This window comes from Bacillus stercoris (assembly GCF_029772985.1).
GTDB classification, from domain to species: Bacteria; Bacillota; Bacilli; order Bacillales; family Bacillaceae; genus Bacillus; species Bacillus stercoris.
The window spans coordinates 3,099,158-3,156,828 of record NZ_CP121861.1 but is presented as its reverse complement, the minus strand read 5'-3'; the positions used below and the strand labels follow the sequence as shown (position 1 = coordinate 3,156,828).

Here is a 57,671-nt window from a genome sequence, read left to right as displayed (position 1 = left end):
CGTTCCGCATCTGTCGAATTGGCATACGCAGAAGATACAGCATTTTTGGCTCTCAGAATCGCTTGCTCCTGATCGCCCTCCTCAAAGCCGTTTGTCACCATGACCGCCTGTTGAACAAATGATTTTGCCTGCTGAAACAGTTCGTTTCTCATTTAATATTCAACCTGTCTTTCTGCCGAGTCTCGTGCCGCGGCATGCTGGTGAGCTTCTTCTAAAGTAGACCGATATGGAAATCTTGCGGCGTGTAGCCCGATGGAGTCTTTACCCTGCTGAATAAACCTTCTGGATTTGCTTCGTTTACCCATTTTGAGACTGCCCCCCTCCATACTTTGACGAGATGAGTCGTCTTCAATAGTATGGTGGGGTAAAGTAAGGTTTATGAGTGGGAAAAATTAATACGGACCGTCTTTAAAGTGAGAAATATTCTTTCAAAAACCTTGCCACGCCGTCCTCTTCATTTGCAGCCGTTGTTCGGTTGGCAATCTGCTTGACCGCGTCAATTCCATTTCCCATTGCGACGCCGCAGCCGGCAAATTCAAGCATTTCCAAATCGTTATCCTCATCTCCGAAAGCGATGATCCGCTCTCTCGGCACGCCGTAAAAATCGCTGATTTTCTGCAGGCCGACCGCTTTATTCATGCCGCTTTTGATAATTTCAATGACATGCCACGGAGCGGCCCATCTTCTATGGTCGATCACCTCGGCATGAATATCCGATAAATAAGAGCGTATTGCCGGCACATCTTCTTCTTTTGCATGGATGAGTACGGACGTCACATCTTCACCGAGATTTTCCCGCAAGTCTCCGACCGTTACATTTGTTGTGTTCATGTTAAAGACATCAATCAGGTGCTCATCATGGTAATGGAAGTATACGTCATCAATGACTTCAGCAAGCACGTTATGTACGTTGTAGCTCTCGCTGATATCCACGAGCTGTTTGACAACATCAAGCGGGAGTGACGTATGATACCGTCCCCAGCTGTCGTCCAGCGGATGATGGACAAATGCTCCATTAAAATTGACAATCGGCGTTGTCAATTCCATCTGCTGGTAGTACATAGAACTTGAACGGTACGGACGACCTGTTGAGATGCAGACATAATGCCCGCTATCTTTTAGGCGCTGTATCGTCCGAAGAGTGTTTTCTGATATGGTTTTATCATCCTTTAATAACGTTCCATCTAAATCTAATGCGATTAAATAGGGTTTTGTCTCCATGAAAAGCTCCTTTAACCTTAGATTTTGCTTGTTTTCCCTTACTTACAGTGTAGCTTTTTACCATCTTTATTGTCTACATGTTACACTTATGATTATGGTTATCCTAAGGAGGGCACATTGTGATACAAATTGAGAATCAAACCGTTTCCGGTATTCCTTTTTTACATATTGTAAAGGAAGAGAACAGGCACCGCGCTGTTCCTCTCGTATTCTTTATCCATGGTTTTACAAGTGCGAAGGAACACAACCTTCATATTGCTTACCTGCTTGCGGAGAAGGGCTTCAGAGCCGTTCTGCCGGAGGCTCTGCACCATGGTGAACGGGGAGAAGAAATGGCTGTTGAGGAGCTGGCGGGCCATTTTTGGGACATCGTCCTCAACGAGATTGAAGAGATCGGCGTGCTTAAAAACCATTTTGAAAAAGAGGGCCTGGTAGACGGCGGCCGCATCGGTCTCGCAGGCACGTCAATGGGCGGCATCACAACGCTTGGCGCTTTGACTGCATATGATTGGATAAAAGCCGGCGTCAGCCTGATGGGAAGCCCGAATTACGTGGAGCTGTTTCAGCGGCAGATTGATCATATTCAATCTCAGGGAATTGATATCGACGTGCCGGAAGAGAAGGTACAGGAGCTGATGAAACGTCTCGAATTGCGGGATCTCAGCCTTCAGCCGGAGAAACTGCGCCAGCGGCCGCTTTTATTTTGGCACGGTGAAAAAGATAAAGTCGTGCCTTACGCGCCGACCCGGACATTTTATGAAACGATTAAATCCCATTACAGCGAGCAGCCGGAACGCCTGCAATTTATCGGAGATGAAAACGCCGACCATAAAGTCCCGCGGACAGCAGTGTTAAAAACGATTGAATGGTTTGAAACGTATTTATAAAGCACTGCGTTATGAACAAGGGCTTAATTTACGTTATACTGTAGAAAAAAGGAGTGAGGGAACGTGGAAGAAGCATTAAAAGAAAACATCATGGGCGCCCTGGAACAGGTTGTCGATCCTGAGCTTGGCGTTGATATCGTGAATCTTGGCTTGGTATATGACGTTGATATGGATGAAGACGGCTTAACGCACGTGACGATGACACTGACATCGATGGGCTGCCCTTTAGCGCCGATTATCGTGGATGAAGTGAAAAAAGCATTAGCGGACCTTCCTGAAGTGAAAGAGACAGAGGTTCACATTGTATGGAATCCGCCTTGGACAAGAGATAAAATGTCCAGATACGCAAAAATTGCGCTTGGCATTCAATAAAACAAAAAAGGACAGCCTGACATGTGAGGCTGTCCTTTTTTACAGCTGAAAGGAGTGAAAGGAAATGATGTACCTGCTTGCTGTTTTGTGCCCGCCGCTTGCTGTTTTGTTTTCGGGAAAACCGTTTCAGGCCTTGCTGAATCTCATATTGACCTGTATCTTTTGGCTGCCGGGCGCGATTCACGCCTGCTTTATCGTCGCCGACCGCCGTGCCGAAAAACGGGCAAGAAGATAATATGGAAAAATGAGGGCGCAGACATGGTATAATGGTTGTAAAAAAACAGCAGGGAGAGCACTATGAAAAAGAAATTGCTTGCATTCGCGCTTTGTACTGGCGCGTATGCGGCCCTGTTTGCGTACTCTGTGCAATCAGAGCAAAAAACAGACACAAGCGAGATGACGGATGTCAGCCGCCTGATGCCTGTGAAAATAAAGCAGACAGTGAAAGGGCAGGAAGAGGAAACGCTCCTTGACACAGTCAAAGAGGCAAATCGAAAAAACATAAAAATTTCAATCGCCGGTGCTCAGCACTCCATGGGCGGCCATACATATTATGAGGACGGCATCGTTCTCGACATGACAGGCTACAACAAAATCCTGTCACTCGATAAAGAGAAGAAGACCATCAGAGTGCAAAGCGGTGCAACGTGGAATGACATCCAGAAATACGTGAATCCATACGGACTCGCGGTAAAAGTCATGCAGTCACAAAACATCTTTACAATTGGCGGCTCTCTCAGCGCTAATGCCCATGGACGTGATATCCGCTACGGCTCGCTGATTGATACAGTCAAATCATTTCGGCTTTTAAAAGCTGATGGGACAATTATCACCGTCACTCCAAAAGACGAGTTGTTCACGGCAGTCATCGGAGGGTACGGTCTTTTTGGTGTGATTCTTGATGTAACGCTTGAACTGACGGATGATGAACTGTATGTCATGCAGACTGAAAAAATGAATTACAGCGCATACGCAGATTATTTTACAAAGCGCGTAAAAGGAAATCCAGAAGTCCGAATGCATCTGGCGCGAATATCAACAGCGAAAAAAGGATTTCTGAAAGACATGTATGTCACGAATTACGTATTGGCTGATCAACAGGATCAGCTGACTTCATACAGCGATCTCAAAGAAGATGAATATACGGGAGCAACAAAGTTTGCACTCGGTTTGTCAAGGCGGTATGAATGGGGCAGGAATTGGCTGTGGGGCACGCAGCAATCCTATTTCCTAAGCCAAAATGGCACAGAGATCTCACGCAATAATGTCATGCGGTCCGAATCAAAATTTCTTGAGTATGAAAACAATGACAACACAGATGTTCTGCAAGAATACTTTGTGCCTGTGAAGGAGTATACGGCTTATATAGACGATCTGAGACAAACACTGTCGGGCGAAGATCTCAACCTGCTGAACATTACGATCCGCTACGTGCAGAAAAATGAAAAGGCCGACCTTTCCTATGCGAAGGATGATATGTTTTCGCTCGTGTTATTAATAAATGAGGGCTTTTCAAAAGAAGAGCAGGCAGATACTGCCCGAATCATCAGGCGCATGACAGACGTTGCTATCAAGCATGGCGGCAGCTATTATCTGCCTTATATGACCTACCAGACAAAGGCGCAAATGAGACAGGCATATCCGAAAAGCGAAGCGTTTTTTCAGAAAAAACGAACCTATGACCCGGATGAACGCTTTATGAATTACTTTTATCAGAGGTATAAATAATGGGGAAAAACAAATTAAAATGGCTGACATTATCACAAAGCAGCGTGTTTTTCGCAAGCAGCTTAATCTTTCCGTTTTATATACTGTTTGTGAAAAATATCGGCTCAAGCTACACGCAGTTCGGTTTTTCCTACGGATTGTTCGGGCTGAGCGGCGCACTCATTTATCCGCTCCTCGGACGGCTGTCTGAAAGGTTTGACAGCCGTTATTTTCTGCTTGCGAACTCTTGGGGGATGGCTGTTCTGCTTTTATATGTCCCGCATATCGGAAGCGTCGTTCACGTGTATATCGTCCAAGTGCTGTTAGGGCTCTTTGGAGCGATGCAAAAGCATGGAGAAAAAGTGCTGATCGCTAATTTTACAGACAGTGGAGAACGTGGAAAGAAGATCGGGAATTACCATTTTTGGACAGCTGTCTTTTCAGCAGCAGCCATTATGCTCGGGGGTTTTCTCGCTGACTTTTTCACAGTGCAAATGATTTTTTATGCAAGCTCTATTCTATATTTTTTGAGTGGATTGATGATGATGAAAACAGGCTGACCGCGTCAGCCTGTTTTTTTATGCGGCTGAAAAGGGGCGTCATATCAACGTTTCTCGGTGTGGATGTGTTGATTTTTTTGAGCAGAATTTCCATTGAACAGAAAATTTATAAATGAATAAAAATATTAAATATACGATTGAATTAATTTTTATTCATGTTATAATGTTAAATAATTTCACAAAGACTAAGAGGGTGAACTTGTTTTGAAAATAGGAATTGTAGGTGCTACAGGGTATGGAGGCACCGAACTTGTCAGGATTCTTTCGCATCATCCTCATGCAGAGGAATGCATACTTTATTCATCCAGCGGAGAAGGAAATGTCTATAGCGAGGTTTATCCTCATCTTATCGGCTTAGCGGATCAGAGGCTAAAGCAGATTGATATGAATACGATCAAACACGAAATAGATATCATGTTTCTTGCTGCACCGCCTGGAGTATCAAGTGAATTGACTCCGAAGCTGGCAGATGCGGGAATCCCGGTTATTGACCTGTCAGGTGATCTGAGGATACAAGAGCCCGCTGAATATGAAAAATGGTATAAACGGGCAGCGGCACCGAAGGCGGTGATTCAAGAGGCGGTATACGGTCTGGCAGAACTGAATCAAAAGCAAATTCAACAGGCGAAACTCATTGCCAATCCGGGCTGTTTTCCAACAGCTGTTTTGCTTGGCCTCGCGCCTTTGGCTCAAAAGAAACTGCTCGATGAATCTTTCGTTATCGTTGACGCGAAGACCGGGGTTTCCGGAGCGGGAAGAAAAGCATTCATGGGCACTCATTTTTCTGAGCTGAACGACAATTTTAAAATTTATAAAGTCAATGAACATCAGCACACGCCGGAAATTGAACAGGCGCTGAATGAATGGCAGCCAGGTCTCGGGCCCATTACATTTTCGGCTCACTTGGTTCCGATGACAAGGGGCATCATGGCGACGATGTATACGCAGTTAACCTGTGATTTATCGGCAGATGACCTGCATAACCTATATTCGGAATTTTACCAAGATTCATATTTTGTGAGAGTAAGGCCAAAAGGCTATTATCCGCAAACGAAGGAAGTGTATGGCAGCAATTTCTGTGATATCGCCGTGACCCACGACGAGAGAACGAACAGAGTCACGATCGTCTCGGTCATCGATAATTTAATGAAGGGTGCCGCCGGTCAGGCAGTGCAGAACTTTAATGTAATGAATGGCTGGAATGAAGAGACCGGTCTCGCCATCACGCCAATTTATCCATAGAACGGGAGAGAATCGAACCATGATTCAGTTAAGTGAAGATCAAATTGTAAAAGTAACAGGTGATGTGTCCTCGCCAAAAGGGTTTCAGGCGAAGGGTGTGCATTGCGGGCTGCGCTACTCGAAAAAAGACCTCGGCGTCATTATCAGCGAGACTCCGGCCGTAAGTGCAGCGGTTTATACCCAAAGCCACTTCCAGGCTGCGCCGATCAAAGTGACACAAGACAGCTTAAAGCACGGGCCGGCCTTGAAAGCCGTCATCGTCAACAGTGCCATTGCCAACGCCTGCACGGGAGAACAGGGACTAAAGGACGCATACACAATGCGAGAGATCTTTGCTTCACAGCTTGGCATTGAGCCGGAGCTTGTCGCTGTTTCTTCAACGGGCGTCATCGGCGAACATCTAGACATGGAAAAAATTCAGGCGGGGATCGGGCTGCTGAAAGAAACACCTGCGGGATCAGGAGATTTTGAAGAAGCGATTTTAACAACCGATACGGTGATTAAGCAGACGTGCTATGAGCTGGCAATCGGCGGCAAAACAGTCACGATCGGCGGAGCGGCTAAAGGCTCAGGGATGATACACCCGAACATGGCCACGATGCTGGGATTTGTGACAACTGATGCGGCAATCGAAGAAAAAGCGCTGCAAAAGGCGCTTCGGGAAATCACTGACGTTTCATTTAACCAAATCACAGTTGACGGAGAAACATCCACGAACGACATGGTATTGGTTATGGCGAATGGCTGCGCCGAAAACGAGTACCTGACAGAAGATCATCCAGACTGGCCGGTCTTTAAAAAAGCGCTCTTGCTCACTTGTGAGGATCTGGCTAAAGAGATTGCCAGAGACGGAGAAGGCGCGACAAAACTAATTGAAGCACAGGTACAGGGAGCGAAAAACAATCTTGATGCAAACGTCATTGCTAAAAAGATTGTCGGCTCAAATCTCGTGAAAACAGCAGTATACGGAACAGATGCCAACTGGGGGCGGATCATCGGAGCCATTGGACACTCCGCAGCTCAAGTGACGGCTGAAGAAGTAGAGGTTTATCTTGGGGGCCAATGCCTGTTTAAGAATAACGAGCCTCAGCCATTCTCTGAATCTCTCGCCAAGGAATACCTTGAAGGAGATGAAATCACCATTGTCATCAAGATGGATGAAGGAGACGGGAACGGAAGAGCGTGGGGCTGTGACCTGACCTATGACTATATCAAAATTAACGCGAGCTATCGCACGTAATAAAGGGGAGCATTATGAAGAAAACAATTGTCTTTAAATGCGGGGGAAGTGTCATCCGTGAGCTGTCGGAGGAATTTTTTCAAAATCTGAAAGAGCTGACGGCGTCAGGCTGGAAACTGGCGATCGTACATGGCGGCGGCCCGGAAATTACAAATATGCTGAAGCGGTTAAATATCAAAACAGAGTTTTCGGGCGGACAGCGGAAAACAACGAAGCCGGTGCTGGAAGTGGCGGAAATGGTTTTATCCGGTTCTGTCAATAAATTTTTCGTTGCAGAGCTTGCCAAACACGGACTGCGAGCCGCAGGCATTTCTGGTAAGGACGGCGGTCTTTTGGAGGCTGATTATCTCGATTCGGAAGCATACGGAGAAGTCGGAGAAATCAAAAAAGTCGATGCATCCATGGTGAACGCGCTGATGGAAAAGGACATCATCCCCGTTATTGCGCCGCTGTCTATGACAAGCGACTGCAAAACGCTGAATGTAAATGCCGATCTGGCTGCCTCAGCAGTTGCCGGAGCACTTGAAGCCGATAAACTGATGTTCGTCACAGATGTTGATGGAATCATGAAGGAAAAGCAGCGTCTGGACGTCCTGACCCCTGAAGAGATTCAGACGCTAATCGAGCAGGAAGTGATCACAGGAGGGATGATCCCGAAGGTCAATTCAGCCTTGTCAGCTTTATCAGATCAGGTGTCTGAAGTCATGATCGTAAACGGAAAAGGATCATTCTTCGCAGAACAAACCTTTCAAGGGACAAAAATCGTCAAAGCAAAGGAGGCTGTTTCATGAGCAGCTTGTTTCAAACCTACGGCCGCTGGGATATTGACATTAAAAAAGCAAAGGGAACGCACGTTGAGGATCAGAACGGCAAAACGTACCTCGATTTCATTCAGGGGATTGCGGTATCAAATCTAGGCCACTGCCATGAAGCGGTGACAGAGGCAGTCAAAAAACAGCTCGACAGCGTATGGCACGTATCCAACCTATTTCAGAACAGTCTCCAAGAGCAAGCGGCACAGAAGCTGGCGGAACACAGTGCGGGTGATCTCGTCTTTTTCTGCAACAGCGGCGCGGAGGCGAATGAAGGTGCGATCAAGCTCGCCCGAAAAGCAACTGGAAAAACAAAAATCATCACATTTCTTCAGTCCTTCCATGGCCGCACGTATGCAGGGATGGCGGCGACCGGACAGGATAAAATCAAAACAGGATTCGGCCCAATGCTGGAAGGGTTTCACTACCTGCCATACAACGATCCTTCTGTTTTTGAAGCTCTTGGGGAGGAAGACGATATTGCCGCGGTGATGCTTGAAACAGTGCAGGGAGAAGGCGGAGTCAATCCGGCGAGCGCTGAATTTTTAACAGCCGTTCAGTCATTTTGCAAGGAAAAAGAGGCTCTTCTGATTGTTGATGAGATTCAAACCGGCATCGGACGGACGGGAAAGGGCTTCGCATATGAGCACTTTGGACTCTCACCGGATATCATCACAGCCGCCAAAGGATTGGGAAATGGCTTTCCAGTCGGCGCTGTCATCGGAAAGAAACAGCTTGGAGAAGCGTTTACCCCTGGTTCTCACGGAACGACTTTCGGAGGAAATATGCTGGCGATGGCTGCTGTGAATGCCACATTGCAAATTGTATTCGAGCCTGACTTTCTGCAAGAGGCTGCTGACAAAGGAGCGTTTTTAAAAGAACAGCTTGAGGCGGAGCTAAAAAGCCCTTTTGTTAAACAAGTCCGCGGTAAAGGATTAATGCTTGGAATTGAGTGTGATGGCCCGGTTGCTGGCATTATTGCAGAATTGCAAACATTAGGCTTGCTTGTATTGCCGGCCGGCCCGAACGTGATTCGTCTGCTGCCGCCGCTCACCGTCACTAAGAATGAAATAGCAGAAGCTGTCAGCAAGCTGAAACAGGCAATCGCTCAGCATACCGCTGTAAACCAGTGATTTTTTTTCGATATAAAGGTATAAAAATTCATTTTTATAATTAATTATTCATCAAGAGGTGGGCTGTTAGATGGAAGGTTATTTAGTGTTAGAAGATGGGACATCGTTTAGCGGCGAGCTGGACGGTCATGAAAACTGCACGGGAGAAGCTGTTTTTTTCACAGGAATGACAGGCTACCAGGAAGTGCTGACAGATCCATCATATAAAGGGCAGATTATCGTATTTACCTATCCGCTGATAGGCAACTACGGCATTAATGAAAAGGATTTTGAAAGCAAGAAACCGCAAGTAAAAGCCGCGGTTGTCTATGAGGCGTGTGATCATTTTTCTCATCATGAAGCGGTATACAGCCTCAAGGAGTATCTACAGAAATGGAACATTCCACTGTTGACCCATGTTGATACAAGGGCTGTCGTGAAAAAAATCCGGGCAAATGGAACGATGGGTGCGACAGTCACAGCCTCTAAAGAAGGCGCTGAGATTGCCCTCCAACCAGAGAATGTGGCAGAACAGGCTTCCGCACAGGAAATCAGCACATTTGGCAACGGGAATAAACATATCGCTCTCATTGATTTTGGCTATAAAAAGTCAATCGCATCATCACTTGTCAAACGAGGCTGCAAGGTCACCGTGGTGCCATACAAGCAAATGGAAGCTGTATACGATATAAAGCCGGACGGCATTGTGCTGTCGAACGGCCCTGGAGATCCGAAAGCCATTCATCCATATCTAGGGAAAATCAAAAGCATCATCAGCCGCTTTCCGACTCTTGGCATTTGTCTCGGACATCAGCTGATCGCGCTCGCATTCGGAGGGAATACATTCAAGCTGCCATTCGGACACAGGGGAGCAAATCATCCGGTCATCGACCGTGAAACGAAACGGGTCTTTATGACAAGCCAAAACCACAGCTATGTGGTTGACGAACAGTCGATTAATGAAAAAGAGCTCACGATCAGATTTCATCATGTCAATGATACGTCAGTTGAAGGGCTTGCCCATAAAAAACTGCCAGTCATGAGTGTGCAATTCCACCCGGAAGCCCATCCCGGACCGGCGGAAAGCGAATGGATTTTTGATGATTATCTAAAGAATGTGATACCAGCAAGGAGAGAAATCGCCCATGCCTAAAGACACCAGTATTTCAAGCATATTAGTAATCGGATCAGGCCCGATCATCATCGGGCAGGCGGCAGAATTTGATTATTCAGGCACTCAAGGGTGCATCGCGCTGAAGGAGGAGGGCTACCGGGTGATTCTCGTCAACAGCAATCCGGCGACAATTATGACCGATGAAGCCTTCGCTGATGAGATTTATTTTGAGCCTCTGACAGCAGAAAGCCTGACAGCCATCATTAAGAAAGAACAGCCTGATGGGCTTCTTGCCAATTTAGGCGGTCAGACCGCATTGAATTTAGCGGTGGAGCTTGAAGAAACGGGTGTTTTAAAGGAGCACGGCGTCAAGCTTCTCGGCACATCCGTTGAAACGATACAAAAAGGAGAAGACCGGGAAAAATTCCGTTCGTTAATGAATGAATTGAAACAGCCCGTGCCAGAGAGTGAAATTGTTGATAATGAAACCGACGCCATCCGGTTTGCGGAATCCATCGGTTTTCCCGTTATTATCAGACCTGCTTACACATTAGGCGGAAAGGGCGGAGGAATCGCCCCTGATAAAGAAGCCTTTACAGCTATGATTAAACAGGCGCTATTAGCAAGCCCGATCAATCAATGCCTTGTCGAAAAAAGCATTGCGGGCTTTAAAGAAATTGAATATGAAGTCATGCGTGACGGCAATAACACATGCATTACCGTCTGCAACATGGAAAATATCGATCCGGTCGGCGTGCATACAGGTGACTCTATCGTTGTGGCGCCTTCACAAACATTGACAGATGAAGACTATCAAATGCTGCGGACGGCTAGTCTGACCATCATTTCAGCACTTGATGTCGTAGGCGGCTGCAATATTCAATTCGCGCTTGATCCTTTCAGCAAGCAATATTACGTCATCGAAGTGAATCCGCGTGTCAGCCGGTCATCGGCTCTCGCATCTAAAGCGACCGGTTATCCGATTGCAAAGATGGCTGCTAAACTGGCAGTCGGATACACACTTGACGAGCTGAAAAATCCGCTCACAGGTTCAACTTACGCAAGCTTTGAACCGGCACTGGACTATGTGATCGTCAAATTTCCGCGCTGGCCGTTTGATAAATTCAAAAACGCAGACCGCAAGCTTGGCACAAAAATGAAAGCCACCGGTGAAGTGATGGCGATTGAACGGAATTTAGAAGCGGCAATACAGAAGGCAGCCGTGTCCCTTGAATTAAAAAATATCGGCACGCACCTTCCAGAGCTCAGCGGCTTGTCAATTGATGCGCTATGGGAGTTGGCAGTCATTCCGGATGACCGCAGATTTTTCGTTGTCATGGAGCTGTTGAGCCGCAGCGTGACGATTGATGACATTCATGCGAAAACAAAAATTGATCCGTTTTTCCTGCATACCTTTAACAACATCATCAAATTGGAAAACCGCCTGATGGAAGAGGGCGGCGATCTCTCTTTTGACTTATTGAAAAAAGCGAAGGAAAAGGGATTCTCAGACGCAACGATTGCCTCGCTGATCGGCAAAACAGAAAAAGAGGTGCGCGCGCTTCGCAAGGAGATGGGCATTACACCTTCCTTCAAAATTGTCGATACATGCGCGGCTGAGTTTGATGCGAAAACAAACTATTTTTACTCCACATATTTCGGAGAGACCGATGGAGATATCAGCCGCAAAAAGAAAAAACGCGCGCTGATTATCGGATCAGGCCCGATTCGGATCGGCCAAGGCGTTGAATTTGATTACAGTGCGGTTCACGGCGTGCTGACACTGCAAGAGCTTGGGTTCGAAACCATCATGATTAACAATAACCCGGAAACGGTCAGCACAGATTATGAAATTGCGGATCGCCTGTATTTTGAACCGATGACAACGGAGCATATTGTAAACGTGGCGGAGCAGGAAAATATTGATTTTGCAATCGTGCAATTCGGCGGCCAAACTGCAATCAATGCTGCTGAAGCACTTGAAAAAGCCGGCATTACCCTTCTCGGCACTTCGTTTGAAACACTCGATGTGTTAGAGGATCGTGATCAGTTCTATCAGCTTCTTGATGAACTAGGATTGAAGCACGCAAAAGGAGAAATTGCCTATACAAAAGAAGAAGCCGCTTCAAAAGCCAGTGAGATTGGCTATCCGGTGTTAATTCGTCCATCTTACGTTATCGGCGGAATGGGCATGATCATTGTTGACTCGCAAGACCAGCTTTCTCAGCTGCTGAATGATGAGGACAGCATGCCATATCCGATTTTAATTGATCAGTATGTGTCTGGAAAAGAAGTCGAAATTGATTTGATTTCCGACGGCGAGGATGTCTTTATCCCGACATATACCGAGCATATTGAACGGGCGGGTGTCCATTCGGGAGACAGCTTTGCCATCCTTCCGGGACCATCAATCACAAGCAGGCTGCAGCAGAGCATGAAAGAGGCCGCACAAAAAATTGCCCGAAAACTTTCATTTAAAGGCATCATGAACATCCAATTTGTGATCGACAATGGAGACATACTCGTGCTTGAAGTGAATCCGAGAGCGAGCCGCACGGTTCCGGTTGTCAGCAAAGTAATGGGCGTGCCGATGATTCCGCTTGCCACACGTCTGCTGGCGGGTGCGTCCTTAAAAGATCTAAACCCGGCAAGCCAAAATCATCATGGAGTTGCCGTGAAGTTCCCTGTTTTTTCTTCTCATGCGATCCAGGATGTGGATGTGAAGCTTGGGCCGGAAATGAAATCAACGGGAGAAGGCATGTGTGTCGCATATGATGCCGACAGCGCCTTGAAAAAAATCTATACACGTGTCTGGAATCAAAAAGGAAGCATATACTTGCAAAACGGTCCGGAAGATGTGAAGGAATTAGCGGAAAACGCCGGTTTCACCGTTCATGAAGGGACATTTGCCTCTTGGATGGAACAGAAAGGAAAATCGCTCCACATCAATCTGAGCGGTTCTGAAGAAGCGCGCAAAGAACGTCTGGAAGTCATGACGCACGGCATCACCGTCTTTACAGAAGAAGAAACCGTGCGGGCGTTTTTACAAAGCGGTTCAGGCCATCCGCAGCCTGTATCTCTCAAAGATCTCTATAAAAAGGAAGTGGCATCATGCACACAGTGACGCAAACCAGTTTATACGGAAAAGATTTATTAACGTTAAAAGATCTTAGTGAACAGGATATAAACGCCTTGCTTGCAGAAGCCGGTGAGCTGAAGCAAAACAAAATCCAGCCTATTTTCCATGGCAAAACCTTGGCGATGATTTTTGAAAAATCATCAACGCGGACCCGTGTTTCATTTGAAGCGGGCATGGCGCAGCTGGGCGGGAACGCCCTCTTCCTAAGCCAGAAAGATCTGCAGCTGGGGCGCGGTGAGACTGTCGCTGATACGGCAAAAGTGCTGTCAGGCTATGTGGATGCCATCATGATCCGGACCTTTGAACATGAAAAGGTGGAGGAGCTTGCCAAAGAAGCTGATATTCCGGTAATCAATGGACTGACGGATAAATACCACCCATGCCAGGCGCTCGCGGATCTCTTGACGATTAAGGAGATAAAAGGAAAGCTTAAAGGCGTAAAAGTCGCATACATCGGTGACGGAAATAACGTGGCGCACTCCTTGATGATCGGCTGCGCGAAAATGGGCTGTGATATCTCAATCGCTTCCCCAAAGGGATATGAAGTGTTAGATGAAGCAGCTGAAGCGGCAAAAACATATGCGCTTCAATCCGGCTCTTCCATCACGCTGACAGAAGATCCGATTGAAGCGGTAAAAGACGCGGACGTGATTTATTCTGATGTGTTTACAAGCATGGGACAGGAAGCGGAAGAGCAAGAACGTCTTGCTGTCTTTGCGCCTTATCAGGTGAATGCGGCGCTGGTCAGCCATGCCAAGCCTGACTATACATTTTTACATTGTCTCCCTGCGCATCGCGAGGAAGAAGTGACTGCGGAGATTATTGACGGGCCGAATTCTGCAGTGTTCCAGCAGGCGGAAAATCGTCTTCATGTGCAAAAAGCACTGTTGAAGGCCATTTTATACAATGGGGAATCATCAAAAAACTGCTGAGTCAAACTCAGCAGTTTTTTTGATGGCAACATATTCACAGCCGCTTAGGCGCATACTACAGCAAAAAGGAAAAGGAGGAAAAACTGTGGGACAGCAGCATCAATTCCGGCCCGGACAGAAAGCGCCTAATAACGGTGTCTACGTAGAGATCGGCGAGACAGGGAGCATGGTGAAAAACCCTCAAAAGGTCCATCTGTCAGCAGGGGAAATGTTCCCCGAAACATCAAATCACAACCGGCTGTGGACATACAAAAGAAAGCCGTGACCACTAAAAAACCCAAAACAATCAATGTTTTGGGTTTTTGGCTTCTTAATGCTGGCTTGCATTTTTGTTCATAGGCATGATTTCTGCTAAAACCATGATTAAGACATACAGTACAACAGCAATGACAGATGATGTTTTGAAATTATACGTAACGCTGTTCATGCTTGCAACCAAGTAGCATGCCATATGTGATAAAAGGAACGTCCAAATAAAGGCAATAATATATCGCACGTTTCCACCTCGTCCTTCTCATTCTATTCTAAAAGTTATCATACCATACAAAAAGCGAAGGGGGAATCCAATTTTAGCAGAAAGTGAGGTGACAAAAGAGTCTGATTCGTCACACTTTAATGGTAAAATATAAAAAACGTCAATCAGTGTAATAGCCAAAAATGTAAAAGGCTAGGACTTTACCTTATTCGTTTCTTTTCTATTTACATAAGATAGCGTGAGATGAAGTGTGAAAGGAGGCGGGCAAGCGATGGGAATAACGGAAAGATACTTTCAACTGGGAACGGAGCATAATGTCATTCATCTGCCCTATCGCCCGAACGGCTTCGGCATCTTTATCTTGGGGGACAGAACCCACTTTGTCGGGGAAGATTCAAGCTTTTGGCTGCAGCATTACGGCAGAAATCAGCTTCTGAATATGTTGAGGAATGAAGGATATACTCTTTTTAACAGCAATCTGTTCGGAAGGCATTGGGGGGCGGAAAAAGCAGTCACCTATGCTAAACAGCTGATCCATTCCGTGATGAAGCAGGAAATCCTCAATCCGAAGATTCATATTTTAGCAGAAGGCATGGGTGCTCTCGTGGCCGATGAACTGCTTCGTTTTTCCCCGGATCATATCCGCTCAGCCGCAATGTTGAATCCTTGTCTCGATCTTCAGGCACATTATGAATCAGAAAAAGAAAATAAATTTTTCTATAAGCAATTTTTGAAAGAAGTATCGAAAAGCTACGGAATTTCTGAAAAAGAAGCGGAAGCGCTTCGTTACAAAACCATTCAAAGCTATCTGAGCGGCGTTCCGGTTCATATATGGCAGCGTATGACCGGAGCTCCATATCCCTACAGCGTACATGCGGAAGCTTTCAAGGAAAAACAGCAAAAGCAAGACTCACCGGTCGACATGACATTTCATTTATTTGAGCATCCGAGCAGAATTTATGCATCAATCTGCAAATTCTTTCATAGTCATGAAAAAGAATTATAGGGAATATAATGACAACAGCCTTCTCTTTTGCGGAGGCTGTTTTGTTTTGGAAAATGAAAAACCGGAAGGGCGGCAGATGCAATGGAATCAACGCTGATTGTAGGTGCGGACGAATTTTTCGGCCTTTCATTGTGCGAGCGAATGATGGATGAAGGCATACATGTTGACGTTATTTTGGCGGAAACAGAAGATAAAATGAGACAAATGTACTTAGAAGAAAGACTCATGTGGCTTGGGAGAAATGAACTCTTTCGTCAGCTTGAACGCATTGGAGATCAAAAGTATGATACAATTTGTATCCAGTTTGGAGTTTCTTTGCCCTTGGACCAATATGATTCTTCTTATATTTTAGTATATGAACAAGACCGGAAAGAATGGGAGAAGCGTGAAAAAACAGGCTCGGAAAAAGCCGTATTCCTTCCGAAAATGTATGGGCCATGGAAAGAAGAAACAGAGGGAGACGGCTATTACACAGACGATGTGGCTGACGAGTTGCTGAAATTCCTATTAGAAGGCCGTCATAGCAAAGATCAGTTTTTTGAATTACAAGTATCAGAAAAAACCTCAAAAGAAGAAGCAAAAACAAAAATTATCGAGTGGAAAAGACAATTTTCATCAATTTTCGACAAATATTAAGAAAAACCTTCCATGTTTCGAGTTTTCTAGATACAATAAACGTATAAAACAATACATGTTATAGCTTGTCAAAAGGAGTTGAACATGACTTGATCACAAGGCTTGTCATGATCTTTTCTGTCCTCCTTTTATTGAGTGGATGTGGACAAACTCCGTTCAAAGGAAAAATTGAGAAGGTCGGCATGCTCTTTCCTGATACGATTAATGACCTCGTATGGGGCACAAAAGGGTATAAAGGATTACTGAATATACAATCCAAATACAATGTGGACGTCTACTATAAAGAAGGCGTTAAAACAGAAGAAGATATCATAAATGCGATTGAGGATTTTCATAAGAGGGGCGTCAATCTGCTCTACGGCCATGGGAGTGAATATGCAGAGGTGTTTAACTTGGTCGGCGAAGATTATCCAGATATGGAATTCGTCATTTCCAATGCGAAAGCGAAAGCTGACAATGTGACGAGTGTCCATTTTAGCGGGGAAGCAATGGGCTTTTTTGGAGGAATGACTGCTGCCCATATGTCGAAAACCAATCAGGTCGGTGTCATTGCTTCCTTTACGTGGCAGCCTGAGGTTGACGGTTTTATCAAAGGAGCCAAGTATGAAAATCCAGATATAGAAGTAAACACGAAATATACGGATCATTGGGATGATGATACGACAGCAGTAAAGCTTTATCAGAAAATGAAGAACGAAGGCGCGGATGTTGTGTATCCCGCTGGAGACGGGTATAATGTTCCTGTTATTCAGCAAATCAAAAAAGACGGGCTTTATGCCATCGGCTACGTCACAGATCAATCGGACTTGGGTGAGAATACCGTATTAACCAGCACGGTGCAAAATGTGGACAAGGCCTATGAAATCATTGCTGAGCAATTCAACAAAGGCACCCTTGAAGGCGGCGATCATTACTACGACCTTGATACGGGAGTAGTCGAGATGGGAACATTCAGCCCGCTCGTCGATGAAGACTTTCAGCAAAGAATCGCCAAGCTGATCAAAACGTACAACAAAACAGGCGATCTGCCAAAAAACGAGTAATGGAGTGACGTCATATGCAGCACGAAAAATCACTTGAATTCTTGCAAATTGCCATGAAATACCTCCCTGAAGCGAAAGAACAGCTTGAGAAATCAGGCATTGAGCTTTCAATGGAGGCCATTCAGCCGTTTATGAATCTATTTACAACGGTAATGGCGGAAGCTTACGAGCTTGGCAAGTCTGATGCTAAATCTGAAACCGAATAAAAAGAAGCCACTTTTGCGAAAGTGGCTTTTCACATGATTTTCTTTTTAATCGCGGTGATCATGGGCGCAAGCTCCTTTAGAGCGGGCTTGATTTGATCAAGAGAGTTCATAATTGAACCGATTTGGTCCATAATATGCATGTAATGAATCGTCTCTTCGTCGTTGGTCTGAGAAACCTCCTCTTGCTGTTCCTCCTTCTCTTCTGTTGGTTTTGCGGAATCGCCGAACATCATTTTTGAAAATACATCCAACTGCATACGCCTCCTTTCTATATACAATACTCTATGAGTAAGTTGAACTGATAGTTTAGACGAATATATTGCCATGCGAAAAAAAATAGGATAGAATTAGTACCTGATACTAATAATTGATCACAACCTGATTGATCTTCTAAATTTAAGATATAAAGGAGTCTTCCCTTATGAAAGCTGGAATACTTGGTGTTGGACGTTACATTCCTGAGAAGGTTTTAACAAATCATGATCTTGAAAAAATGGTTGAAACTTCTGACGAGTGGATTCGTACAAGAACTGGAATAGAAGAAAGAAGAATTGCCGCAGATGATGTGTATTCATCACATATGGCTGTTGCAGCAGCGAAACATGCGCTGGAACAAGCTGAAGTGGCTGCTGAGGATTTGGATATGATCCTGGTTGCAACTGTTACACCTGATCAGTCATTTCCTACGGTCTCTTGTATGATTCAAGAACAGCTCGGCGCTAAAAAAGCGTGTGCTATGGATATCAGCGCTGCTTGTGCGGGCTTTATGTACGGCGTTGTAACCGGAAAACAATTTATTGAATCCGGAACCTACAAACATGTTCTAGTTGTCGGTGTAGAGAAGCTCTCAAGCATTACAGACTGGGAAGACCGCAATACTGCCGTTCTGTTTGGAGATGGGGCAGGCGCCGCGGTAGTCGGACCAGTCAGTGATGACAGAGGAATCCTTTCATTTGAGCTAGGAGCCGACGGCACAGGCGGTCAGCACTTGTATCTGAATGAAAAACGACATACAATCATGAATGGACGAGAAGTTTTCAAATTTGCAGTCCGCCAAATGGGAGAATCATGCGTAAATGTCATTGAAAAAGCTGGACTTTCAAAAGAGGATGTCGACTTTTTGATTCCGCATCAGGCGAACATCCGCATCATGGAAGCTGCACGCGAGCGTTTAGAGCTTCCTGTAGAAAAGATGTCTAAAACCGTTCATAAATATGGAAATACTTCTGCCGCATCCATTCCGATCTCTCTTGTAGAAGAATTGGAAGCCGGTAAAATCAAAGACGGCGATGTGGTCGTTATGGTAGGGTTCGGCGGAGGACTAACATGGGGCGCCATTGCAATCCGCTGGGGCCGATAAAAAAAGGTGAGGTGCACACAAGATGACTAAAAAAAGAGTAGTTGTTACAGGCCTTGGAGCATTATCTCCGCTTGGCAACGACGTCGATACAAGTTGGAATAACGCAATCAACGGTGTGTCCGGAATCGGTCCGATCACTCGTGTTGATGCTGAAGAATATCCGGCAAAAGTAGCCGCTGAATTAAAAGACTTCAATGTTGAAGATTATATGGATAAAAAAGAAGCCAGAAAAATGGACCGCTTTACACAATATGCGGTTGTAGCTGCGAAAATGGCAGTTGAAGATGCAGATCTTAACATTACGGATGAGATTGCGCCGAGAGTCGGTGTTTGGGTAGGCTCCGGTATCGGAGGACTTGAAACACTAGAATCTCAATTTGAAATCTTCCTAACAAAAGGCCCGAGACGGGTAAGCCCGTTTTTCGTGCCAATGATGATTCCAGACATGGCAACAGGCCAGATTTCTATTGCGCTAGGAGCGAAAGGAGTCAATTCTTGTACGGTTACAGCATGTGCTACAGGAACGAACTCTATCGGTGACGCGTTTAAAGTCATTCAGCGCGGTGATGCAGATGTGATGGTCACAGGCGGAACAGAAGCGCCGCTGACAAGAATGTCATTCGCGGGCTTCAGTGCCAACAAAGCACTGTCTACTAATCCAGATCCGAAAACAGCGAGCCGCCCGTTCGATAAAAACCGCGATGGCTTTGTCATGGGTGAAGGTGCAGGGATTATCGTTCTTGAAGAGCTTGAGCATGCCCTGGCCCGCGGTGCTAAAATCTACGGAGAAATTGTCGGCTACGGCTCAACAGGAGACGCTTATCATATCACAGCGCCGGCCCAAGATGGTGAAGGCGGAGCGAGAGCGATGCAAGAAGCTATTAAAGATGCGGGCATTGCGCCACAAGAAATTGATTATATCAATGCTCACGGAACAAGCACGTATTACAACGACAAATATGAAACAATGGCGATTAAAACCGTTTTCGGCGAGCATGCGCATAAACTTGCGGTAAGCTCTACAAAATCAATGACAGGCCACCTTTTAGGTGCAGCTGGCGGTATTGAAGCCATTTTCTCTATCCTTGCCATTAAAGAAGGCGTGATCCCGCCGACAATCAATATTCAAACACCTGACGAAGAATGCGATTTGGATTATGTGCCTGATGAAGCTCGCAGACAGGAGCTCAATTATGTTCTCAGCAACTCATTAGGATTCGGCGGGCACAATGCAACATTAATCTTTAAAAAATATCAATCATAATCAAGCCAAACCGGCTGCCCTTAAAGGGTAGCCGGTTTTTTTTGTGTGCATAGATTAAAAGAGGAGGCGATCACATGAGTGTAGAACAAACATATAGCTGGCTCAGAAAGGCTGCTTCAATAGATGATTTGGCACCTTACATTATCCCGCTTTTTTCAGGTGCGGGGAAAAAGAACTGGAAGGGCATTTTGGGGTATCTTCAGCATCATGGGATGTTTAAAAACATGACAGAGGGTATTCAGACTGCTTCCAAGCTGAAGGAAAAAGGTTTTTACGAGCATATCCAAAAGGAAGAACAGTATCTTAAAAACAAATGGCAAGGTCCTGATGTACCAATTGTTCCGCTGCCGGTTGATGAACGAAATAGGAGAATTCGTTTAGAATTTGGATCAAAATCAGGACTCGCGTTTCAAGACAAAATGTTCCTCTTTCTTTCGTCAGATTTAGATTTTGGATCAGTATCTGCCCTGATGACGCATGAGTATCACCATGTTTGCCGGTTAGGTCATCTCACAAAAGAGGAAAAGGATGTCACATTACTTGATACAATCATCATGGAAGGGCTGGCGGAATATGCTGTTTATGAGAGGTTCGGCCGAAGTCAAACGGCTGAATGGACGACTTGGTATACCCCAGAGCAGCTTCAGGCTTTATATGAAAAAAAGATTGCGCCCCATCAGGATATCAAACGGGATGATCGATTATTTCCCCAGCTGTTATTCGGTAAAGGATATCAGCCGAAAATGCTTGGATACGCAGTTGGATTCAATATTGTAAAAAAGTATTTAACTGCCAACAAGGCAAGCACCGCAGACGGACTTTCCATTCCTGCTGAAACCTTTTTGGATGCAATGCTTTAAAAGGATAAAATAATGGAATTTCGTTAATAATATTACATTTATCCTAAAAAATTCTTGATTTTGCAAAATGATTGTAATAATATACAACTATAAAATTTTTCGATAATTCAATATTATTTATTATTTCTGAATAAAGGGATTGCTTTCTCTTGAAAACGATTGACCACAAGAGGGGGGAAAGGGGAGCTAGCATGAGCACACTATTAGAAGTGAATAATTTAAAGACTTATTTTTTCCGGAAAAAGGAGCCGATCCCTGCGGTTGACGGAGTCGATTTTCACATCAGCAAAGGCGAGACCGTCGCGCTTGTAGGTGAATCGGGCTCCGGAAAAAGCATTACTTCCTTATCAATTATGGGCCTCGTCCAAAGCTCAGGCGGAAAAATCATGGACGGCTCTATTAAACTCGAAGACAAAGACCTCACCTCATTCACTGAAAACGATTATTGCAAAATCCGCGGAAACGAAGTATCCATGATCTTTCAAGAACCAATGACCTCCCTTAATCCGGTGTTAACAATCGGAGAACAAATTACCGAAGTGCTGATTTACCATAAAAACATGAAGAAAAAAGAAGCCTGTCAGCGAGCTGTTGAACTCTTGCAGATGGTCGGTTTCTCCCGGGCGGAGCAAATAATGAAGGAGTACCCGCATCGGCTGTCAGGCGGTATGAGACAGAGGGTGATGATTGCCATCGCACTAAGCTGTAATCCTAAATTGCTCATTGCCGATGAACCGACGACAGCGCTGGATGTGACAATACAAGCCCAGGTGCTGGAGCTCATGAAAGATCTCTGCCAGAAGTTCAACACATCGATTCTTCTGATCACACACGACTTAGGTGTCGTGTCCGAAGCGGCTGATAGAGTGATTGTCATGTACTGCGGACAAGTCGTAGAAAACGCCACTGTTGATGACTTATTTTTAGAACCGCTTCATCCTTATACAGAAGGCCTGCTTACGTCAATTCCTGTTATAGATGGAGAGATTGATAAATTAAATGCGATTAAAGGCAGCGTGCCTACACCTGATAATATGCCGCCGGGGTGCCGTTTTGCCCCAAGGTGTCCGAAAGCTATGGATAAGTGCTGGACAAATCAGCCTTCGCTTTTGACACACAAAAGCGGAAGAACGGTGAGATGCTTTTTATATGAGGAAGAGGGTGCAGAACAATCATGACAGCAGCTAATCAAGAAACAATCTTAGAGCTTCGTGACGTAAAAAAATACTTTCCGATCCGCTCAGGCCTTTTTCAAAGAAAAGTCGGTGATGTAAAAGCGGTGGATGGTGTGTCATTTTCGTTAAAAAAAGGAGAGACACTCGGAATCGTTGGAGAGTCGGGCTGCGGAAAATCGACTGCCGGCAGAACGATGATCAGACTGTACAAACCGACAGAAGGCCAAATTCTTTTTAAAGGGCAGGATATTTCTAATCTGTCAGAGGAGAAGCTGCGGAAGAGTGTCCGCAAAAATATTCAAATGGTGTTCCAAGATCCATTTGCCTCGTTAAACCCGAGAAAGACGCTGCGGTCTATCATAAAGGAGCCGTTTAATACGCACAACATGTATACGATGCGTGAACGAAACGAGAAAGTCGAAGAGCTGCTTGCGAGAGTTGGCCTTCACCCGTCGTTTGCCGGACGTTATCCCCATGAGTTTTCCGGCGGACAGCGTCAGCGGATCGGCATTGCCAGAGCACTCACTTTAAATCCAGAGCTGATCATTGCTGATGAGCCGGTTTCCGCACTTGATGTATCCATCCAGGCCCAAGTGATTAACTTGATGGAGGAATTACAGGAGGAATTTGATCTTACGTATCTATTTATCTCCCATGATCTAAGTGTCGTCCGCCATATCAGCGACAGAGTCGGAGTGATGTATCTTGGCAAAATGATGGAGCTGACCGGCAAGCATGAGCTTTATGACAACCCGCTTCACCCATATACCCAAGCGCTTTTATCCTCCGTTCCGGTTACAAGAAAAAAAGGATCTGTCAAACGTGAACGCATTGTCCTGAAGGGAGAGCTGCCAAGTCCGGCCAACCCGCCAAAAGGCTGCGTATTCCACACAAGATGCCCTGTTGCAAAACCGATATGCAAGGAACAAATACCAGAATTTAAAGAAGCTGCTCCCAGCCACTTTGTGGCTTGTCACCTTTATAGCTAATGTTGCCCGCACAGCTTTGAGAGGGGGTATGCATACTACATAAACAACAGCTGAGAAGAACGAACATTTTAAAAGGGGGAATATCTAATGAAAAGACGGAAAACCGCACTGATGATGCTAAGTGTATTGATGGTCCTGGCCATCTTTTTATCAGCCTGCTCGGGCTCAAAATCGAGCAGCAGCAGTGAGAAAAAATCAGCAGGCAAACCGCAGCAAGGCGGGGATTTGGTTGTCGGTTCAATCGGAGAACCTACACTTTTTAACTCTCTGTATTCTACGGATGACGCAAGTACGGATATTGAAAATATGCTGTACAGCTTTTTAACGAAAACGGATGAAAAACTAAATGTGAAATTGTCACTCGCTGAAAGTATTAAAGAATTAGACGGCGGCCTTGCATATGATGTGAAAATTAAAAAAGGCGTTAAGTTTCATGACGGAAAAGAACTGACTGCAGACGACGTCGTATTTACGTACAGTGTCCCTTTAAGCAAAGATTACAAGGGAGAACGCGGTTCAACATATGAAATGCTGAAATCCGTAGAAAAAAAAGGTGATTACGAAGTCTTGTTTAAGCTGAAATATAAAGACGGTAATTTCTACAACAATGCGTTAGACAGCACAGCTATTCTGCCGAAACATATTCTCGGTAATGTTCCGATTGCCGATTTAGAAGAAAATGAGTTTAACAGAAAGAAACCAATCGGTTCAGGACCATTTAAGTTTAAGGAATGGAAGCAGGGCCAATATATTAAGCTCGAAGCGAATGATGATTACTTTGAAGGAAGACCGTATTTAGATACTGTGACGTATAAAGTCATTCCTGACGCAAATGCTGCCGTTGCTCAGCTACAGGCAGGCGATATTAATTTCTTTAATGTGCCCGCCACTGACTACAAAACGGCTGAAAAATTCAACAACCTAAAAATCGTTACTGATTTGGCATTAAGTTATGTGTACATCGGGTGGAATGAAAAAAATGAATTATTCAAGGATAAAAAGGTTCGTCAAGCGCTGACAACCGCTCTTGACCGCGAGTCAATCGTCAGCCAAGTATTAGATGGAGACGGCGAAGTAGCTTACATTCCGGAAAGCCCTTTATCTTGGAACTATCCTAAAGATATAGATGTTCCGAAATTTGAGTACAACGAGAAAAAAGCGAAACAGATGCTTGCAGAAGCCGGCTGGAAAGATACGAACGGTGACGGCATTCTGGATAAAGACGGAAAGAAATTCTCGTTTACCCTTAAAACGAACCAAGGAAACAAAGTCCGTGAAGACATCGCTGTCGTCGTTCAGGAACAGCTGAAAAAAATCGGCATTGAAGTGAAAACCCAGATCGTTGAATGGAGCGCTCTCGTTGAACAAATGAATCCTCCGAATTGGGATTTTGATGCAATGGTCATGGGATGGAGTTTATCCACATTCCCGGATCAATATGATATCTTCCATTCAAGCCAGATTAAAAAGGGTTTGAACTACGTTTGGTATAAAAATGCCGAAGCGGATAAACTCATGAAAGATGCAAAATCAATCAGTGACAGAAAGCAGTATTCAAAAGAATATGAGCAGATCTATCAAAAAATTGCGGAAGATCAGCCGTATACGTTCTTGTATTATCCTAACAACCATATGGCAATGCCGGAAAATCTTGAAGGATACAAATATCATCCGAAACGTGATTTGTATAATATTGAAAAATGGTGGCTTGCAAAATAAATTTCCCTTAAAGGGGAGGGAGAGCGTTTTCTCCCTCTTCTGTTTTTAATAAGGAAAGTAAAGGGGGACAAGTATATGGCTGCATATATTATCAGAAGAACCTTAATGTCTATCCCGATTTTATTGGGAATTACGATTTTATCATTTGTTATCATGAAAGCCGCGCCCGGAGATCCGATGACATTAATGATGGACCCGAAAATCAGCCAGGCTGACAGAGAGCAGTTTATTGAAAAATACGGTCTGAATGATCCTCAGTACGTTCAATATTTAAAGTGGCTAGGCAACATGGTGCAGGGTGATTTCGGAACGTCTATTGTCAGAAAAGGAACGCCTGTTTCAGAATTGATTATGGCAAGACTGCCCAATACGCTCCTGCTGATGCTGGTTTCAACGATTTTGGCTCTTATGATTTCTATTCCGTTCGGTGTCCTGTCGGCAAAGCGGCCGTATTCAAAAATCGACTATGGCATTACATTTACCTCGTTTATAGGTCTGGCTATTCCAAACTTTTGGTTTGGATTAATTTTGATTATGGTGTTATCGGTAAATCTCGGCTGGTTTCCAACCGGGGGTGTCGAGACACTGAATACCGAATTCAATATATTTGACCGGATTCATCATTTAATTCTGCCTGCATTCGTTCTAGCTACAGCTGACATGGCCGGACTGACGAGATACACGAGATCCAATATGCTTGATGTATTAAATCAAGATTATATTCGCACAGCGAGAGCAAAAGGATTTAAAGAGAACAAAGTGCTATTTAAACATGGATTGAGGAATGCATTATTACCCGTCATTACAATTTTCGGTTTGATGATTCCTTCATTTATCGGCGGATCTGTCGTTGTCGAACAAATTTTCACTTGGCCGGGATTAGGAAAGCTGTTTGTCGATTCAGCATTTCAGCGCGATTATCCGGTTATCATGGCAATGACTGTGATCTCGGCGGTTCTTGTCGTTGTCGGAAACCTCATTGCAGACATCCTTTACGCGATTGTTGATCCGCGGATCGAATATTAAAAGGAGGGAAACAGAGATGTCAGAGCTGCAAACAACTCCCTCGCCGGAGATCAGGCTGAAAGAAAATATTTCGAAAAAACCAGAAACAATGACAAAGATCTTCTGGGAAAAATTCTCGAAAAACAAACTGGCCATTTTAGGTGCCGTTATTCTTTTTATCATTATTATGTCGGCTGTTTTCGCCCCTTTAATTGCACCTTATCCCCAAGAGCAGCAAAGCCTGCTTGATAAATATAAGGAGCCGGGCCTTGAACACCTGATGGGAACGGATAAATTTGGACGTGATATTTTCAGCCGGATCCTATATGGAGCGCGTGTCTCTTTATTGGTTGGATTTGCGTCCGTAGTCGGTTCGATTTTGATCGGAACGGTTTTAGGAGCATTAGCTGGATATTTCAGAGGAATAGTGGATGCTGTCATTATGCGTGTAGTTGACATTGTGTTATCCATTCCTGATATTTTCTTGTTGATCACGCTGGTCACCATCTTCAAGCCGGGTGTGGACAAACTGATTTTAATTTTCTGTCTCACAGGATGGACCACGACAGCACGATTAGTAAGGGGAGAATTCTTATCGCTTCGTTCAAGGGAATATGTTCTTGCTGCTAAAACAATTGGAACAAAGACGCACAAAATTATTTTTTCTCATATCCTGCCCAATGCGTTAGGGCCGATTATTGTGTCAGCTACGCTGAAAGTAGGGTCTGTTATTCTAGCTGAATCGGCGCTAAGCTACTTGGGATTTGGAATTCAGCCGCCAATCGCTAGCTGGGGGAACATGCTTCAAGATGCACAGAATTTCACAGTAATGATTCAAGCATGGTGGTACCCGTTATTTCCCGGGCTATTTATTTTAATGACCGTTTTATGCTTCAACTTTGTCGGTGATGGCCTGCGGGATGCCCTTGACCCGAAAAATATTAAATAAAAATGAATATAATATCTGTTATAAAATATCACCAAATCAGAAAAAAAGCAGGTCTCTTGTTGTCAGAAAATATACAAAGAGATCTGCTTTTTGTGATTCTTGCATAAAACCAGTGATTCCAGATTTCCTCAATCTCTTTGGAATAATTTCTCTGTCCCTTGCCTATACTGTGGACAACAGTTTTTATAAAGTGAGGGGTTAGAGATGTTATTTCTTCATGATGTGTGGGTCAATTGGTTTGAAGGGGAAGAAAATGGCTACAATGTATGCCACTTTCACGAATGGCGCAAGGAAGATACGGTTGAGCTTTTGGATCAGGTGCCTCTGTTAAGGGTGCCGTCAGTACTGTTTCATTACATAGAAAACGATTTGTCAGAGCTTCCGAAAGGTTTGCTTGAAGACGTACATCAGAAATCGTACATTCGGAAAAATCATGAGCGGACAAAACTTGAATATTGTTTTGTTGTAACAGACGGAATCGGCATTTTGGCTGTCGACACGATCGGCTATACCATCCCTGTCAGGAAAAGCCGTCTGATCCCAAGACAAGAGCAGCTCGTTTATGAAATGGTAAAGGATGTAGAGCCTGAAGCGTATGAATTTGAACCAAAGAAACTGGAATCCTCTAAAGAATATCACATCTTATCATTAGCACCAGAACATGTCAGGGGTCTGACAAGAAAAGAACGGCAAATCAAGCAGCTGATGTTTATGGCGCTTGACCAATTAAAAGGGCTGAAAAACCGCGCTGAAATCGGCTATTGGTATACAGAGTGGAATCCGCATATGTATGAACAAATCAAACGGATGAGCTTTGAAGAGATTTGGGACATGCTGTATAACGAAACAATTGAAGGCTGGTCGGATAAGCACCTGGCTTTTTGCGAAAACCTAATAAAAGGACAGCCTTTTTTCGAAAAGCTGTGGGAAATGGAAAATGAATCAAAGGTAAACTGAAATAAAAAACCGCTCTTTGCAAAGAGCGGTTTTTTGATCAGCGTCTTTTTCTTCCAAGACCCATGGCATTCTCCATTTTTTTCAGCATTTTGTTTGCTGTCCGGTTCGCCCGTTCCGCGCCTTCATCAAGAATCCGGTCTAATTCTTCAGATTCTATCAGCTCATAATAGCGGTCCTGGATCGGTTTTAATGCGTTCACCACGACTTCTGCCAAATCACCTTTAAACTCGCCGTAGCCTTTTCCGTCGTATTTTGCTTCAAGTTCTTCAATTGTCGTATTGCCGAGGATTGAATAAATCGTAAGAAGGTTGGAAACACCCGGTTTGTTTTCTTTGTCAAATTTTACAATGCCCTCGGAATCTGTCACAGCGCTTTTGATTTTCTTTTCAAGAAGCTTTGGTTCATCCAGCAGTGTAATATAAGATTTCTGGTTCGGATCAGATTTGCTCATCTTCTTCAGCGGATCATTCAGAGACATGATGCGTGCACCGACTTTTGGAATTTTCACTTCCGGAATCGTGAAGATGTCGTTGTATTTTTTGTTGAAGCGTTCTGCGAGATTCCGAGTCAGCTCAAGGTGCTGCTTTTGATCCTCACCAACAGGCACAAGATCCGTTCCGTACAGCAGAATATCAGCGGCCATCAGCGGCGGGTATGTTAACAGGCCGGAGACGACAGCTTCATTGCCTTTGGATTTGTCCTTAAATTGAGTCATTCGTTCAAGCTCGCCGATATATGCGACACACTGCATCATCCATCCGGCCTGTGCGTGCGCGGGAACCTCTGACTGAATAAACAATGTTGCTTTTTCCGGATCAAGTCCGACAGCTAAGTAAAGCGCCGCCAGACTGCGGATATTCTTTCTTAGCTGGAGCCGATCTTGAGGAACGGTTATTGCATGCTGGTCCACGATGCAAAAATAGCTGTTATAATCATGCTGCAGTTCGACAAACTGCTTCATTGCACCGATATAGTTGCCGAGCGTAACAGAGCCGCTTGGCTGAATGCCTGAAAAAATCGTTTGTTTCATGAAAACATCAACCTCATTTCTTAAAACATAATAAAAAAGGCTCATTCTTCCCCTATAAAAAAGGGACGAATGAACCGTGGTACCACCCTGATTATTCCATTAAAATGGAATCACTCTGACGTTTGTAACGGAGTCTGCTCCGGCTGAGCCTACTTTTTTCGGGTTCGGTCAGCTGCTCCAAAGTCCATTCCACATTGCCCGTTATCTGCTCCCAGCACCGCAGACTCTCTTCAAACAGGTGAAATGTGTACTACTCTTCTTCATAGCACGCTTTTCTTTTGATTGCTTCATTATAAATCAATTATAACCAATTGTCATCATGAAAAAACATTCTTTTTCCCAGTAACATTGTAATGATATAAATAACATGGGTGCTGTAAAACCCTTAAATGATAACTGCTATCAGTGTAAAAACAGGCAGATATTATATGTAAAAAGCAATATGGATAGAAAACTCATGAAAAAGTTTTTAATCAATTTATGCTTTAAATGGTAGAAGGATATTATGTTCGTGGAAGAAAAACTAACGAAGTTTAAATATTTTAAATTGATAAAATAATATTGCAATAAATTATTTGTTTCATTATAATGAACTTGTTCACTCTATTGTTACAGCTTTTTTACAAAAATAATCAGAAAAGACGGAACAGAATAAAAGTTATGGAAACTTAGGTTCATTTGTCTGATATTTCTGAGGATTTAGCCGTAAGGAGCTGAAAAATTCTTATTAGGGGGTTTGCGAATATGAAAAAACGTTGGTCGATTGTCACGTTGATGCTCATTTTCACTCTCGTGCTGAGCGCTTGCGGCTTTGGCGGCAGCGGATCAAACGGTGAAGGGAAAAAGGACAGTAAAGGAAAGACAACACTTAACATTAATATTAAAACTGAGCCGTTCTCCTTACATCCGGGATTGGCAAATGATTCAGTTTCAGGCGGTGTCATCCGTCAGACTTTTGAAGGATTGACACGCATTAATGCAGATGGGGAGCCTGAAGAAGGCATGGCATCTAAAATCGAAACAAGCAAGGACGGTAAAACATATACATTCACTATTCGTGATGGTGTGAAATGGTCTAATGGAGATCCTGTTACAGCACAAGATTTTGAATATGCTTGGAAATGGGCGCTTGACCCTAATAATGAATCACAATACGCTTACCAGCTCTACTACATAAAAGGTGCTGAAGCGGCGAATACCGGCAAAGGCAGCCTAGATGATGTGGCAGTAAAAGCCGTGAATGACAAAACGCTGAAGGTTGAATTAAATAACCCGACTCCATATTTCACTGAATTAACTGCGTTCTATACGTATATGCCGATCAACAAGAAAATTGCAGAGAAAAATAAAAAGTGGAATACAAATGCTGGGGATGATTATGTATCAAACGGGCCGTTCAAAATGACAGCATGGAAACACAGCGGTTCTATTACTCTCGAAAAAAATGACCAGTATTGGGATAAAGACAAAGTCAAACTGAAGAAAATTGATATGGTTATGATCAACAATAACAATACGGAATTGAAAAAATTCCAAGCTGGCGAACTTGATTGGGCCGGTTTGCCGCTCGGACAGCTTCCGACAGAATCTCTCCCTTCCTTGAAAAAAGACGGTTCTTTACATGTTGAGCCGATGGCAGGTGTGTATTGGTACAAATTCAACACAGAAGCTAAGCCGTTAGACAACGTCAATATCCGTAAAGCATTATCTTATGCGATTGACCGTCAATCGATTGTTAAAAACATTACGCAAGGAGAGCAAATCCCGGCAATGGCTGCGGTTCCGCCGACAATGAAGGGATTTGAGGATAACAAAGAAGGCTACTACAAAGACAACGATATCAAAACGGCAAAAGAATACCTTGAAAAAGGCCTAAAAGAAATGGGCTTAAGCAAGGCATCTGACCTTCCGAAAATCAAATTGTCTTATAACACTGATGATGCACATGCGAAAATCGCTCAAGCTGTACAAGAAATGTGGAAGAAAAATTTAGGCGTAAATGTTGAGCTTGATAACTCTGAATGGAATGTCTATATCGATAAGCTCCACAGCCAAGATTATCAAATCGGCCGTATGGGCTGGCTTGGCGACTTTAACGATCCTATTAACTTCCTAGAATTGTTCCGTGACAAAGACGGAGGAAATAACGATACGGGCTGGGAAAACCCAGAATTCAAAAAATTGCTGAATCAGTCACAAACTGAAACAGATCAAAACAAACGTGCAGAGCTGCTGAAAAAAGCGGAAGAAATTTTCATTGATGAAATGCCGGTCGCTCCAATTTATTTTTATACGATTCCTTGGGTACAAGACGAAAATCTGAAAGGAACCATTATTACTGGAACTGGAGAAATTTATTTCAGAAACGCGTACTTTCAATAAGTCTTATTTGTGAAAACAATAACCTCAAGGTATATGGGGACCTATTTCCCATATACCTTTCTTACTGAAGAATATAAAAAAGTAAAAACCATGGAGGTGTTCCCCCTTGCTAAAATATATCGGAAGACGCTTAGTCTATATGATTATCACACTATTTGTGATTGTAACTGTGACATTCTTCTTAATGCAAGCAGCACCGGGCGGGCCATTTTCAGGTGAGAAAAAGCTTCCACCTGAAATTGAAGCAAACTTAAATACGCACTATGGCTTGGACAAGCCGCTGTTTGTACAATACGTCAGTTATTTGAAATCAGTTGCAATGTGGGATTTCGGACCATCATTTAAATATAAAGGTCAGAGTGTTAACGACCTGATCAATTCAGGTTTCCCCGTTTCATTCACTCTTGGAGCAGAAGCTATTCTCCTCGCTTTAGCGTTAGGTGTATTGTTTGGAGTCATTGCAGCTCTTTACCATAATAAGTGGCAGGATTATACCGTCGCGATTTTAACGATATTTGGTATTTCAGTTCCAAGCTTTATCATGGCGGCTGTTCTGCAATATGTGTTCTCCATGAAGCTTGGGCTGTTTCCGGTCGCGGGGTGGGAGTCCTGGGCATACACCTTTTTGCCTTCAATCGCACTTGCTTCCATGCCGATGGCGTTCATTGCCAGACTTTCCCGTTCAAGCATGATCGAAGTGTTAAACAGTGATTATATCCGCACTGCGAAAGCGAAAGGGCTGTCCCGTCCAGCAGTTACAGTGCGGCACGCCATTCGAAACGCGCTTTTGCCGGTTGTTACATACATGGGCCCGATGGCCGCCCAGGTCTTAACGGGAAGTTTTATCATTGAAACGATTTTTGGGATCCCGGGTCTTGGTTCACACTTCGTAAACAGTATTACAAACCGTGATTATACAGTCATTATGGGTGTAACGGTGTTCTTCAGTGTCATCCTGCTATTGTGTGTATTAATCGTAGACGTGCTTTACGGCATTATTGATCCGAGAATCAAGCTTTCCAAAGCAAAGAAAGGAGCCTAGGCCATGCAGAACATTCCGAAAAACATGTTTGAACCAGCCGCAGCGAATGCCGGCGATGCAGAAAAAATAAGTAAAAAGAGCCTTTCCCTCTGGAAAGATGCGATGCTTCGCTTCCGCAGCAATAAGCTTGCAATGGTCGGGCTTATCATTATCGTGCTCATTATCCTTATGGCCATTTTTGCGCCGATGTTCTCAAGGTATGATTATTCAACTACTAATCTCTTAAATGCGGATAAGCCGCCTTCAAAAGATCACTGGTTCGGCACAGATGATCTTGGACGGGACATTTTCGTCCGTACATGGGTAGGAGCGCGAATCTCAATCTTTATCGGTGTCGCAGCCGCTGTTCTTGATTTGCTGATCGGCGTCATTTGGGGGAGCATTTCAGGCTTCCGCGGAGGAAGAACAGATGAAATTATGATGCGTATCGCTGATATCCTTTGGGCAGTTCCTTCATTATTAATGGTTATCTTACTGATGGTTGTTCTTCCGAAAGGGCTATTTACGATTATTATTGCCATGACGATTACGGGCTGGATTAACATGGCCAGAATCGTGCGCGGACAAGTGCTGCAGCTGAAGAATCAAGAGTATGTGCTTGCTTCACAGACACTGGGTGCGAAAACATCCCGTCTGCTGTTTAAACATATCGTGCCAAACGCAATGGGTTCCATTTTGGTCACGATGACATTGACAGTTCCTACTGCGATTTTCACAGAGGCCTTTTTAAGCTATTTGGGACTCGGTGTCCCGGCTCCGCTGGCAAGCTGGGGAACGATGGCTTCTGACGGATTGCCTGCATTGACCTATTATCCGTGGCGTTTATTCTTCCCTGCAGGATTTATCTGCATTACAATGTTTGGCTTTAACGTTGTCGGCGATGGATTAAGAGACGCATTGGATCCTAAGTTACGTAAATAAGGGAGTGATACGGGTGACACGCCTATTAGAAGTAAAAGATTTAGCAATTTCATTTAAAACATATGGCGGAGAGGTCCAAGCGATCCGCGGAGTGAATTTCCATCTGGAAAAAGGAGAGACGCTGGCTATCGTCGGAGAATCAGGGTCCGGAAAAAGTGTAACCTCTCAGGCGATTATGAAGCTGATTCCAATGCCTCCGGGTTATTTCAAACGCGGTGAAATCCTGTTTGAAGGGAAGGATCTGGTGCCGCTGTCCGAAAAAGAAATGCAAAATGTCCGGGGAAAAGAGATCGGCATGATATTTCAGGATCCGATGACCTCCTTAAATCCAACGATGAAGGTCGGTAAACAAATTACGGAAGTGCTTTTTAAACACGAAAAGATCTCAAAGGAAGCGGCTAAAAAACGCGCGGTTGAACTGCTGGAATTAGTCGGTATCCCAATGCCGGAAAAGCGAGTGAACCAATTTCCGCACGAATTTTCAGGCGGTATGAGGCAGCGGGTTGTCATCGCCATGGCGCTTGCGGCGAATCCGAAGCTTTTGATCGCCGACGAGCCGACCACTGCACTTGATGTAACGATTCAAGCACAAATTCTGGAATTGATGAAGGGTTTGCAAAAGAAAATTGACACGTCCATCATCTTTATCACACACGATCTTGGTGTTGTGGCAAACGTTGCTGACCGGGTCGCTGTCATGTACGCGGGACAGATTGTAGAAACAGGTACGGTAGACGAAATTTTCTACGATCCGAGACATCCGTATACTTGGGGGCTTCTTGCATCCATGCCGACACTGGAAAGTTCAGGAGAGGAAGAGCTGACTGCCATTCCGGGCACGCCGCCTGATTTGACAAACCCGCCAAAAGGAGATGCTTTTGCCCCGCGGAGCCCTTATGCGATGAAAATCGATTTTGAACAGGAGCCGCCAATGTTTAAGGTATCTGATACTCATTATGTCAAATCGTGGCTGCTTCATCCCGACGCGCCAAAGGTAGAGCCGCCTGAAGCGGTAAAAGCGAAAATGCGTAAACTTGCAAACACGTATGAAAAACCTGTCTTAGTGAGAGAAGGTGAATAAATTGACTGAAAAACTATTAGAAATCAAACATTTAAAACAGCACTTTGTCACACCGAGAGGAACGGTTAAGGCTGTAGATGATTTATCATTTGATATCTATAAAGGTGAAACATTAGGGCTGGTTGGTGAATCTGGCTGCGGTAAATCGACAACAGGCCGAAGCATTATCCGGCTGTACGAAGCAACCGATGGTGAGGTGCTGTTCAACGGCGAAAATGTGCACGGGAAAAAATCGCGGAAAAAGCTGCTGGAATTCAACCGCAAAATGCAGATGATTTTCCAAGACCCATATGCGTCCCTGAATCCGAGAATGACAGTTGCTGATATTATTGCTGAAGGGCTTGATATTCATAAGCTGGCGAAAACGAAAAAAGAGCGGATGCAGCGGGTTCATGAACTATTGGAAACAGTGGGATTGAACAAGGAACACGCGAATCGCTATCCCCATGAATTTTCCGGTGGCCAGCGCCAAAGAATCGGGATTGCCAGAGCGCTTGCTGTTGATCCGGAATTCATTATCGCAGATGAACCGATTTCCGCTTTGGATGTATCCATTCAAGCGCAGGTCGTGAATTTAATGAAAGAACTGCAAAAAGAAAAAGGGCTCACATACCTGTTTATTGCCCACGATTTATCGATGGTCAAATACATCAGCGACCGCATTGGAGTTATGTATTTCGGGAAACTGGTTGAGCTTGCGCCGGCAGATGAGCTTTATGAGAATCCGCTTCATCCATATACAAAATCATTGCTTTCTGCGATTCCGCTTCCAGATCCGGACTATGAGAGAAATCGAGTCCGCCAGAAATATGATCCGTCCGTCCATCAATTAAAAGATGGGGAAACGATGGAATTCCGTGAAGTCAAACCGGGACATTTTGTGATGTGCACGGAAGCCGAATTTAAAGCTTTTTCATGATTCATCAATCCTTCAAGAGAATCTCTTGAAGGATTTTTTTGCGTCCTCATAGAAAGTGAGAATGATAACATTTACAATTAGAGGAAAATAGCGGAGGCGAAATACAATTCAATTTCTGCATAACAAAAATGTTTTTGCGCTATTGCTGTCTCAATCTCTTCAATCCTTAGCAGGAGTCCTTGTCACAATCGTTTTAATGGTCCGTGTTTATCAAATGACTGACTCCGTTTTTTTGGCTGGACTCGTATTATCGTTCATGTCGTTTGCAAGTATAGCTGCAAGCTTTTGCGTCTCTCCGGTGCTTCGCAATCTCGGTTTTAAAAAGGTGCTTGCGGGCGCAAATCTGCTGAGAGCGGTCTTTACAATCCTGATGGCATACAGTGTCACTCATCACGGACAGGCATTCTTTTGGATTACGCTGCTGTTTGTGTTCTGTTTTTCCTTCGCGGGCGCTTTTTTTCAGCCGGCAAGATTCGCGCTGCTGCCGATTATTGTTCCAAAAGAGCACTATGTAAAAGCGAATGGCGTGATCTCCCTTTCGAATCAATTGTTCTTAACAGCAGGCTGGGGCCTTGGAGGCCTTCTGACATATGCCGTCCCTTTTGAAGTCGTTGTCGGTGCAGCCATTTGCCTGTTTGTTCTTTCGGGAGTTTCCCTCAAGGGGCTTCATATAAATGAAAAAACGACTGATGAAACAGATGAAAAAGCATCTGGCAGAAGTATATGGAAGGATTTAATGATTATTCCTATTGTAAGAGACATTACTTTTATGGACATGATAGAAGCTTTGGCGGGTTCTGTTTGGTCGTCTGCTATTCTTCTCGCCTTTACTGCGGTTGTTTTACATGAAACAGAAGCGTGGTGGGGGATGTTTAACGCTTCTTATTTTATAGGTGCCATTGTCGGCAGTGTGATTGCCATTCGTTTTTCTGCTTTTTTTGAGCGGAACATGGGCTGCGCTATTATTTTCTGCTCGCTTGTGATGGCGGCGCTGACCCTTCTGTTCTCAATTTCTACAATCCCGTTTTTATGCGCGCTGGCTTGTGCCGCAATGGGGCCTTTTTATCAGGTGCGTGATATTTGCCAGGAAACCATGCTGCAGGAGGTTATTCCCGAACAGAAACGTATCGGAATCATGGCTGCAAAAAATGCAATTTTAACTCCTTGGTCAGGTGTCACCTACTCCATTATGGGGTTAGTGGCTGATGCGGCTGGTGCGAAAACAGCTTTTATTGCAGCTGCTGCATTATATATCATGACGTTTCTGATTGCACTGGCACAGCCCCGGCTTGTTCATTACAGGCGGGAAAACCGGGTTCAATGAGATGCACTTCAGAATAAACGGAGCAGCTGGCTCCGTTCATTCTGAAAAAAAATGAAACCATGGCGGAAGTTCGTACGTCTTTATAGATGTAAGGCTGTTTAAACAAGAAGAAATGGGGTATATCTAAAAGTATGAAGACAATGAACTCATAAGGAGCAAATCAATGAACTGGTATGAAAAGCTTAGCGAGTACTTTCCAATTGAAGAAATGAAATCAAAAGCGCATATGGAAGCTCTTCTGAAAGAGCGAAGCGATATTTATCATAAAGATGAAGGCAAACATCATATTTTAATGTTTGCGGAATTCGATTCTTTTATTTTCGTTGATTATCTGTATGTGTCTAAGGATGCAAGAGGGCAGGGGCTTGGCGGCAAATTGATCGCAAAGCTGAAAAAGAAAAATAAGCCCATATTGCTCGAGGTGGAACCTGTGGATGAAGATGATACTGATACAGAAAAACGCCTGAGGTTTTATCAAAGAGAGCATTTCAAGCATGCTCAATCAATTGGGTACCGTCGCCGGTCATTGGCTACGAATGAAGTAAACAAGATGGAGATTCTGTATTGGTCACCGAAAACAGAATCAGAAGAAGAAATTCTTGAAGCCATGAAACAGACATATGAAAACATTCATACTTATAAAGATGAGAAATGGTACGGAGAATCGTACGAAAAAACGGATGAGGTCTTGGAAATCATCGATGAAGAAAAACAAAAAAATATTTTCGATCAGTTAAGCTAATTGAGAATAAGAACATATCATGAACATTAAAAATTTGCTGGATTGACACATTTTTTTCTTAGGATACTGTTCACACTTACTTTTTTATAGTATAATACCTGTAAAGATTCCTTTTTTAGAGTAATTTCAATTTAAGAATAAAATAGATGTTCATCCTACTAATTAGAGGAGTGAAGATGAATGGTTACACTATACACATCACCAAGCTGTACTTCATGCAGAAAGGCGAGAGCGTGGCTCGAGGAGCACGAGATTCCATTTGTAGAAAGAAACATTTTCTCTGAACCTTTATCAATTGATGAAATAAAACAAATTCTTCGAATGACTGAGGACGGAACAGATGAAATCATCTCAACCCGTTCAAAAGTATTCCAAAAACTCAATGTGAACGTTGAATCTATGCCGCTGCAAGATTTGTACCGCTTGATCAACGAGCATCCAGGTTTGCTTCGCCGTCCGATCATCATCGACGAAAAACGTTTGCAAGTCGGATATAACGAAGACGAAATCAGACGTTTCCTGCCAAGAAAAGTTCGCTCTTTCCAATTAAGAGAAGCACAGCGTTTGGCAAACTAATAGATCGTATCATCAAAAGAAGGCTGAGTCATCAGCCTTCTTTTTTAGATAGTTGACAAAATCCTAAAACGGTTTTTTGTTTTAGGATTTTGTTACCTTTTCAGTTCAGCGTGATTGAAAACCTTTGAAGTCTAGGAAGGCCGAGCATTGGAGCACAACGAATATGTTTATTCGTGAGCACCGACGCGCAGGTCTGACAACGAATGCAAAGGTTTGTCGACACGCTGAAAGAAGGCTGAGTCATCAGCCTCCTTTTATTTTTCAACCTGCTGGTAATAAATGCTCGCAAGAATGACAAAGGCAACCGTCAAAATGGGGAGGAGTGTTTCGACTGTGCCGTGCTGCGCCATAAAAAGTGACAGCTTTTTGTCTCTGACAATCATTTCTCCGCCAGTATAAGCAAGCAGCCCGCTTCCCGCGTAAATCAGAAGCGGTATTTTCCCTAGTGCAAAATGGATGAGTTTGCTGCCCCAAATAATAACCGGAACCGATACACACAAACCTATGACGACGAGAGAAAACTCACCGTGTGATGCTCCTGCAACTGCGATGACATTGTCCAGCGACATAAAGAGATCTGCAAGCACAATCGTTCGTATCGCTCTCCACAAAGAGGTGCTGCTTTTAATGTGCTGAGTATCTTTTTTTTCGATCAGCAGCTGATATCCTAAATACAGCAGGAAAATTCCGCCGGCGCACTGCAAGAACGGAATGTTCAAAAGATATACTGCTGCACTTGTTAATCCGATTCTCATGGCAACGGCTATAAATGTTCCGAGAATAATAGCTTGCTGTCTTTGCTTGTCCGGCAAATGTCTGCTGGCCATGGCAATGACGACCGCATTATCTCCGCCAAGGATCAGGTCGATCCCAACAATTACAAGCAGAGAAATCAGATAGTCATGCTCCATGAATCGGCACCTCGCTTTCAGTCCTTCGCTTGTACTACTACTATATGAGACAGGCCGCATTTTATGATATCAGCAGCCTGAACTGCCGTTTTTTAGGTAAAGGTGCATTTTTATTTCTTTTGTGACTGTTTTATCATAAAATAGAAATACAAAGGAATTCACACTGGCCTTGCTTAAGGTTAAGATGTGGACGGAATGGGTAAAGTGTAGTAAAGTACAATTAATCGGGAGCTTAGATGTCCCTTCAACATCTTATATAGAAGGGAAGGTTGGCAAATGGAAATTGAAAGAATTAACGAGCATACAGTAAAATTTTATATGTCTTACGGAGATATTGAAGATCGCGGTTTTGACAGAGAAGAAATTTGGTATAACCGTGAGCGCAGTGAAGAACTGTTCTGGGAAGTCATGGATGAAGTTCATGAAGAAGAGGAATTCGCTGTGGAAGGCCCTCTTTGGATTCAAGTTCAGGCGCTTGACAAAGGATTAGAAATCATCGTCACAAAAGCCCAGCTTTCCAAAGACGGACAAAAGCTCGAACTGCCGATTCCTGAGGATAAAAAGCAAGAACCAGCATCTGAGGACCTTGACGCCTTGCTGGATGATTTCCAGAAAGAAGAGCAGGCCGTCAATCAGGAAGAGAAGGAGCAAAAGCTTCAATATGTCTTGCGATTTGGCGATTTTGAGGATGTTATTTCTCTATCTAATTTGAACGTTAACGGAAGCAAAACGACTTTATATTCGTTTGAGAACCGATATTATTTATATGTGGATTTTTGCAATATGACTGATGAAGAGGTTGAAAATCAGCTAAGCATCCTGCTGGAGTACGCAAATGAATCCTCAATCAGCATACACCGTCTTGAAGAGTACGGCAAGCTGATTATTTCAGAGCATGCTCTAGAAACGATAAAAAAACACTTTGCATCATAGCAAACCGATTTCTTTCCGGAAATCGGTTTTTTTTGTGCACGAAAATGTCCTTTTAGAGATGTGAAAAATCAAAAACGCACGTACAAGCGGAACATACAGCAAACAGGAGTTGATCATTTTATCCAGAAAGTATACCTCAACTGGAAAGGAGAGATGACAATTGTTTAGTGCTGTGACTGAAGACGGTCAAATGTTTCACCTTCTGGGCGCTCAGCAAAGCCAAAAATTAAAGCGGAAACGATTCTTCTGTCCGGTATGCGGAGAAGAGCTTGCTGTGAAGCTCGGACTTCAAAAAGCGCCGCATTTTGCCCATAAACAGAACAAGTCCTGCTCCATAGACATAGAACCGGAAAGCGCCTACCATTTAGAAGGAAAAAGACAGCTGTACGTATGGCTGAAAACGCAAAAGGCTTCTCCCATATTGGAACCGTATATAAAGGAAATCAACCAAAGACCGGACGTCATGGCAAGGATCAAGGAGCGTATGCTTGCTGTTGAATATCAATGTGCCACGATCAGTCCGGATGTCTTTCAAAAGCGGACAGAGGGCTTCAAACAAGCAGGGATCATCCCGCAGTGGATTATGGGACACAGCCGCTTACAACGGACTGCTTCGTCCTTTTATCAGCTTTCAGCTTTTCATTGGCAGTTTATCAATGCAAACCCATACAGAGAACTGATATGTTATTGTCCGGAAAGGCGTTCTTTTCTCCGGCTCAGCCACATCATTCCATTCTACACAACCCATTCTTATTCCTCAGTCCAAACGATCCCTATCCATCGGGCAGGTATAGACGATCTTTTTTTTACTGAACCGAAATCCTCAATTCAATATTCAGGCTGGACGAAAGCGATACACCGTTTTCGCCATAAACCCCATCGGTTTAACTCAAAGGAAACAAATCGCCTTAAGCAGCTGTTTTATGAGAAGCGGCAGACGCCCTTTTCTTTTCTGCCGACTGAAGTGTTTGTTCCTGTTGTAAAAGGGGCAGTTTTTAAGAGTCCGGTTTTTGTGTGGCAGGGGTTTCTTTACCTGTTTATCACGGATCTTGGAGAGAAACATGCGCCAATTCGTTTTTCAGCCGTTTTACAGCAATGCAAACTGCACATTCATAAAAAGAACATGGCACTCAGATTCGAATGCAGCGAAGAGTGTCTTTCTGAAGCTGTTAAACAGTACATTGATTTTTTGTGCAAGAAGGGATTTTTAAGGGAGACTCAGAAAGAAGTATATGTGCTGAACCAGCCTGCAGATGGCATTCGCTCAATGCAGGATCTCATAGAAAGAGACCGCAGCTGTTTTATAGAATGAGTTTGTCTGATTTGGCTCACCCTAAGACAAAGGTGGTGGGCTGGCTGTGAACGGCACAAAAGGAAAGGTTTTTCGTGTTTTTACTGCTTTTTTGGCATTCGTTCTCTTCATTACTGCATATGATTTGACAAAAGGCAGTGAAAAACCGGAAGATATTCACAACACAAGTTTATTGAGAAACAGTTGCTTTTTCAATTGGCTTGAATCAAAGAAGACGAGGGGGATCACCATGGCTGAGGAAAAAAAAGCAAATCAACTGCCTGACAGAAGTGAGGTAAAGGCAGAAGACACATGGAGACTTGAGGATATTTTTCCTAGTGATGAGGCCTGGAATAAAGAATTTCAAGCTGTAAAAGAATTAATTCCGAATTTATCTAAGTATAAAGGAAAGCTGGCCGATTCAGCTGATCATTTATACGAGGCTCTTACGTACCAAGATAAAGTGATGGAGCGGCTGGGAAGGCTGTACACATATGCGCATATGCGCTCTGACCAGGATACCGGGAACTCCTTTTACCAAGGGCTGAATGACAAGGCGGGAAACCTGTATACACAGGCCGCAAGCGCGACAGCTTATTTGGTTCCTGAAATTTTATCCATAGAAGAAGACAAACTGCAGCAGTTCATTCTTGAAAAAGAAGAATTAAAGCTGTACTCTCATGCGATTGAGGAGATTACAAAAGAACGTCCGCATGTGCTGAGCGAGAAGGAAGAGGCGCTGCTTGCTGAGGCTTCCGAGGTATTAGGATCATCTTCAAATACATTCAGCGTGTTAAATAACGCAGATATTACGTTCCCGTCCATTAAAGACGAAGATGGGAATGAAAAACAGATCACACACGGCAACTTTATTAATTTCTTGGAAAGTGAAAACCGCGAAGTCCGCAAAAATGCGTTTGACGCAGTGTATAAAACGTACGGACAATATAAAAACACAATGGCCACGACACTAAGCGGCACTGTGAAAAAGGACAACTTCTACGCGAGAGTGAAAAAGTACAAGTCAGCGCGTGAGGCTGCGCTTTCTAACAACAGCATTCCTGAGGAAGTATACGATAACCTCGTGAAGACGATTAATAAGCATTTGCCTCTTCTTCACCGATATATCGCGCTGAGAAAGAAAGTGCTAGAGCTTGATGAAGTGCATATCTATGATCTGTATACACCGCTTGTGAAGGATGCGGGGATGAAGGTGACATACGAGGAAGCCAAAGATTACATGCTGAAAGGCCTCGCACCTTTAGGGGAGGAATATGCCTCTATCTTAAAAGAAGGACTGGAAAACCGCTGGGTGGACGTTTATGAAAATAAAGGAAAACGCAATGGCGCTTATTCATCAGGAGCTTACGGCACGAATCCGTATATTTTGATGAACTGGCATGATAACGTCAATAATCTCTTTACGCTCGTGCACGAGTTTGGACATTCCGTACACAGCTACTATACGAGAAAGCACCAGCCATATCCATACGGCAATTACAGCATCTTTGTCGCAGAAGTTGCTTCTACGACAAATGAAGCGCTTCTTGGCGAATATCTGCTGAATAATTTAGAGGATGAAAAACAGCGTTTATATATTCTCAACCATATGCTTGAAGGCTTTAGGGGAACGGTCTTCAGACAAACGATGTTTGCCGAGTTTGAACACCTGATCCATACAAAGGCGCAAGAAGGCGAGCCGCTTACACCTGAGCTCCTGACAAATGTTTATTACGATCTGAATAAAAAGTATTTCGGAGACGGCATGGTGATTGATAAGGAAATCGGCCTTGAATGGTCGCGGATTCCGCACTTCTATTACAATTACTATGTGTATCAGTATGCGACGGGGTACAGCGCTGCCCAAGCATTAAGCAGCCAGATTTTGAAGGAAGGGAAGCCTGCGGTTGACCGTTATATTGACTTCCTGAAAGCGGGAAGCTCACAATACCCGATTGATGTCCTGAAAAAAGCGGGCGTTGATATGACGTCTCCAGAGCCAATCGAAGCTGCTTGCAAAATGTTTGAAGAAAAACTCGATGAAATGGAAGAGCTGCTGATGAAAGTCAAGCAGTCTTAAAAAAAATAAGCCTGTGCGGAAATGACGCACAGGCTTTTTTAAAACCCTTTAAAGGTTTTCCGGTGATTCAAGCGGTAGAGGGTAAACAAAATAGACAGAAACAGCAGAGGAGAGGTAATATAAAGCGGCAGCATATGCATCATGCCTAAGATATTCAGACAGAAAAAAACGGCAATGCACACAATCGAGATCAAAATAGACATCATGGCGGTCCTCCTCGTCCTTTTTCCTTATAAGGATATGAGTGAATGAACTCCGTTATGTTTTGTGACAAAAATATGAACATTAAGCATAGAGGTTGTCAAAAGTCGACATCTTTTGTTATCATAAGGATGTGAAATTGATCACAAACAAACATTACCCCTTTGTTTGACCGTGAAAAATTTCTCCCATCCCCTTTGTTGTCGTTAAGACATATGAAACCGCGCTTATCCCGGCGCGGTTTCTTTAGTATTAAATTTAGAACATACGTTTGGTTTTAGCGCAAAAAAACAGCCTCAAGCATATGCACACCTGCGGCTATTTTTCACATGATTGATATTCATCAGAATAAGTGCTGAGAGACTTCCAAAACATTCCGTGTTTGGCCTCCACTTTGGCAACCTTTTTAGCAAACGCCAATTTTTTCATTTCTTTTTCTACCTCTTCAAGGCTCAGGTCATATACAAGAGCAATTTCCTTCGAGGCAACGAAGCGGAAATATTCAATAAAACATTCTAAAGGCGGTGTTTCCGACGGCTTCGGCTCGTCGCCAAGCATCTCAAATAAAATTTCTTCATATACATCATATGAGTAGCTGCCAGGAACTTTAAGCCCTTCATCCTCATGCTGCGTATTGAAGAACGTCAGTGTCGGATTAACAGAAACATCCATCTCAGCAGCAATTTTCATGTCACATTGAAGCGCCTTGACCGCGCTTTGAGAATGCAGATCTTTTTTAAATTCTTCAAGATCGAGACTTGTATTTTCAGCAATCTCCAAAAGCACATTTTCATCGGTGATGTTTTTCTTTGAAACAAATAGGCTCTCCTGCATATTTCTGAGAAATTGCATACCGGCTTTTCTTCCTTGCAATTCGGCTGCTTTAAAAGCGAGAGCAGCCATATAAGGTGATGAAAGCGGCTGATCTTGCTCGAACCAGAGATTGCCGTCACACGACATGCCTGAGCGGCTCGCGATCTTTTCCCATGCTTCTGCGAGGAGATGCTTTTTTCGCTTTTTATTTAAAGCGGTAAGGCTTGCGGAAGCGATAATGCGTAAGGTGAAAAAACGTCCGTATCTAATTTTCAGCTTTTTGATGACGGGCTCTAAGGACCAGCATTCAGGACATAAAGGGTCTACAAACATATAAATCTCAAGCGGTTTTTTTGGATGACCATGGCAATGGGCGAAGTATAGCTCATGCTGATAGTTTGTCAAGATGATCGATCCTCCGCTTCCGTTTGATTCACCATATGCCTTGCTGTCAACTCCAGCCGGCCAAACAAAAACTCGCGAATTTCGCCCTCCAGCCCTACATGGTCCATTGCGTCCTTCATACAGCTGAGCCACGCATCAGCTCTCTCGTTTGTAATTGGAAAGGGAAGATGCCTTGCTCTGAGCATAGGATGGCCGTGTTCCTCAGTATAAAGAGGAGGCCCGCCTAAATACTGAGTTAAGAATTGCTTCTGTTTCCTGGCGGTTTCTGTCAAATCGCTCGGAAAAATCGGCTTCAGCAAAGGATGAGACGCGACACGCTCATAAAAAGTATCAACAAGTTGCGATAGAAGTTCCTCTCCAATCGCTTCATAAGGTGCGTTAAACGATTGTCCCATGTTGACTACTCCTTTAAATATGGCTAATAGGAATCATAAATCCTATTGCAAAAAGTAATTTTCTGTATTTCATTGTTTCATCTAGGTTTATTTTAGCAACAAGGCATCATTTCTACAAACAAACTGCCTTTTTTGCGTATGATGACTCATTTCGGCTGACAGCCGGGGTTTGTATTTCATATCATATCACATAAAAATCAGGAATGCGTAAGATTTCACTTCGCAAAAAAACCAGAGGGGGAGCCCTCTGGTTACGCGTAATAAGTTGAAGTTATTTTTTTTACATAGTTTTGCGTTTCTTGGAAAGGAGGAATGCCTCCGTACCGGTCAACATTCCCCGGTCCGGCGTTGTAAGCCGCTAATGCCATAGACACATTGCCGTCGTATTTATCCAACATTTGTTTTAAATATTTCGTTCCGCCCTCCACATTTTGCTGCGGATCAAGCGGGTTGGAAACGCCTAGTGAGCTTGCTGTTGATGGCATCAGCTGCATGAGGCCCATCGCACCTGCTCCGCTGACCGCTTTTGCATTAAAGCCTGATTCCTGCTTGATGATGGCACGAATCAGTTTTTCATCGACGCCATATTTATCAGCGGCTTTTTTAATCGCACTGTCAACGGAGAAGTCTCCCGAACTGATCTGATTTGCTTCATGTTTGTTTGAAGCTGAATCTGCAGCAGCTGTTTCGGTGTTTTCTGCCGCTTTTGTGATTGAACCTGAATTGCTGCTCGTATATGAGTTGAGCCCATACGCTGAAAGCAGTGACGGCGCTGTTGTATTCGCGCTGTTCAGCATGCTGAGCGGGCTTGGCGATGAAGAAGGTGCTGATTGCTGAGATGCCAGATCGTTTGTATATTGGCTGAGCAAAGAGCTGAAACTTGAAAGCGGGCTTTCCGTATTCTGAGTGTCCGAGCTGCTGCGTGCATTAGATATGGACTGTAGTGCCTGAAGCTGAAGTAAAGCTGCCCAATTCGTTACATTCACGATGTCATTCCACCTTATATAGACTTTCGTTTTTCTTCATAAAAACGCAGAATTTTATTTTTGGTTTCGCGCTGAGGAATGCTGAATTGCTGAAGCAGCTTCTCGAAGGCTTGTCTGCCCTCATGCCAATCCGCCGCCTCAAATTCAATTTCATAGTCCTCTTTATTTAAATATCGGCTGTGGTCTAAAACTATTAAGCCTTTTTCTGTTTCTTTTTCCGCTCGGTTTGTTGCTAAAGATCCAAAGTATCGAATGGCATCCGTATCGATCTGAAGCTTGTGCAGCTGGTCCTTCACAGGGCCCTCGGGAACTGAAAATGCAGCTAGATCTGATACCTCTGAAAGCTGCTGGTGCGTTTCCAGAAGCCCCACATCAGCCGGCTCTTTTAATGTAAGGACATACTTTCCGTTTTTTCTGCGGATACGAAGCGCTGCATGTTTTTGTTTCAGCGCAAAGCTGTCTGTATCAAAATAATGATTCTTTTGATCTGTAAAATCTTTTTCTGTCAGCTGGAGTGCCGCTGTTATGTTTTTGAATTCTTGTTTGGTCAGCATATTTTTAAATTCGATTTCAATTTCTTGGGTCATGATGATCTTCCTTTCCGCCCTGTAAATCTTATTTTTACTATTATCTCTTTAGATGTTTGGTTTATCAATATCGAGCTTGATATGATAAAATGAATCTGAACTTTGTTTAAAAAGGAGAGCATTATGCAAAACAGAATCGAAATTTTGAACGCAACATTATCGGATGATCAGCTTCGCCTTGCCTGTCAGACAGAAGGAGACGAAGCAGCACGCAAGCCGTCAGGTCAAATGCTTGTTGATTCTGACCACTTTGCTTTTGTATACATAATTGAATTAGCTGATTCTTTTGAATATGTCATTATAAAGGAACATGTATGGCCGGAATTGAAGCAGGCCCATGCACAAAAAATACCGGTCTTATTAGAGGCAGGAGACCAAACGATTGAACTGGCAGGCCTGCATGAGGAGCTGGAATATCTTTTAGAAAATATAAAAGATAACGCAAACTATGGAGAAGAGATGGAAGAAAAAGTGAAACGCGTGTTTTTATAGAAACTGGTTCGGAATTGGGGGATGTATGATGGATGACAAACAATGGGAGCGTTTTTTAGTGCCGTACCGCCAGGCTGTCGAAGAGTTGAAAGTGAAGCTCAAGGGGATCCGCACACTATATGAATACGAGGACGACCATTCACCGATCGAATTTGTGACCGGACGCGTCAAGCCTGTGGCAAGCATACTTGAAAAAGCGAGACGGAAAAGCATACCGCTGCATGAAATTGAAACCATGCAGGATATCGCTGGCCTTAGAATCATGTGCCAATTTGTCGATGACATCCAAATCGTAAAAGAGATGCTTTTTGCCAGAAAAGATTTCACCGTTGTGGATCAGAGGGATTATATTGCGGAACATAAAGAGAGCGGATACCGGTCTTATCATCTTGTTGTACTATATCCTTTGCAGACGGTGTCCGGGGAAAAGCATGTTCTCGTGGAAATACAGATCCGAACACTGGCGATGAATTTTTGGGCGACCATTGAGCATTCATTGAATTATAAATACAGCGGAAACATTCCTGAAAAAGTGAAACTAAGGCTTCAGCGCGCTTCTGAAGCGGCTTCCCGGCTTGACGAAGAGATGTCGGAGATCAGGGGTGAAGTACAGGAAGCTCAAGCTGCCTTTTCAAGAAAGAAAAAAGGAAGCGAGCAACAATAGGTAAAGGGGAAGAAGAGCATGAAATTTGCCGTATCATCAAAAGGAGATCAAGTTTCTGATACGCTGAAAAGCAAAATACAGGCGTATTTATTGGATTTTGATATGGAACTGGATGAAAATGAACCGGAAATCGTTATTTCGGTCGGAGGCGACGGAACGCTTTTGTATGCTTTTCACAGATACAGCGACCGCTTGGACAAAACAGCATTTGTCGGTGTTCACACAGGTCATCTGGGGTTTTATGCCGACTGGGTTCCTCATGAAATTGAAAAACTTGTTCTCGCAATTGCGAAAACGCCGTATCATACTGTCGAATATCCGCTTCTCGAAGTCATTGTGACCTATCACGAAAACGAGCGGGAAGAAAGATACTTAGCCTTGAATGAATGTACGATTAAAAGCATAGAAGGAAGCCTTGTTGCTGATGTGGAAATCAAGGGGCAGCTCTTTGAAACCTTCCGGGGCGACGGCCTCTGCCTGTCAACGCCATCAGGCAGCACAGCCTACAATAAGGCGCTGGGCGGAGCGATAATCCATCCGTCTATCAGGGCGATCCAGCTTGCGGAAATGGCATCTATTAATAACCGCGTGTTCCGTACGGTCGGATCACCTCTGCTTCTCCCATCCCATCATGATTGCATGATTAAGCCGAGAAACGAAGTTGACTTTCAAGTGACGATTGACCATTTAACCCTTCTTCATAAGGATGTGAAGTCGATCCGCTGCCAGGTTGCATCCGAAAAAGTGCGGTTTGCGAGATTCCGTCCGTTTCCATTTTGGAAAAGAGTCCAGGATTCGTTTATTGGAAAAGGTGAATAGAAAGAGGACGTATCGTGGAGCATTTTTATATCAGAAAGTACATTACTTCCGCCGAGGACGGGATGACTGTAAAAGAATATGCCGGTGAACTCGGAATTTCAAAACGTCTGCTGACCGATATTAAGTTTGGCGGGGGAGACCTGCTGATCAACGGCGAGCATGTGACGGTTAAAGCCATTTTGAAAGAGGGAGATCTTCTTATCGTGAAGTTTCCTGAGGAACAGGTGAGCGAGACGCTGCTGGCAGAGCCTGTTCCGCTCGATATTCTTTATGAGGATGAACATGTGCTTGTGATAAACAAGCAGCCGTATGTGTCATCAATCCCTTCGAGAGAGCACCCCTCCGGCAGCATTGCCAATGGAATTATTCATCATTATCAAAAAAACGGAGTGAGGGCGACAGTTCATCTTGTCACCCGGCTAGACCGGGATACATCGGGAGTCATGCTTGTTGCCAAGCATCGATTTGCCCACTCCATTTTATCGTCAGCGCAAAAAAACGGACTCGTGAAACGCCGGTATGCAGCAGTGGTTCATGGGCGGATGGCGCAGATGGAGGGAACAGTCGATGCCGCGATCGGCAGACATCCTGACAGTATAATTGAACGGACGGTAACGCCAGACGGCCAGAAGGCTGTTACGCATTTTTATGTCACATGTGCACATGACGATATGAGCTCGGTGACGTTGCAGCTTGAGACTGGACGAACCCATCAAATTCGTGTTCATATGAGCTATCTCGGGCACCCGTTGTGCGGCGACACACTGTACGGCGGAACGAGACGGGACATTGGCCGGCAGGCTCTGCACAGCGAGCATCTTTCGTTTATCCATCCGCTGACACAGGAGAACATGACGTTTCATGCTTCATTGCCTCAGGATATGAGAAAACTGATAAAAGGAGAGAATCATTGATTCTCTCCTTTTTTATATGGGACGAAATCTTGATTCGTCGTAAGGCAGGGAGCTTGGAACAGAGACGGTTTCTATTTCTGGAAAGCGAAAGCCTGTCAATTTATTTCCGAACACGCAGCCTGTATCAATGTTGATGGTGCGATTAACCTTCCAAGGCTCTTTCACTGGTGTATGGCCGTATACCACCCAAGCCTTCCCGTTATAGGCTGCCGCCCAATCACGCCTGACGGGTCTGCCGTCCGGATATGTTTCACCTGTCACATCACCGTAAAGCACAAAGTCCTTCACTCTGCGGGTATATTTGCCAATATCGTCAGCTCTTATGCCAGCATGGGCGACAACCAATTCTCCATTATGTAAGATGTCGTAAAGCGGCGCTGTTTCGTACAGCTTCATAAACTGTTCGCTGACTGATTTTCTCTCATCCTTGGAAAGTTCCTCAAGCTCTGCCGCTGTTGTTTCGAGACCATGCATCACTTTTACCGGATTGCCTTTTAAGTAGCGGTACAGCTTATTGCAATGGTTTCCCGGGACATAACGTACAGCACCTTTTTCGTAAGCGCTGGCTACAAATCGGATGACCTCTATCGATTTGGGCCCTCTGTCAGTTAAATCTCCGGCAAAAACAAGCACCCTGCCTTCTTCGTGGACAGGTACTCCATTTTTGATTGTATAACCAAGCTTTTGGATTAATGCAGTCATTTCGTCATAGCAGCCATGAATATCGCTGATGATATCGTAAACCATGCGGTATCCTCCTTACCGATTGTTTTATTTATTATGAAGCAAAGTGTTGTGAGTCATCACAAGCTTTTATGTGCAAATTATAGAAGAAGAATCATTTTCTAAACAGGATTAAGAGCTTATCACTTTATTTTTCATCATAACCCTTGTTAAAATCGCGTTATGTTTTTTAAAAATGAGGTTTTGTTCTTTGATTGAGAACTAGCATAACCCTGACTAAAAAAGGAGGTTCTGATTATGGCGCATACATCTGTCGCATCTTTAGTTGTTGTACTTATCGTTGCATTTTTGACACCCATCCTTTTGCATCGGTTTAAACTCAGCATCCCGGTTGTTGTTGCTGAAATCATTATGGGGCTGATTATTGGGAAAAGCGGCCTTAATTTAGTTGTGGAGGGTGACACCTGGCTCCAAACACTCTCTATGCTCGGATTTATCTTTTTAATGTTTTTAAGCGGGCTTGAAATTGATTTTTCATCTTTTGAGAAAGGGAAGAAAAAGCAGCTCCTGCCGAACGGTAAGGAAGCGCCTAATACGTTTGCTGCGGCATCTATTATTTTCGTCGGTATTTTTATTTTATCATTGCTGCTGTCCTATGGCTTCGTCTTGGCGGGTTTTATTCAAAATGCATTTTTGATGACCCTGATTATTTCAACGATTTCGTTAGGCGTTGTCGTTCCAACATTAAAAGAAGAACGGATCATGAATTCGAATATCGGGCAGATTATTTTGCTCGTTGCTGTTATTGCTGATTTGGCTACGATGATTCTTCTTGCTGTTTTTTCTTCTTTATACGGAGAGGACAGCGGAAACATGTGGCTCCTGATGATCCTGTTTGCGGCCGGAGTGGTGCTTTACTTTTTTGGCAGGGTCTTCAAACATCGCTCTTTTGTTCAATCCATGTCAAAAGGGACGATCCAGATTGGGACGCGTGCCATTTTTACGTTAATTATTGTACTCGTTGCCCTGTCTGAATCACTTGGGGCGGAAAATATTCTCGGCGCTTTCTTAGCGGGGGTTCTTGTTTCCCTGCTTTCGCCAAACAAAGAACTTGTTCAGCAGCTAGACTCATTCGGTTATGGGTTCTTAATACCGATTTTCTTCGTGATGGTCGGTGTGAAGCTTGATATTTGGACTCTTTTCCAGGATAAAACAATTTTAATCATGATCCCGCTTCTGCTTCTGGCGCTGTTAGTGAGCAAAATCATTCCTGTCATGTACCTAAAGAAGTGGTATGATAACCGAACCATTTTCGCGTCCGGTTTCCTGCTGACATCAACGCTTTCGCTCGTGATTGCCGCTGCAACAATCGGCCAGCAGCTTCACGTGATCAGCGCAAATATGTCAGGAGCGCTCATTTTAGTAGCTGTCATCGCAAGTATTTTTACGCCGATCTGTTTTAAAAAGTTGTACAAACGGGAAGAGCAGCCGGAGGAGAAAAAGACGATTACGTTCATCGGCGCCAATCAAATGACTTTGCCTGTCACACTTGAATTGCCAGAGGAAGAGTATGACGTGCGTGTTGTGCACGTCTACCAAGAGAATGCAGAGGAAAAGCTGTCGGAATCAGTGTTTGCTGTTGAAACAATTTCTGACTATGAACACGAGACGCTTGAATCACTCGGCATTTTTGAAACGGATATCCTCGTTGTGGCGACCGGGAATGAAGATATGAATGCAGACATTGCATTACTTGCAAAAGAAAAAGGCACAGAAAGAGTCATTGCAAGCGTAGGATCACCGGAGCATGAAGCAGTTCTGAAGGAGCAGGGAATCAGCATCTTTTCTATTCTGCTGTCGACAAAAACGCTGCTCCGCGCTCTGATTGAAGCGCCTGGCGTCATGAAGCTGCTCACGAACCAGGAGTCTTCCCTGTATCAAATTAATATGGAGAACAGTAAATACGACGGTGTGATATTACGGGAATTCCCTTTAACCGGCGACGTCATCTTTGTCAGGATTTTCAGAGGTGTAGACAGCATCGTTCCTCATGGGGATACAAGGCTGAAACTTGGAGACCGCTTAATTGTCACCGGATCTCGGGGATATGTAACGGATCTTAAGAAAACATTGGAAGGATAAATCTTGACCAAATAAGGATTCGTGTTAATATAGAGGTGCAGAACAATTCAATATGTATTCGTTTAACCACTAGGGGTGTCCTTCATAAGGGCTGAGATAAAAGTGTGACTTTTAGACCCTCATAACTTGAACAGGTTCAGACCTGCGTAGGGAAGTGGAGCGGTATTTGTGTTATTTTACTATGCCAATTCCAAACCACTTTTCCTTGCGGGAAAGTGGTTTTTTTATTTATCAGAGGGGGAATGATTTGTGAAGTTTTCAGAAGAATGTCGCAGCGCAGCCGCAGAATGGTGGGAGGGGAGCTTTGTCCATCCGTTCGTTCAAGGAATCGGTGACGGAACGCTTCCGATTGACCGTTTTAAATACTATGTGCTTCAGGATTCCTATTACTTAACGCATTTTGCAAAGGTGCAGTCATTTGGCGCTGCTTATGCGAAGGACCTTTATACAACGGGGCGGATGGCAAGCCATGCCCAAGGTACATATGAGGCGGAAATGGCGCTTCATCGCGAGTTTGCCGAGCTGTTGGAAATTAGCGAGGAAGAGCGTAAGGCGTTTAAGCCGTCTCCTACGGCGTACTCTTATACATCCCATATGTACCGTTCGGTTTTGAGCGGGAATTTCGCAGAAATCTTAGCGGCCCTGCTGCCATGCTACTGGCTTTATTACGAGGTTGGTGAGAAATTGCTGCATTGCGATCCAGGGCATCCGATTTATCAAAAGTGGATTGGGACGTACGGCGGTGACTGGTTTAGACAACAGGTCGAGGAGCAAATCAACCGCTTTGATGAGCTGGCGGAAAACAGCACGGAGGAAGTGCGTGCACAGATGAAAGAGAATTTTGTCATCTCCAGCTACTATGAATATCAATTTTGGGGAATGGCCTATCGAAAAGAAGGCTGGTCTGACAGCGCCATAAAAGAGGTGGAGGAATGTGGAGCTTCACGCCATAACGGATGACAGCAAGCCGGTAGAAGAGTTAGCGAGAACCATCATTACGATTCAGAATGAAGTTGATTTTATTCATATTCGTGAACGCTCAAAATCGGCGGCGGATATTTTGAAACTGCTCGAGCTTATTTTTAAAGGCGGTATAGATAAACGAAAACTGGTGATGAACGGGCGCGTGGATATTGCACTTTTTTCTACTATTCATCGCGTACAGCTGCCAAGCACCAGCTTTTCACCGAAGCAGGTCAGAGCCAGGTTTCCACACCTTCATATCGGGAGGTCGGTGCATTCACTGGAGGAAGCGGTTCAAGCAGAAAAGGAAGACGCCGACTACGTGCTGTTCGGCCATGTGTTTGAAACGGATTGCAAAAAGGGCCTTGAAGGCAGAGGGGTGTCTTTGCTGTCAGATATCAAACAGCGGATTTCCATCCCGGTCATAGCCATCGGGGGGATGACACCGGAAAGGGTAAGAGACGTAAAACAAGCAGGGGCGGACGGCATCGCTGTCATGTCAGGAATTTTCTCTGCCGCTGAGCCCTTGGAAGCAGCCAGACGATATTCCCGCAAGCTAAAGGAGATGCGCTATGAAAAGGCATTATGAAGCAGTGGTGATTGGAGGCGGAATTATCGGTTCCGCGATTGCTTATCATTTGGCAAAGGAAAACAAAAGCATCGCATTATTTGAAAGCGGAACAATGGGCGGCAGAACGACAAGTGCCGCTGCCGGAATGCTGGGCGCCCATGCCGAATGCGAGGAACGTGACGCGTTTTTTGATTTCGCTATGCACAGCCAGCGTCTGTACAAAGGTCTGGAAGAAGAGCTTTATGCATTATCCGGTGTGGACATCAGGCAGCATAACGGCGGTATGTTTAAGCTTGCATTTTCTGAAGAAGATGTGCTGAGGCTGAGACAGATGGACGATTTGGACTCTGTCACCTGGTATACAAAAGAAGAGGTTTTAGAAAAAGAGCCGCATGCGTCTGGTGACATCTTGGGTGCATCTTTTATCCAGGATGATGTGCATGTTGAGCCTTATTACGTTTGCAAGGCATATGCGAAAGCAGCGAAAGCGCTTGGGGCGGAGATTTTTGAGCATACGCCTGTCCTGCATGTCGAACGTGACGGTGAAGCTCTGTCCATCAAGACCCCGAGCGGAGATGTATGGGCTAATCATGTTGTCGTTGCCAGCGGGGTGTGGAGCGGGGTGTTTTTTAAACAGCTCGGGCTGAACAACACATTTTTTCCTGTAAAAGGGGAGTGCCTGTCCGTTTGGAATGATGATATCCCGCTGACAAAAACGCTTTATCATGACCATTGCTATATCGTACCGAGAAAAAGCGGCAGACTTGTTGTCGGCGCGACAATGAAGCCTGGGGACTGGAGTGAAACACCTGATCTTGGCGGATTGGAGTCGGTTATGAAAAAAGCGAAAACCATGCTGCCGGCTATACAAAATATGAAGGTGGATCGTTTTTGGGCGGGACTCCGGCCGGGAACAAAGGATGGAAAACCGTACATCGGCAGACATCCTGAGGACAGCCGTATTTTATTTGCGGCGGGCCATTTCAGAAATGGGATCCTGCTTGCTCCTGCAACTGGCGCTTTGATCAGTGATCTCATCATGAATAAAGAGGTCAACCAAGACTGGCTGCACGCATTCCGAATTGATCGCAAGGAGGCGGTTCAGATATGATGCTACAGCTGAACGGTAAAGACGTGAAGTGGGAAAAAGACGCAGGTACAATTCAAGACCTGCTGGCGTCTTATCAGCTCGAAAATAAAATCGTTATCGTGGAAAGAAATAAAGAAATAATTGGGAAAGAACGTTATCACGAGGTTGAGCTTTGTGATCGCGATGTCATTGAAATTGTCCATTTTGTAGGAGGCGGATGAGCATGTTAACAATTGGCGGAAAAACATTTCAATCAAGGTTGCTGCTGGGCACGGGGAAATACCCATCGTTTGAAACTCAAAAGGAAGCAGTAGCTGTTTCCGAGTCTGATATTTTAACATTTGCTGTGCGGAGAATGAACATTTTTGAAGCATCTCAGCCGAATTTTTTGGAACAGCTTGATTTATCCCAATATACGCTTTTGCCGAATACAGCGGGCGCCAGCACTGCTGAAGAAGCGGTTCGGATTGCAAGGCTGGCGAAAGCGTCAGGCCTTTGTGACATGATTAAAGTTGAAGTCATCGGATGCAGCCGTTCCTTGCTGCCTGACCCTGTTGAAACATTAAAAGCGTCTGAACAGCTTCTTGAAGAGGGCTTTATTGTCCTCCCGTACACGTCGGATGACGTTGTGCTGGCGAGAAAACTGGAAGAGCTTGGCGTTCATGCCATCATGCCGGGTGCATCTCCGATTGGATCGGGACAAGGAATCTTAAATCCTTTGAATCTGTCATTTATTATTGAACAGGCGAAAGTGCCTGTCATCGTGGATGCGGGGATAGGATCGCCTAAAGATGCGGCATATGCAATGGAGCTTGGAGCGGATGGCGTGCTTCTCAATACGGCTGTATCAGGCGCATACGATCCTGTGAAAATGGCTCGTGCCATGAAGCTCGCGGTGGAAGCAGGACGCCTTTCTTATGAGGCGGGCCGAATCCCGCTTAAGCAATACGGAACGGCAAGCAGTCCGGGAGAAGGTCTTCCTGTATGACGGACAGGTATTCCAGGCAGGAGCTGTTTGCTCCGATCGGCCCATCCGGCCAGAAAAAATTGAAGGAAGCGCGCGCCGTGATTATCGGCGCCGGCGCACTCGGAACAGCAAGTGCAGAAATGCTGGTGAGGGCGGGAGTCGGCTCTGTGAAAATTGCCGACAGAGATTATGTGGAATGGAGCAACCTCCAGCGCCAGCAGCTTTATACAGAGGATGACGTCAAAAAAGAAATGCCGAAAGCAGCCGCTGCGGAGCATCGTCTCCGTTCGATTAACAGCGATGTCGATGTGACTGGCCTTGTCATGGATGTGACAGCGGAAAATGTCATCGAACTGATTAAGGGTGCTTCGATTATTGTGGATGCGGCTGATAATTTTGAAACCCGCCTGATCGTAAATGATGCTGCGGTAAAAGAAGGGATTCCTTTTCTTTACGGTGCCTGTGTAGGGAGCTATGGCCTCACCTTTACCGTGGTGCCGGAATCTACCCCTTGCCTGCATTGCTTGCTCGATACACTTCCGATTGGCGGAGCAACGTGTGACACAGCCGGCATCATCAGTCCGGCTGTTTTGCAGGTAGCAGTCTTTCAGGTAACAGATGCGCTGAAGCTGCTAGCAGGAGAGGAATGTGAGCCGGTGCTGCGCTCCTTTGACTTGTGGAAAAACGAGCGGTCAGAAGTGAGTGTGACGAGTCTCAAACATGACGCATGCCCAAGCTGCGGCACAAGGGATTTTCCGTTTTTGTCATATGAAAACCAAACAAAAGCGGCTGTATTGTGCGGCAGGAACACGGTGCAGATCAGATCATCCATTACAAAAGAAGCGGATCTTGAAGTGCTTGCCGGTCAGCTGAGGCAGGCCGGGCTTGAAGTAGCCGCGAACCCGTATTTGATTTCCTGCCGCTCGGATGATATGAAAATGGTGCTGTTCCGGGACGGAAGAGCTTTGATCCATGGAACGAATGATATTGCCCGGGCAAAATCCATTTATCATAAATGGATCGGGTAATAAAAGGAGTGTAGGTAATGAGTATATATAAAGCATTGACAATTGCCGGATCCGATTCAGGCGGCGGCGCAGGGATACAGGCAGATATTAAAACCTTTCAAGAGCTTGATGTATTCGGAATGTCTGCAATTACGGCGGTAACCGCTCAAAATACGCTTGGGGTCCATGGGGTGCATCCGCTGACTGTAGAGGCGCTGAGACAGCAAATTGATGCTGTTGCTGAGGATTTAAGACCGGACGCAGTAAAAACGGGAATGCTCTGGAATGCCGACATGATTGAAGAAGTGGCGAGAAAAATTGACGAGTACGGATTCAATCGTGTAATTGTTGATCCGGTTATGATCGCAAAGGGCGGTGCATCCTTGCTGCATGATGAATCAGTTGCCACCTTAAAGGAATTGCTCATTCCAAGAAGCTACGCGATTACGCCGAATGTCCCGGAAGCAGAAACGCTGACAGGAATGACAATCAGCTCGCTGGATGACCGGAAAAAAGCAGCGGAGCAGCTCGTCAAGATGGGTGCGGAGCATGTCATTATCAAAGGCGGGCACCAGCCTGAGGACAATCACATTACTGACCTTCTTTTTGATGGCAGCATGTTTATGCAAATCACCCATCCATATATTGATACGAAGCATACGCATGGCACAGGCTGCACCTTTGCTGCGGCTCTAGCGGCCCAAACGGCTAAAGGAGACAGCATCCATCAGGCATTTGAGGTTGCGGCCAACTTTGT

64 protein-coding genes, 1 riboswitch and 1 other annotated feature (2 of these 66 running past the window's edge) are annotated in these 57,671 nt (G+C 44.5%); of the genes, 50 read left to right on the top strand and 14 right to left on the bottom strand.

Annotated elements, in window-relative coordinates; genetic code table 11:
• The 3 genes from QA442_RS16495 to yitU all read right to left on the bottom strand — a co-directional run.
• Positions 1-152 carry the 5' portion of a DUF3813 domain-containing protein gene (locus QA442_RS16495; protein WP_003233010.1) on the bottom strand. The gene continues 46 nt to the left of window position 1, outside the view, so 152 of the gene's 198 nt are visible here — the first part of the coding sequence; it begins with the start codon at positions 150-152; the stop codon falls past the left edge of the window.
• Positions 153-305, bottom strand: a complete 153-nt coding sequence (locus QA442_RS16490) for a hypothetical protein (protein ID WP_003239346.1) — start codon at positions 303-305, stop codon at positions 153-155.
• A gap of 103 nt (positions 306-408) precedes the next feature.
• Positions 409-1,221: a 5-amino-6-(5-phospho-D-ribitylamino)uracil phosphatase YitU gene (gene yitU, locus QA442_RS16485; protein WP_095432640.1), complete on the bottom strand. Its 813-nt coding sequence runs from the start codon at positions 1,219-1,221 to the stop codon at positions 409-411.
• Between the two features lie 119 nt (positions 1,222-1,340).
• Here yitU and QA442_RS16480 point away from each other — a divergent pair, with 119 nt between their 5' ends.
• The 13 genes from QA442_RS16480 (at position 1,341) to QA442_RS16420 (ending at position 14,603) form a co-directional block, all read left to right on the top strand.
• Positions 1,341-2,108 (top strand): prolyl oligopeptidase family serine peptidase, encoded by a 768-nt coding sequence (locus QA442_RS16480; protein ID WP_014663504.1) that lies wholly within the window; start codon positions 1,341-1,343, stop codon positions 2,106-2,108.
• A 63-nt stretch (positions 2,109-2,171) separates the two neighbouring features.
• Positions 2,172-2,480, top strand: coding sequence for a metal-sulfur cluster assembly factor (locus tag QA442_RS16475; RefSeq protein ID WP_014663505.1), 309 nt, complete (start codon positions 2,172-2,174; stop codon positions 2,478-2,480).
• A 64-nt stretch (positions 2,481-2,544) separates the two neighbouring features.
• A complete protein-coding gene (locus QA442_RS16470) occupies positions 2,545-2,715 on the top strand; it encodes a YqaE/Pmp3 family membrane protein (protein WP_003232996.1) in 171 nt (56 codons plus the stop codon).
• Between the two features lie 62 nt (positions 2,716-2,777).
• A complete protein-coding gene (locus tag QA442_RS16465) occupies positions 2,778-4,208 on the top strand; it encodes an FAD-binding oxidoreductase (RefSeq protein ID WP_095432639.1) in 1,431 nt (476 codons plus the stop codon).
• Between the two features lie 44 nt (positions 4,209-4,252).
• Positions 4,253-4,747: an MFS transporter gene (locus QA442_RS16460; RefSeq protein ID WP_095432772.1), complete on the top strand. Its 495-nt coding sequence runs from the start codon at positions 4,253-4,255 to the stop codon at positions 4,745-4,747.
• Positions 4,748-4,951: 204 nt separating this feature from the next.
• The gene (argC, locus tag QA442_RS16455; RefSeq protein WP_095432638.1) at positions 4,952-5,989 is read left to right on the top strand and encodes an N-acetyl-gamma-glutamyl-phosphate reductase; all 1,038 of its coding nucleotides are present in this window, start codon (positions 4,952-4,954) and stop codon (positions 5,987-5,989) included.
• A gap of 19 nt (positions 5,990-6,008) precedes the next feature.
• Complete coding sequence (argJ, locus tag QA442_RS16450) at positions 6,009-7,229, top strand: bifunctional ornithine acetyltransferase/N-acetylglutamate synthase (protein WP_095432637.1); 1,221 nt, start codon at positions 6,009-6,011, stop codon at positions 7,227-7,229.
• Positions 7,230-7,243: 14 nt separating this feature from the next.
• Positions 7,244-8,020, top strand: coding sequence for an acetylglutamate kinase (gene argB / locus QA442_RS16445; RefSeq protein ID WP_095432636.1), 777 nt, complete (start codon positions 7,244-7,246; stop codon positions 8,018-8,020).
• Positions 8,017-9,174 (top strand): acetylornithine transaminase, encoded by a 1,158-nt coding sequence (locus QA442_RS16440; protein ID WP_095432635.1) that lies wholly within the window; start codon positions 8,017-8,019, stop codon positions 9,172-9,174. The genes argB and QA442_RS16440 overlap by 4 nt, the downstream gene beginning before the upstream one ends.
• Positions 9,175-9,244: 70 nt before the next feature.
• Entirely contained in the window at positions 9,245-10,306 is a 1,062-nt protein-coding gene (locus tag QA442_RS16435) for a carbamoyl phosphate synthase small subunit (RefSeq protein ID WP_095432634.1), read from the top strand.
• Positions 10,299-13,391: a carbamoyl-phosphate synthase (glutamine-hydrolyzing) large subunit gene (locus tag QA442_RS16430; RefSeq protein WP_095432633.1), complete on the top strand. Its 3,093-nt coding sequence runs from the start codon at positions 10,299-10,301 to the stop codon at positions 13,389-13,391. The genes QA442_RS16435 and QA442_RS16430 overlap by 8 nt, the downstream gene beginning before the upstream one ends.
• Positions 13,379-14,338 carry an ornithine carbamoyltransferase gene (gene argF / locus QA442_RS16425; RefSeq protein WP_040083464.1) on the top strand — a complete coding sequence of 320 codons (960 nt, stop codon included), beginning with the start codon at positions 13,379-13,381 and terminating at the stop codon, positions 14,336-14,338. The genes QA442_RS16430 and argF overlap by 13 nt, the downstream gene beginning before the upstream one ends.
• Positions 14,339-14,423: 85 nt before the next feature.
• Positions 14,424-14,603, top strand: a complete 180-nt coding sequence (locus QA442_RS16420; RefSeq protein ID WP_003245356.1) for a YjzC family protein — start codon at positions 14,424-14,426, stop codon at positions 14,601-14,603.
• 45 nt (positions 14,604-14,648) lie between these two features.
• Here QA442_RS16420 and QA442_RS16415 read toward each other — a convergent pair whose 3' ends face one another.
• Positions 14,649-14,834 (bottom strand): YjzD family protein, encoded by a 186-nt coding sequence (locus tag QA442_RS16415; RefSeq protein ID WP_003245236.1) that lies wholly within the window; start codon positions 14,832-14,834, stop codon positions 14,649-14,651.
• Between the two features lie 250 nt (positions 14,835-15,084).
• On the opposite strand from QA442_RS16415, the gene QA442_RS16410 reads away from it, so the two are divergent.
• From QA442_RS16410 to comZ, 4 genes are all read left to right on the top strand, one after another.
• Positions 15,085-15,819, top strand: a complete 735-nt coding sequence (locus QA442_RS16410) for a hypothetical protein (protein ID WP_095432632.1) — start codon at positions 15,085-15,087, stop codon at positions 15,817-15,819.
• An 81-nt stretch (positions 15,820-15,900) separates the two neighbouring features.
• Entirely contained in the window at positions 15,901-16,455 is a 555-nt protein-coding gene (locus QA442_RS16405; RefSeq protein WP_095432631.1) for a hypothetical protein, read from the top strand.
• A gap of 89 nt (positions 16,456-16,544) precedes the next feature.
• Entirely contained in the window at positions 16,545-17,498 is a 954-nt protein-coding gene (gene med, locus QA442_RS16400; RefSeq protein WP_095432630.1) for a transcriptional regulator Med, read from the top strand.
• Positions 17,499-17,512: 14 nt separating this feature from the next.
• A complete protein-coding gene (comZ, locus tag QA442_RS16395) occupies positions 17,513-17,704 on the top strand; it encodes a ComG operon transcriptional repressor ComZ (RefSeq protein WP_003224559.1) in 192 nt (63 codons plus the stop codon).
• A gap of 29 nt (positions 17,705-17,733) precedes the next feature.
• Here comZ and yjzB read toward each other — a convergent pair whose 3' ends face one another.
• Positions 17,734-17,961: a spore coat protein YjzB gene (gene yjzB, locus QA442_RS16390; protein ID WP_080478200.1), complete on the bottom strand. Its 228-nt coding sequence runs from the start codon at positions 17,959-17,961 to the stop codon at positions 17,734-17,736.
• A gap of 164 nt (positions 17,962-18,125) precedes the next feature.
• On the opposite strand from yjzB, the gene fabH reads away from it, so the two are divergent.
• From fabH to QA442_RS16345, 9 genes are all read left to right on the top strand, one after another.
• Positions 18,126-19,064, top strand: coding sequence for a beta-ketoacyl-ACP synthase III (fabH, locus tag QA442_RS16385; RefSeq protein ID WP_014663519.1), 939 nt, complete (start codon positions 18,126-18,128; stop codon positions 19,062-19,064).
• A gap of 22 nt (positions 19,065-19,086) precedes the next feature.
• Positions 19,087-20,328, top strand: a complete 1,242-nt coding sequence (gene fabF / locus QA442_RS16380) for a beta-ketoacyl-ACP synthase II (protein ID WP_014663520.1) — start codon at positions 19,087-19,089, stop codon at positions 20,326-20,328.
• 74 nt (positions 20,329-20,402) lie between these two features.
• Positions 20,403-21,188, top strand: coding sequence for a DUF2268 domain-containing putative Zn-dependent protease (locus QA442_RS16375; RefSeq protein ID WP_095432629.1), 786 nt, complete (start codon positions 20,403-20,405; stop codon positions 21,186-21,188).
• Between the two features lie 191 nt (positions 21,189-21,379).
• The gene (gene appD / locus QA442_RS16370) at positions 21,380-22,366 is read left to right on the top strand and encodes an oligopeptide ABC transporter ATP-binding protein AppD (RefSeq protein WP_095432628.1); all 987 of its coding nucleotides are present in this window, start codon (positions 21,380-21,382) and stop codon (positions 22,364-22,366) included.
• On the top strand, positions 22,363-23,352 hold the full coding sequence (gene appF, locus QA442_RS16365; RefSeq protein WP_095432627.1) for an oligopeptide ABC transporter ATP-binding protein AppF: 990 nt from the start codon (positions 22,363-22,365) through the stop codon (positions 23,350-23,352). The genes appD and appF overlap by 4 nt, the downstream gene beginning before the upstream one ends.
• Positions 23,353-23,439: 87 nt before the next feature.
• A complete protein-coding gene (locus QA442_RS16360) occupies positions 23,440-25,071 on the top strand; it encodes a peptide-binding protein (protein WP_095432626.1) in 1,632 nt (543 codons plus the stop codon).
• A gap of 75 nt (positions 25,072-25,146) precedes the next feature.
• The gene (gene appB, locus QA442_RS16355) at positions 25,147-26,097 is read left to right on the top strand and encodes an oligopeptide ABC transporter permease AppB (protein ID WP_095432625.1); all 951 of its coding nucleotides are present in this window, start codon (positions 25,147-25,149) and stop codon (positions 26,095-26,097) included.
• 16 nt (positions 26,098-26,113) lie between these two features.
• A complete protein-coding gene (gene appC, locus QA442_RS16350) occupies positions 26,114-27,025 on the top strand; it encodes an oligopeptide ABC transporter permease AppC (protein ID WP_095432624.1) in 912 nt (303 codons plus the stop codon).
• 204 nt (positions 27,026-27,229) lie between these two features.
• Entirely contained in the window at positions 27,230-27,982 is a 753-nt protein-coding gene (locus QA442_RS16345) for a YjbA family protein (RefSeq protein WP_014663526.1), read from the top strand.
• Between the two features lie 37 nt (positions 27,983-28,019).
• On the opposite strand, the gene trpS is transcribed toward QA442_RS16345, so the two are convergent.
• On the bottom strand, positions 28,020-29,012 hold the full coding sequence (gene trpS / locus QA442_RS16340; protein ID WP_040083808.1) for a tryptophan--tRNA ligase: 993 nt from the start codon (positions 29,010-29,012) through the stop codon (positions 28,020-28,022).
• A 58-nt stretch (positions 29,013-29,070) separates the two neighbouring features.
• Positions 29,071-29,285 (bottom strand) — a binding site (T-box leader).
• A 471-nt stretch (positions 29,286-29,756) separates the two neighbouring features.
• On the opposite strand from trpS, the gene oppA reads away from it, so the two are divergent.
• The 8 genes from oppA (at position 29,757) to spx (ending at position 37,999) form a co-directional block, all read left to right on the top strand.
• Positions 29,757-31,394 carry an oligopeptide ABC transporter substrate-binding protein OppA gene (gene oppA, locus QA442_RS16335; RefSeq protein WP_040083451.1) on the top strand — a complete coding sequence of 546 codons (1,638 nt, stop codon included), beginning with the start codon at positions 29,757-29,759 and terminating at the stop codon, positions 31,392-31,394.
• Between the two features lie 106 nt (positions 31,395-31,500).
• A complete protein-coding gene (gene oppB, locus QA442_RS16330; RefSeq protein WP_014479444.1) occupies positions 31,501-32,436 on the top strand; it encodes an oligopeptide ABC transporter permease OppB in 936 nt (311 codons plus the stop codon).
• A 3-nt stretch (positions 32,437-32,439) separates the two neighbouring features.
• Positions 32,440-33,357 carry an oligopeptide ABC transporter permease OppC gene (oppC, locus tag QA442_RS16325; protein WP_003232954.1) on the top strand — a complete coding sequence of 306 codons (918 nt, stop codon included), beginning with the start codon at positions 32,440-32,442 and terminating at the stop codon, positions 33,355-33,357.
• A 4-nt stretch (positions 33,358-33,361) separates the two neighbouring features.
• Positions 33,362-34,438, top strand: a complete 1,077-nt coding sequence (gene oppD, locus QA442_RS16320; RefSeq protein WP_095432623.1) for an oligopeptide ABC transporter ATP-binding protein OppD — start codon at positions 33,362-33,364, stop codon at positions 34,436-34,438.
• A 1-nt stretch (position 34,439) separates the two neighbouring features.
• On the top strand, positions 34,440-35,357 hold the full coding sequence (oppF, locus tag QA442_RS16315; RefSeq protein WP_003239287.1) for an oligopeptide ABC transporter ATP-binding protein OppF: 918 nt from the start codon (positions 34,440-34,442) through the stop codon (positions 35,355-35,357).
• Between the two features lie 106 nt (positions 35,358-35,463).
• Positions 35,464-36,681: an MFS transporter gene (locus QA442_RS16310; protein ID WP_095432622.1), complete on the top strand. Its 1,218-nt coding sequence runs from the start codon at positions 35,464-35,466 to the stop codon at positions 36,679-36,681.
• 163 nt (positions 36,682-36,844) lie between these two features.
• Positions 36,845-37,423 carry a GNAT family N-acetyltransferase gene (locus tag QA442_RS16305; protein WP_003244921.1) on the top strand — a complete coding sequence of 193 codons (579 nt, stop codon included), beginning with the start codon at positions 36,845-36,847 and terminating at the stop codon, positions 37,421-37,423.
• Between the two features lie 180 nt (positions 37,424-37,603).
• Positions 37,604-37,999 (top strand): transcriptional regulator Spx, encoded by a 396-nt coding sequence (gene spx, locus QA442_RS16300; protein ID WP_003245483.1) that lies wholly within the window; start codon positions 37,604-37,606, stop codon positions 37,997-37,999.
• 254 nt (positions 38,000-38,253) lie between these two features.
• Here the strand turns inward: spx and QA442_RS16295 are convergent, their stop codons facing one another.
• The gene (locus QA442_RS16295) at positions 38,254-38,910 is read right to left on the bottom strand and encodes a TerC family protein (protein ID WP_040083448.1); all 657 of its coding nucleotides are present in this window, start codon (positions 38,908-38,910) and stop codon (positions 38,254-38,256) included.
• Between the two features lie 169 nt (positions 38,911-39,079).
• Between QA442_RS16295 and QA442_RS16290 the strand changes: the two genes are divergently transcribed.
• Both QA442_RS16290 and mecA read left to right on the top strand, forming a co-directional pair.
• Complete coding sequence (locus QA442_RS16290; protein ID WP_134975725.1) at positions 39,080-39,220, top strand: hypothetical protein; 141 nt, start codon at positions 39,080-39,082, stop codon at positions 39,218-39,220.
• Positions 39,187-39,843, top strand: coding sequence for an adaptor protein MecA (gene mecA / locus QA442_RS16285; RefSeq protein ID WP_095432621.1), 657 nt, complete (start codon positions 39,187-39,189; stop codon positions 39,841-39,843). The genes QA442_RS16290 and mecA overlap by 34 nt, the downstream gene beginning before the upstream one ends.
• Here the strand turns inward: mecA and QA442_RS16280 are convergent.
• Positions 39,838-39,960: a hypothetical protein gene (locus QA442_RS16280; protein ID WP_141237732.1), complete on the bottom strand. Its 123-nt coding sequence runs from the start codon at positions 39,958-39,960 to the stop codon at positions 39,838-39,840. The two genes, mecA and QA442_RS16280, sit on opposite strands and share 6 nt — an antisense overlap.
• Positions 39,961-40,033: 73 nt before the next feature.
• On the opposite strand from QA442_RS16280, the gene QA442_RS16275 reads away from it, so the two are divergent.
• Together QA442_RS16275 and pepF are read left to right on the top strand one after the other, a co-directional pair.
• Positions 40,034-41,155 carry a competence protein CoiA gene (locus QA442_RS16275; protein WP_279474515.1) on the top strand — a complete coding sequence of 374 codons (1,122 nt, stop codon included), beginning with the start codon at positions 40,034-40,036 and terminating at the stop codon, positions 41,153-41,155.
• 229 nt (positions 41,156-41,384) lie between these two features.
• Entirely contained in the window at positions 41,385-43,214 is a 1,830-nt protein-coding gene (gene pepF / locus QA442_RS16270) for an oligoendopeptidase F (RefSeq protein WP_168780813.1), read from the top strand.
• Between the two features lie 38 nt (positions 43,215-43,252).
• On the opposite strand, the gene QA442_RS16265 is transcribed toward pepF, so the two are convergent.
• From QA442_RS16265 to QA442_RS16245, 5 genes are all read right to left on the bottom strand, one after another.
• A complete protein-coding gene (locus QA442_RS16265; protein WP_069839006.1) occupies positions 43,253-43,420 on the bottom strand; it encodes a hypothetical protein in 168 nt (55 codons plus the stop codon).
• A gap of 313 nt (positions 43,421-43,733) precedes the next feature.
• Positions 43,734-44,633 carry a protease adaptor protein SpxH gene (gene spxH, locus QA442_RS16260; protein WP_041521296.1) on the bottom strand — a complete coding sequence of 300 codons (900 nt, stop codon included), beginning with the start codon at positions 44,631-44,633 and terminating at the stop codon, positions 43,734-43,736.
• A complete protein-coding gene (locus QA442_RS16255; RefSeq protein WP_003232928.1) occupies positions 44,630-45,028 on the bottom strand; it encodes a globin domain-containing protein in 399 nt (132 codons plus the stop codon). Before QA442_RS16255 ends, spxH begins: the two co-directional genes overlap by 4 nt.
• Positions 45,029-45,279: 251 nt before the next feature.
• A complete protein-coding gene (gene cwlQ / locus QA442_RS16250; protein WP_255220421.1) occupies positions 45,280-46,014 on the bottom strand; it encodes a bifunctional muramidase/murein lytic transglycosylase in 735 nt (244 codons plus the stop codon).
• A gap of 14 nt (positions 46,015-46,028) precedes the next feature.
• A complete protein-coding gene (locus tag QA442_RS16245; protein WP_014663539.1) occupies positions 46,029-46,601 on the bottom strand; it encodes a CYTH domain-containing protein in 573 nt (190 codons plus the stop codon).
• Positions 46,602-46,724: 123 nt separating this feature from the next.
• On the opposite strand from QA442_RS16245, the gene QA442_RS16240 reads away from it, so the two are divergent.
• The 4 genes from QA442_RS16240 to QA442_RS16225 are packed head-to-tail and all read left to right on the top strand — an operon-like array spanning position 46,725 to position 49,490.
• Positions 46,725-47,093: a UPF0738 family protein gene (locus QA442_RS16240; protein WP_071582219.1), complete on the top strand. Its 369-nt coding sequence runs from the start codon at positions 46,725-46,727 to the stop codon at positions 47,091-47,093.
• A 28-nt stretch (positions 47,094-47,121) separates the two neighbouring features.
• Positions 47,122-47,757 carry a GTP diphosphokinase gene (yjbM, locus tag QA442_RS16235; RefSeq protein ID WP_003245294.1) on the top strand — a complete coding sequence of 212 codons (636 nt, stop codon included), beginning with the start codon at positions 47,122-47,124 and terminating at the stop codon, positions 47,755-47,757.
• 18 nt (positions 47,758-47,775) lie between these two features.
• Positions 47,776-48,576 (top strand): NAD kinase, encoded by an 801-nt coding sequence (locus QA442_RS16230; RefSeq protein WP_003232918.1) that lies wholly within the window; start codon positions 47,776-47,778, stop codon positions 48,574-48,576.
• A 14-nt stretch (positions 48,577-48,590) separates the two neighbouring features.
• Complete coding sequence (locus QA442_RS16225) at positions 48,591-49,490, top strand: RluA family pseudouridine synthase (protein WP_176465955.1); 900 nt, start codon at positions 48,591-48,593, stop codon at positions 49,488-49,490.
• 12 nt (positions 49,491-49,502) lie between these two features.
• On the opposite strand, the gene prpE is transcribed toward QA442_RS16225, so the two are convergent.
• Positions 49,503-50,237: a bis(5'-nucleosyl)-tetraphosphatase PrpE gene (gene prpE, locus QA442_RS16220; RefSeq protein WP_095432619.1), complete on the bottom strand. Its 735-nt coding sequence runs from the start codon at positions 50,235-50,237 to the stop codon at positions 49,503-49,505.
• Between the two features lie 234 nt (positions 50,238-50,471).
• Between prpE and QA442_RS16215 the strand changes: the two genes are divergently transcribed.
• The 8 genes from QA442_RS16215 to thiD all read left to right on the top strand — a co-directional run.
• Positions 50,472-52,316 carry a monovalent cation:proton antiporter family protein gene (locus QA442_RS16215; protein ID WP_014663543.1) on the top strand — a complete coding sequence of 615 codons (1,845 nt, stop codon included), beginning with the start codon at positions 50,472-50,474 and terminating at the stop codon, positions 52,314-52,316.
• Positions 52,317-52,377: 61 nt separating this feature from the next.
• Positions 52,378-52,486, top strand: a riboswitch (TPP riboswitch).
• 79 nt (positions 52,487-52,565) lie between these two features.
• Positions 52,566-53,276, top strand: a complete 711-nt coding sequence (gene tenA / locus QA442_RS16210) for a thiaminase II (protein WP_095432618.1) — start codon at positions 52,566-52,568, stop codon at positions 53,274-53,276.
• Positions 53,251-53,868 (top strand): thiazole tautomerase TenI, encoded by a 618-nt coding sequence (gene tenI, locus QA442_RS16205; RefSeq protein WP_095432617.1) that lies wholly within the window; start codon positions 53,251-53,253, stop codon positions 53,866-53,868. The genes tenA and tenI overlap by 26 nt, the downstream gene beginning before the upstream one ends.
• On the top strand, positions 53,852-54,961 hold the full coding sequence (gene thiO, locus QA442_RS16200; protein WP_095432616.1) for a glycine oxidase ThiO: 1,110 nt from the start codon (positions 53,852-53,854) through the stop codon (positions 54,959-54,961). Before tenI ends, thiO begins: the two co-directional genes overlap by 17 nt.
• Positions 54,961-55,161: a sulfur carrier protein ThiS gene (gene thiS, locus QA442_RS16195; RefSeq protein ID WP_015252345.1), complete on the top strand. Its 201-nt coding sequence runs from the start codon at positions 54,961-54,963 to the stop codon at positions 55,159-55,161. Before thiO ends, thiS begins: the two co-directional genes overlap by 1 nt.
• The gene (thiG, locus tag QA442_RS16190; protein ID WP_095432615.1) at positions 55,158-55,928 is read left to right on the top strand and encodes a thiazole synthase; all 771 of its coding nucleotides are present in this window, start codon (positions 55,158-55,160) and stop codon (positions 55,926-55,928) included. Before thiS ends, thiG begins: the two co-directional genes overlap by 4 nt.
• Positions 55,925-56,935, top strand: coding sequence for a thiazole biosynthesis adenylyltransferase ThiF (gene thiF, locus QA442_RS16185; protein WP_095432614.1), 1,011 nt, complete (start codon positions 55,925-55,927; stop codon positions 56,933-56,935). The genes thiG and thiF overlap by 4 nt, the downstream gene beginning before the upstream one ends.
• A gap of 17 nt (positions 56,936-56,952) precedes the next feature.
• Positions 56,953-57,671 carry the 5' portion of a bifunctional hydroxymethylpyrimidine kinase/phosphomethylpyrimidine kinase gene (thiD, locus tag QA442_RS16180; RefSeq protein WP_095432613.1) on the top strand. The gene runs 97 nt beyond the window's last position, so the window shows 719 of its 816 coding nt (coding positions 1-719); the start codon lies at positions 56,953-56,955; the stop codon falls past the right edge of the window.

Bases quoted from the DNA above. Each gene is read 5' to 3' on its own strand.
- QA442_RS16490 (WP_003239346.1), bottom strand. From the start codon at position 305: ATGGGTAAACGAAGCAAATCCAGAAGGTTTATTCAGCAGGGTAAAGAC.
- yitU (WP_095432640.1), bottom strand. From the start codon at position 1,221: ATGGAGACAAAACCCTATTTAATCGCATTAGATTTAGATGGAACGTTA.
- QA442_RS16470 (WP_003232996.1), top strand. From the start codon at position 2,545: ATGATGTACCTGCTTGCTGTTTTGTGCCCGCCGCTTGCTGTTTTGTTT.
- QA442_RS16465 (WP_095432639.1), top strand. From the start codon at position 2,778: ATGAAAAAGAAATTGCTTGCATTCGCGCTTTGTACTGGCGCGTATGCG.
- argJ (WP_095432637.1), top strand. From the start codon at position 6,009: ATGATTCAGTTAAGTGAAGATCAAATTGTAAAAGTAACAGGTGATGTG.
- argB (WP_095432636.1), top strand. From the start codon at position 7,244: ATGAAGAAAACAATTGTCTTTAAATGCGGGGGAAGTGTCATCCGTGAG.
- QA442_RS16440 (WP_095432635.1), top strand. From the start codon at position 8,017: ATGAGCAGCTTGTTTCAAACCTACGGCCGCTGGGATATTGACATTAAA.
- QA442_RS16435 (WP_095432634.1), top strand. From the start codon at position 9,245: ATGGAAGGTTATTTAGTGTTAGAAGATGGGACATCGTTTAGCGGCGAG.
- QA442_RS16430 (WP_095432633.1), top strand. From the start codon at position 10,299: ATGCCTAAAGACACCAGTATTTCAAGCATATTAGTAATCGGATCAGGC.
- argF (WP_040083464.1), top strand. From the start codon at position 13,379: ATGCACACAGTGACGCAAACCAGTTTATACGGAAAAGATTTATTAACG.
- QA442_RS16410 (WP_095432632.1), top strand. From the start codon at position 15,085: ATGGGAATAACGGAAAGATACTTTCAACTGGGAACGGAGCATAATGTC.
- QA442_RS16405 (WP_095432631.1), top strand. From the start codon at position 15,901: ATGGAATCAACGCTGATTGTAGGTGCGGACGAATTTTTCGGCCTTTCA.
- comZ (WP_003224559.1), top strand. From the start codon at position 17,513: ATGCAGCACGAAAAATCACTTGAATTCTTGCAAATTGCCATGAAATAC.
- yjzB (WP_080478200.1), bottom strand. From the start codon at position 17,961: ATGCAGTTGGATGTATTTTCAAAAATGATGTTCGGCGATTCCGCAAAA.
- fabH (WP_014663519.1), top strand. From the start codon at position 18,126: ATGAAAGCTGGAATACTTGGTGTTGGACGTTACATTCCTGAGAAGGTT.
- fabF (WP_014663520.1), top strand. From the start codon at position 19,087: ATGACTAAAAAAAGAGTAGTTGTTACAGGCCTTGGAGCATTATCTCCG.
- QA442_RS16375 (WP_095432629.1), top strand. From the start codon at position 20,403: ATGAGTGTAGAACAAACATATAGCTGGCTCAGAAAGGCTGCTTCAATA.
- appD (WP_095432628.1), top strand. From the start codon at position 21,380: ATGAGCACACTATTAGAAGTGAATAATTTAAAGACTTATTTTTTCCGG.
- appF (WP_095432627.1), top strand. From the start codon at position 22,363: ATGACAGCAGCTAATCAAGAAACAATCTTAGAGCTTCGTGACGTAAAA.
- QA442_RS16360 (WP_095432626.1), top strand. From the start codon at position 23,440: ATGAAAAGACGGAAAACCGCACTGATGATGCTAAGTGTATTGATGGTC.
- appB (WP_095432625.1), top strand. From the start codon at position 25,147: ATGGCTGCATATATTATCAGAAGAACCTTAATGTCTATCCCGATTTTA.
- appC (WP_095432624.1), top strand. From the start codon at position 26,114: ATGTCAGAGCTGCAAACAACTCCCTCGCCGGAGATCAGGCTGAAAGAA.
- QA442_RS16345 (WP_014663526.1), top strand. From the start codon at position 27,230: ATGTTATTTCTTCATGATGTGTGGGTCAATTGGTTTGAAGGGGAAGAA.
- trpS (WP_040083808.1), bottom strand. From the start codon at position 29,012: ATGAAACAAACGATTTTTTCAGGCATTCAGCCAAGCGGCTCTGTTACG.
- oppA (WP_040083451.1), top strand. From the start codon at position 29,757: ATGAAAAAACGTTGGTCGATTGTCACGTTGATGCTCATTTTCACTCTC.
- oppC (WP_003232954.1), top strand. From the start codon at position 32,440: ATGCAGAACATTCCGAAAAACATGTTTGAACCAGCCGCAGCGAATGCC.
- QA442_RS16305 (WP_003244921.1), top strand. From the start codon at position 36,845: ATGAACTGGTATGAAAAGCTTAGCGAGTACTTTCCAATTGAAGAAATG.
- spx (WP_003245483.1), top strand. From the start codon at position 37,604: ATGGTTACACTATACACATCACCAAGCTGTACTTCATGCAGAAAGGCG.
- QA442_RS16295 (WP_040083448.1), bottom strand. From the start codon at position 38,910: ATGGAGCATGACTATCTGATTTCTCTGCTTGTAATTGTTGGGATCGAC.
- mecA (WP_095432621.1), top strand. From the start codon at position 39,187: ATGGAAATTGAAAGAATTAACGAGCATACAGTAAAATTTTATATGTCT.
- QA442_RS16280 (WP_141237732.1), bottom strand. From the start codon at position 39,960: ATGATCAACTCCTGTTTGCTGTATGTTCCGCTTGTACGTGCGTTTTTG.
- QA442_RS16275 (WP_279474515.1), top strand. From the start codon at position 40,034: ATGTTTCACCTTCTGGGCGCTCAGCAAAGCCAAAAATTAAAGCGGAAA.
- pepF (WP_168780813.1), top strand. From the start codon at position 41,385: ATGGCTGAGGAAAAAAAAGCAAATCAACTGCCTGACAGAAGTGAGGTA.
- QA442_RS16265 (WP_069839006.1), bottom strand. From the start codon at position 43,420: ATGATGTCTATTTTGATCTCGATTGTGTGCATTGCCGTTTTTTTCTGT.
- QA442_RS16255 (WP_003232928.1), bottom strand. From the start codon at position 45,028: ATGGGACAATCGTTTAACGCACCTTATGAAGCGATTGGAGAGGAACTT.
- QA442_RS16245 (WP_014663539.1), bottom strand. From the start codon at position 46,601: ATGACCCAAGAAATTGAAATCGAATTTAAAAATATGCTGACCAAACAA.
- QA442_RS16240 (WP_071582219.1), top strand. From the start codon at position 46,725: ATGCAAAACAGAATCGAAATTTTGAACGCAACATTATCGGATGATCAG.
- yjbM (WP_003245294.1), top strand. From the start codon at position 47,122: ATGGATGACAAACAATGGGAGCGTTTTTTAGTGCCGTACCGCCAGGCT.
- QA442_RS16230 (WP_003232918.1), top strand. From the start codon at position 47,776: ATGAAATTTGCCGTATCATCAAAAGGAGATCAAGTTTCTGATACGCTG.
- prpE (WP_095432619.1), bottom strand. From the start codon at position 50,237: ATGGTTTACGATATCATCAGCGATATTCATGGCTGCTATGACGAAATG.
- QA442_RS16215 (WP_014663543.1), top strand. From the start codon at position 50,472: ATGGCGCATACATCTGTCGCATCTTTAGTTGTTGTACTTATCGTTGCA.
- thiO (WP_095432616.1), top strand. From the start codon at position 53,852: ATGAAAAGGCATTATGAAGCAGTGGTGATTGGAGGCGGAATTATCGGT.
- thiS (WP_015252345.1), top strand. From the start codon at position 54,961: ATGCTACAGCTGAACGGTAAAGACGTGAAGTGGGAAAAAGACGCAGGT.
- thiG (WP_095432615.1), top strand. From the start codon at position 55,158: ATGAGCATGTTAACAATTGGCGGAAAAACATTTCAATCAAGGTTGCTG.
- thiF (WP_095432614.1), top strand. From the start codon at position 55,925: ATGACGGACAGGTATTCCAGGCAGGAGCTGTTTGCTCCGATCGGCCCA.